We start from the raw sequence: 57018 nt of genomic DNA on the forward strand, positions 1-57018 counted from the left end.
CCCAACCTGTACCAGGCGCTGGAGCAGGCAGGGGCCGGGTCGATCGCCTTTTCACCGCTGGCCCAGGGCATGCTGACCGACCGGTACCTGAACGGGATTCCCGCCGGCTCCCGCGCCGCCCAAGCGAAATCCCTGGATGAGGGCACCATCACAGAGGACAAGCTGGACCGGGTGCGCGGCCTGCAGAAGATCGCCGAGAGCCGCGGCCAGTCCCTGGCCCAGATGGCGATCGCCTGGATTCTGCGCGAACAGGGCAAGGGTTCTTCAGTGACGTCCGCGCTGGTGGGCGCGTCCAGTGTCCGCCAGCTCGAGGACACCCTGTCGGCTGTTGAGAACCTTGACTTCACCCCCGGGGAGCTGACGGCGATCGACGAGTTCGCCGTCGAGTCCGACATTAATCTGTGGGCCCAGAAGTAGCCAGCATCGACTCCGCGCACCCTGCGGGTCCTGCAAGCGGTGCGGCGGCCGGGAACAACTTGGGCCGCCGCACCGTTGACTACAATGCTAAGGGTGCCGTATGGCGCCGTGCCCGCTGCCGCCGTCGTGCAGCAAGAGCGCTTCCGCGCCGGGCACATGAAGTTGTTCTCAAAGGAGTTCCGTGTCTTCACATCCGATTCGTGTTGCAATCGTCGGCGTAGGTAACTGCGCCACCTCGCTGGTCCAGGGCGTTGAGTACTACCGCAATGCCGACCCCGCCGCAACGATCCCGGGGCTGATGCACGTGGAGTTCGGCAAGTACCACGTCAATGACGTTGAGTTCGTTGCCGCATTCGACGTTGACGGCAAGAAGGTGGGCTTGGATCTGTCCGAGGCCATCCTGGCCAGCGAAAACAACACCATCAAGATCGCCGACGTCCCGCCGACCGGTGTCACCGTCCAGCGCGGCCCCACCCTCGACGGACTCGGCAAGTACTACCTCGAGACGATTGAGCAGTCCACGGAGGAGCCGGTCGACGTCGTCCAGACCCTCAAGGACGCCAATGTCGACGTGATGGTGTGCTACCTGCCCGTCGGGTCGCAGGAAGCCGCCGAGTTCTACGCGCAGTGCGCCATCGACGCCGGTGTTGGCTTCGTCAACGCGCTGCCGGTCTTCATCGCCGGCACCAAGGCGTGGGCGGACAAGTTCACCGCCGCCGGCGTGCCGATCGTGGGCGATGACATCAAGAGCCAGATCGGTGCCACCATCACCCACCGCGTCATGGCCAAACTGTTCGAGGACCGCGGCGTCACCCTGGACCGCACGTACCAGTTGAACGTCGGCGGCAACATGGACTTCAAGAACATGCTGGAGCGCGACCGCCTCGAGTCCAAGAAGATCTCCAAAACGCAGGCAGTGACGTCCAACGTCGAAGCCGTGCTGGCCGCCAAAGACGTCCACATCGGCCCGTCGGACTACGTCCAGTGGCTCGATGACCGCAAATGGGCCTTCGTCCGGCTCGAAGGCCGCAACTTCGGCGACGCCCCGGTGTCACTGGAATACAAGCTCGAGGTCTGGGACTCACCGAACTCCGCCGGCGTGATCATCGACGCCATCCGCGCCGCCAAGATCGGCCTGGACCGCGGCATCGGCGGCCCGCTGCTCTCCGCATCGAGTTACTTCATGAAGTCCCCGCCGGAGCAGTTCAACGACGACCTCGCCCGCGAAAAGGTTGAGGCTTTCATCCGCGGAGACCTGGAGCGCTAACAAGCCCTCCCTTCCTCCGGTTGCCCTATCACTTCCGGTGCTCAAACCCTCGGTTTGACCGCCACAAGTGATAGGGCAACCGGCGTTTAACGGCCGTGGAGGGCGAGCCGGACCCGTCGGCAAGCGCCGCGGAGGTCCTCTGCCAGATCGTCGGCGTTGACCTTGAAATAACGCCACCCGGCCGCGTTGAACGATTCGTCGCGGCGATTGTCGCGGGACTGTTTTGTTCGCGCGTACGGTGGTGGCCGCCGTCGTACTGGATGGCGACCCTTTGCCTCCGGTAGCCAAGATCAGCAGCGGGGGAAAAGGGATCGCCCGGCACGATCCGGAGCTGCAGCTCCGGTTCCGGCAGCCCGGCAGCGCTCAGCGCCAGGCGCGGGAACGTCTCCGGCGCACCAATTGGTCGCCGACGGCCACGAGGTCCGGCAGGGGCAGGATGCGGGCGAGATCCAGCCACGTCCGGGCGGGCGTTGAGATGCGGGTGCGATATCCAGCCGCCCGGCGTCGCGGTGGCAGGGCGCGCGCCAGCCCGCGGAGTTCGAACTCCCAGCCGGCCGGCAGATAGAGCAGCCGACCGGCCCCCGCGAAATCGGAGGCGCGGAGCCGGGCACTGCCCAGGGCGGCAGCCCGCGCCCCATAGACGGTGAACGGAGCGGCGGCGAGGTGAGTCGGCACGTGAGCTGGTGGGCGCATCCCCACCATTCTTATCCGAACGCCGGATGCCCGCTTCGGCTATCCACAGGGGCCCGTTGCGCTATCACTCCTGGTGGTTATTCACCGAAAATGGCAGCCAAGAGTGATAGCGCAACCGGGTCAGAAGAGGCCGACCGGGTTGCCGGCGGCGTCAACGTCCATGCGCATCGCCGCCGGCACCTTCGGCAGCCCCGGCATGGTCATGACCGCCCCGGTGAGGGCCACGATGAACCCGGCCCCGGTCTTGGGAATGAGGTCGCGGACATGGACGGTGAACCCCTTCGGCGCGCCCAGCCTGGTGGCGTCGTCGCTGAAAGAGTACTGGGTCTTGGCCATGCAGACCGGGAACCCGGACCAGCCGTTCTTCTCGATCTCCGCGAGCCGCCTGAGTGCCGGAACGGAGAACTCCACGCCGTCGGCGCCGTAGATTTCCTGGACGATTGTCCGGATCTTGTCCTCTACCGACATGTCCAGCGGGTAGAGGTGCCGGAAAGAGTGCGGCGCGGCAATGGCCGCTACGACCTTGGCCGCGAGCTCGTCGCCGCCGTCGCCGCCTCCGCCTCGGCCCCAGACGTCGGCCACAGCAGCCTGGACGCCCTCCGCGGCGCACCACTTCAGCAGCCACGCCAGCTCCTCATCCGTATCGGTGGCAAATTTGTTGATCGCCACCACCGGCGCGATGCCGAACTTCTCCACATTCCGCACATGCCGCTGAAGATTGATGACGCCGGCAGCCAGCGCGTCCAGGTCCGGCACCTTGAGCTGGTCCTTGGCGACGCCGCCGTGCATCTTCAGGGCGCGGATAGTCGCGACGATCACGACGGCGGACGGGGCGACGTCGGCGACGCGCGACTTGATGTCCATGTACTTCTCCGCGCCGAGGTCCGCGCCGAAGCCCGCCTCCGTGACGACGATGTCCGCGAGGCTGCGCGCGGTCTGCGTGGCAATCAGGGAGTTGCAGCCGTGCGCGATATTGGCAAACGGGCCGCCGTGGACCAGGGCCGGGGTGCCGGCGATGGTCTGCACCAGGTTCGGTTTAATGGCGTCCTTGAGCAGCAGGGTCAGGGCTCCCTGCACCCCCAGCTCCGCTACCGTGACCGGCCGCCGGTCGTAGGTGTATCCGAAGGTAATGCGGCCCAGCCGCTCCCGGAGGTCCGCCAGGTCCGTGGCGAGGCAGAAGACCGCCATGATCTCCGAAGCCACGGTGATGTCGAAGCCGTCCTGCCGCGGAATGCCCTGGGTGGGCCCGCCGAGACCGATCACCACCTCACGCAGGGCGCGGTCGTTCATATCCAGCACGCGCTTGAAGGTCATTCTGCGCGGGTCGATGTTCAGTTCGTTGCCCTGGTAAATGTGGTTGTCCACAAGCGCCATGAGGGCGTTGTTCGCCGAGGTGACGGCGTGGAAATCGCCGGTGAAGTGCAGGTTGATCTCGTCCATCGGCAGCACCTGGGAGTACCCGCCACCCGTGGCGCCGCCCTTCATGCCCAGGATCGGTCCGAGCGACGGCTCGCGCAGGGCGATCATCACCTTGTGGCCGGCGCGGGCCAACGAGTCGGCGAGCCCCACCGTGGTGGTGGACTTGCCTTCCCCCGCGGGAGTGGGCGACATCGCGGTCACCAGCACCACCTTGCCCGGAGTACGGCCCACGCCGCTTGCTTCCCGGCCCGTGAGCCTGGCCGGGTCGATTTTCGCCTTGTACCGGCCGTGGAAGTCCAGCGCACCGGCGTTGATCCCGGCCGCCTCGGCAATCTCCTCGATCGGCACCATGGTGGCTTTCTGCGCAATCTCCAGATCACTCAGTGCGGCAGTTCCGGAACTCGTGGTGTCAGACATCGTTGTCCTTCGGCTCGTGGCGTCGGTGGGTGTGCCGGCCAGTGGTTTCGGGCCGCTGTTACCGGCCCACGGTTCCGGCGGGCGGCAGGTGGCCTACCGGAATGGTCAGGTTTCCAAAGTACTGGCTCAACGCGGTGTGGTAGCTCTCCAGCGTGATGGCGGCGGTGCGTTGCCAGCCGAATTCCTGCGCGTGCAATGACGCGGCACGGCCCATGTCCGCACGGGTCGCCGGGTCGTCATACAGGGCTTCCAGGGCGTCAGCCCAGTCGGCGGCCCGGTGGCCCTCGACCAGCAACCCTGTCCGGCCGTCGAAAATGGCGCGGGACAGCCCGCCCACCTTGGTGGCGACCACCGGCGTTCCGCAGGCCTGGGCTTCGAGGGCCACGAGACCGAAGGATTCGCTGTAGGAAGGCATCACCACGAGGTCCGCGGACCGGTACCAGCCCGCCAGTTTAGGGGCGCTGACCGGCGGGTGGTGGGTGACGACGTCGTCCATCCCGGCGGCCGTGATCAGGGACTTCAGGTCGAAGTCCTTGGATCCGCTGACCGCCCCGACAATCGTCAGTTGAAGATCGATGTCCGGGCGTCGGGAGCGCAGCAGGGCCGCGGCCTTGATCAGGACCTGCGGGCCTTTCAGCCGCTGGATCCGCCCCGCAAACAGGAGGTGGAAGCGGCCCGGCGGCACTCCGTGGGCGGCCCGGGCCCGGGTGCGGAACGCCGGTGTGAAGACGCCCAGGTCCACGCCGGGCGGGGCCACATCGATGTGGTCGTTGTCCGCGTTGTAATGCGAGACCAGTTCCGCGGCCTCGGTGCCTGTGTTGGCGATCAGCCGGGTGGCACCGTCGACGATCCGCTGCTCGCCGTCTTCGCGCCGCCGCGGTTCCGGCTGTTCCCCGGAGACCAGCAGCAGGTTCTTGACCTTGGCCATGGTGTGCATGGTATGTACCAGTGGCAGGCCCCACAGGCCGGCGAGCTCGAGCCCTGCCACTCCGGAAACCCAGTAGTGGGAGTGGATGACGTCGTAGCGGCCCCGCGGCTGGAGCTGCCGGATCCGGTCGATCTCGGCCACCATGCTGTGCAACAGTTCGGGCAGTTCCTCCTTCGGCAGCTTGCGGGCGGGGCCGGCCGCGACATTGTGGACGCAGACGCCGGGGGAGGGGTGCTCGACGGCGGCCTGCCCGGCAGACGTGGACCGGGTGAAGATTTCCACTTCGACGCCGGTTTCGGCAAGGGCCGCGGCGAGCGCGCGGATGTACACGTTCATGCCGCCGGCGTCACCGGAGCCGGGCTGCTCCATCGGAGAGGTATGCAGCGAGAGGAATGCGACGCGGCGGATCAGCGACATTCTCCTCCCTCCCTTTCCTGGCCAACTCCGGCCGGCCCACCACTGCCGGCAGGCCGTTTTGTGTCGTGACGTAATTTACGTGCCGGCTTACTCTGCCGGATCTGCGTTTCGATAAAACACTACTCCTGAACGTCCCGCCGGTTCACCGGGCGGCAGGCAGCTCCGGCCGGGGGTGCTGCTAACGTGGCGGCTGTGAGCACACGCGACGCAACAGAGTCCGCCGCCGCCGGCTGGGACATCAGGCAGGCCACCGCGGAGGACTGGCCCGCGATCTGGGAGATCCTGGAGCCGGTCATTCGGGCCGGGGAGACCTTCACCTGGGACCGGCACACCTCCGGGACCCAGGCCCGCGAGCGCTGGTTCAAGCAGTCCCCCGGCCAGACCTTCGTCGCGGTAGGCCGGGGGACGTTCGACGGCGTCGTCCTGGGCACCGGTGAGCTGCACGCGAACCAGGGCGGCGGCGGGAGCCACGTCGCCAACGCCGGATACATGGTCCACCCGGCGCACGCCGGCAAAGGGCTGGCCCGTGCCCTGTGCGCTTATTCGCTGGACGCGGCGCGGGCGGCCGGGTTCCGCGCCATGCAGTTCAACGCTGTCGTGGAAAGCAATGTCCATGCCGTGGCCGCCTGGCGGTCCATGGGCTTCGAGGTGCTGGCCACCATCCCGGACGCGTTCCTCCACCCGGTCCTGGGGTACGTGGGCCTCCACGTGATGTACCGAAAGCTGTAACACCCGGCTCACCCCTCCGGGCGCCAGAGCTCCTGCAATTCCGGAAACGCCTCTTCATACCCGGCCAGAAGTTTTCCGGCGAGGGCCACAGAGCCGACCAGTGGATGCCCCGCGAACGCCGCCAGGGCAGCGTCCCGGCGCCCCGCCCCCGTTGATCCGTCGCCCCGGCGGGTGGCCGCGATGACGTACCGTTCGACGTCCTTGATCTGCCGCAGGAGGGCCAACTGCGCCGCCGGCGGGCGTTCCTGCGGTATGGGGACGACGCCGTCGGCCGTCACCTTGCCGGGAACCTCGACGACGGCGTCTGCCGGCAGCCCCGGAATCGCAGGCACGCCGCCGGGGGAGCCGCTGGTGCTGTTGGGGGTGTTCAAAATCAGCTCGGCGGGCCCGCCGCCGGCGAGGGCACGCAACACGGCGAGGGCGACCCGTTCATAGCCGCCGCCGGCCAAATCCGTTTCATCCCGGCGTTCGCCGCCGGTCCGGGCCTCGGCGAGATAGCCCTCTTCACGGGACCGGCGCGCGGCATCCCACAACCGGTAAGCGTCCGGGCCCGCTCCGGCGAGACGTGGATAGAGCCCGGACTGCTGCCGGTCGATGGACTCACCGCGGGTCATGGCGGAGGACCGGATGCCGGCCAAAGCTCGCCCGGTCTCGTAGTAGTAGTAGAGGTATTCGTTGGGGAGGCAGCCGAGGGACGCCAGGAAGGATTGCCCAAACAGCCGGCCTTCCTCGAAGCCGGCCAAAGCGCCGGCGTCAGCCAGCAGCCCCGGCAGCGCGTCGGCGCCGCCGGACTCCAGCCGGTGCAGCCAGCCGAGATGGTTCAACCCGTAGTACCCGACGCCGTCGAGCGTTCCCTCCGCCAGCGGAACGCCAGCTGCCCGCGCTGCGCGGTGCACCAGCCCGCTGGCTGAATCGCAGATGCCAACTACCCTGGGCCCAAGCATCGGAACCAGCGCCTCGGTGACCATGCCGGCAGGGTTGGTGAAGTTCAGCAGCCACGCCTCCGGACAGTGGCGCTGCATCTGGGCCGCGAGGTCCAGCATGCGGGGGATGGACCGCAGAGCGTAGGAGATGCCGCCCGCTCCGGTCGTCTCCTGGCCCAGCAGCCCGAGGTCCAGGGCCACCCGCTCGTCAGCGGTACGCCCGGCGGTCCCGCCGGGCCGGATCGCTGCGAACACTGCATCGGTGCCGCGCAACGCCTCGACCAGTGACGTGGTGGGCAGTACCACGGGAGCGGCGGCCGGACGTTCGGCGTCATCGGCGAACGCAGCCAGGACTGCGCTGATGGCGGCGAGGCGGCCGGTATCGACGTCGTACAGCACCAGCTCCCGGACCAACCCGGCGAAGGGACCAGCGCAGAGTGCCCGGTAGACCAGCGGTACCCGGAATCCGCCGCCCCCGGCAATCATCAGCCGCATGCCGACAGTCTATGCGCGACGGGCGGATTAGCAGCGGGGGAACGCCTATCCAGCGCTCCCGGGACGGCGTAGTGTGCGGTACATGGACGCGATTCCGGCGCGGCGTTTTGACCCGCTTTGCTCCGTCCGCGACCCGGCGGCGGAGGGCTTCGATCTGCTGTTGACCGGGACTGTTTTCCAGGACATCATCTTTACCGGCCTGCCGCACGGGCCCGTCGCCGGAACCGAAATCTGGAGCGACGGTATGGGCAGCTGCCCCGGCGGTGTGGCCAACCAGGCCATCGCCGCCGCACGGCTGGGGCTGCGGACCGGTCTGGCGGCCGCGTTCGGCGACGACGGGTACGGCGACTACAACTGGAAGATCCTGGCCGGGCAGGAGCACGTGGACCTGTCCCTGTCCCGGCGCGTGGCGGGCTGGCATTCGCCGGTCACAGTGTCCCTCAGCGTGGAACATGACCGGTCCATGGTGACCCACGGCCATCCGGCACCGGTGAGCTCCAGCGAACTGGTGGGCTGTCCGCCGCGGGCGCTCGCAGCTGTCGCGGAGCTCGGCGAGGAGCTGGAGCCGTGGGCGCTCGACGCTCACCGTGCGGGAGTTCAGCTGTTCGGCGACGTCGGCTGGGACCCCACCGGCGCCTGGGCGTCCTCCCGGCTCGATAACCTGCAGTACTTCCACGCCTTCATGCCCAACCAGCACGAGGCGATGAATTTCACCGGCCACGACAACCCGTGGGCGGCCCTCTACGCGTTGGCGGACCGGGTCCCGGTCGCCGTCGTAACCCTGGGCCCGCAGGGGGCCATGGCCGTGGACTCCGACACGGGTGAGGAGGAGTGGGTGCCGTCCTTGCCGGTGTCCGCTTTTGATCCGACCGGGGCAGGTGACTGTTTCGGCGCTGCTTTCATTGTGGGCTGCCTGGCCGGCTGGCCGCTCGGTGACAGGCTCCGTTTCGCCAATCTGTGCGCCGCCCTTGCCGTGCAGGAAGTCGGCGGCTCATTGGCGGCACCCGGATGGGGGGACATCGCCGACTGGTGGCAGCGAGCCAACGCCCGGAAGGAGCGGCAGAGCAGCCAGTGGCTGCGGCGTTACCGCTTTCTCGAGGACATCATCCGGGACGTGCCGCAGGAGGCGCAACGGCGGGCAACGGCGACCATTGCGCACCTTTCCGACGCGTAGCGCTGTTCCCCGCGGCGTCCTCCCGTGGACCTGCCCTCCTCCCGGCGGACATGCCCACCGGTGGTGCTGAACTGCTCCCTGAAAATCAGAACTGAAATTCTCAGTCCAACTTTTCGGGGACCAGTTCATGCCGAGCGCTGGACATGCCCTCCTCCCGGGCCGGCGGATGGGCATAATGCACTTATGTCCAGTGGCAGGCGCCAGCGATGGGCACATCCGGTGCCGGTCTGCGAGCGATGGGCATATTGGTTGGTTTTCTGGGCGAGCGATGGGCATGTCCGGGGCTGGCAACAGGCGATGGGCATGTCCGGTGCTGGCAACAGGCGATGGGCATGTCCGGTGGTGCTGTGGAAACGAGCGGCCGGGCCCTGAATTAAGCCGCATGCGCAGCCACCCCTAGAATCGTTAAGTGACTTACCCAGCAGCAACAGGCGGCGCCCAGCCCGGTCCGGAGGCACAGCCGGCCCATGCCGAGGAACGCTCGGCAGTAATCGACCTCGAAGCAATCCGGCACAACGTCCGCCGCCTTGCCGCCGTGGCATCACCGGCCCAGGTCATGGCAGTGGTCAAGGCCGACGCTTACGGCCACGGTGCCGTGCCAGTGGCCCGGGCAGCCCTCAGCGCCGGCGCCCGATGGCTGGGCACCGCCCACATTTCCGAGGCCCTGGCCCTGCGCGCCGCCGGAATCGACGCCCCGCTCCTGGCCTGGCTGCACACCCCGGAGAGCAACTTCGCAGCGGCCGTCGCTGCCGGAATCGACATCGGCTGCTCGGGCTGGGAGCTGGAGCGCATCGTGGCGGCCGCCCGTGAGCAGGAACGGCCCGCCCGTGTGCACCTGAAAGTGGACACCGGGCTGGGCCGCAACGGAGCCACCCTGGCCGCCTGGGACGGCCTTGTCGGCGAAGCCATGGAATACCAGGACCAGGGGCTGCTGCGGGTGGTGGGCGTGTTCTCCCACCTGGCCGTCGCCGACGAACCCGAGCGCCCGGAAACCGATGAACAGCTGGCAGCCTTCCGTGCGGCGCTTGCCGTCGCCCGGGACGCCGGCGTTGATCCCGAGGTGCGGCACCTCGCCAACACTCCGGCCACTTTGTCCCGGCCCGACACCCACTTTGACCTGGTCCGGGTGGGACTTGGCCTCTACGGGCTGTCTCCGTTCGAGGGGCAGACTTCGGATGAGCTGGGCCTGCGCCCGGCTATGACGGTCCGGACCATCGTCTCGCACTGCAAGGATGTGCCTGCCGGCCAGGGCGTCTCCTACGGTCTGAACTACCGCACCCGCGGCACCAGCACCCTTGGCCTGATCCCGCTGGGCTACGCCGACGGGGTTCCCCGGATCGCCACCGGCGGACCGGTCCGCGTCCAGGGCGTGAACTACCCCGTGGTGGGCCGTATTGCGATGGACCAGATGGTCATCGACCTGGGTCCGCTCAACGTTTCTGCCGGCGGTTCCAGCGTCCTGGGCGCCGAGGCCGTGCTGTTCGGCGACGGCGGCGACGGCGGGCCCACCGCAGAGGACTGGGCCCGCGCGGCGGGCACCAATAATTACGAGATTGTCACCCGGATCAGCCCCCGGGTGCCGCGCCGCTACGTCAACGAAGATCCTGCCCGCGACGGGTCCGCCGCGTGAGCGCCGCGGCCTGGAAGCGGACCCTTGAGGTCGGAACTGCGGAGGAAACCCATGCCCTGGCAGCCGTGCTCGGCACCCAGCTCCGGGCCGGTGACCTGCTGGTCCTCACCGGTGAACTGGGCGCGGGAAAGACCACCTTCACCCAGGGCCTGGGGGAGGGCCTTGGGGTGCGGGCCGGTATCATCTCACCGACCTTCGTGCTGGTCCGCATCCACCCGAACCTGCCCGACGGTCCCCGCCCCGGCGGCCCGGACCTGGTGCACGTCGACGCCTACCGGCTCGGTTCCGCCTCGGAAATCGACGATATCGACCTGGAAAACACCCTCGACAGCGCCGTGACCGTGGTGGAGTGGGGCCGTGGCCGGGTGGAGCATCTCAGCGAGAGCTGGCTCGAAATTGATCTGGTCCGCAGCATGGGCGGCAGTGCCAGCGCCCCGGCCAGCAACGCAGCGGCCGGCAACGCAGCGGAGCCAGGCACCCTTGATTTCGACACCGGGGACGACGACGAACCCCGGACCGTCGTGATCCGCGGCTTCGGTCCCCGCTGGGTGCATCCGCCGCTTCTGCCCGCGGCGTCCACGCCCGTTCTGCCCGCGACGCGGGAAACCCCCAGCCTGACCTTGCCCCAGATTCCGGAAGTGACCTGATGCTGATCCTCGCCATCGACACCTCGGCCGTGGCCAGCGCCGCGCTCGTTTCCGACGACGCCCCGGAATCCGTCGTGGGATGCTTCGCCACCGCAGACACCAGGAGCCACGCCGAAGTCCTGGCCCCGGGCATTGAGGCACTCCTCGACGAGGCCGGGTTCACCGGCGCCGACGTCGACGCGATCGTCACCGGGGTGGGACCGGGCCCCTTCACCGGGCTCCGGTCGGGGATCGTTACGGCCCGGACGCTCTCGTTCGTCTGGGGCAAACCGCTGTACGGCCTCATGAGCCTTGACGCCATCGCCCTGGAGGTAGCGGAATCCACCGACGCGGCCGCGGAATTCCTCGTCGCCACGGATGCCCGGCGCAAAGAGGTTTACTGGGCCCGGTACGGCCTTAGCCCCGGCCAGTTGCCCCGGCTGCTGGAGGGCCCGCACGTCGGCGCCGCGGCGGAGCTCCCGTGCCTCCCGGTCTACGGCGCCGGAGCCGGCCTCTATGCCGATGTTGTCACGGCCGTCCCGGAATTCAGCGCCCGCCAGCCGGAAGCACTTTCCCTGGGCCAGTTCGCCCTGGCCCGGCTGGCGGCAGGGGAGACACTCCTCGATTCCACCCCGCTCTACCTGCGAGAGTCCGACGCCCAGGTCCCCGGACCGCGGAAGAGGGCGCTGTGAACACCGAGAGCACAGGAAAGAGCGCAGGAAAGAGCGCCGGAGACGACACCGGACAGAACACGCGCAAGCATGCAAGACCTGCATTGCCCGGGGATGTGACCCTGCGGGACATGACTGCCGCGGACGTCCCCGCAGTCCACGAGCTGGAGCGGGCACTGTTCCCGGTAGATGCCTGGCCGCTGCACATGTTCGTCGCTGAGCTGGCGCAGGCCGGGACCAGACGCTACCTCGTAGCCGAAGCTGCCGGGCGGATCGTCGGCTATGCCGGGCTGATGTGCATCGAGCCGATCGCGGACGTCCAGACCATCGCCGTCGTTCCCGAGCAGGAAGGCAAGGGCATCGGTTCGGCGCTTCTCACCGAGCTCATCCGGGAAAGCGGGCAGCGTGGGGCCGAGGACGTCCTCCTGGAGGTCCGGGCCGACAACCCCCGCGCGCAACAGCTTTACCTCCGTTACGGATTCGAACAAATCCATGTCCGGCCGCGTTACTACCGGGACGGCGTCGATGCGCTGATCATGCGGCTCCGGCTCGGCACGGCCGGTTTGGGCGGCCGCCAACCCGACACCACGCCCAGGGAAGCAGACAGCCTATGAACAGCACCCAGCATGCCGGGCCACTGGTCCTTGGGATCGAGTCCTCCTGCGATGAGACCGGCGTCGGGATTGTCCGCGGCACGCAGCTGCTGACGAACACCGTGTCCTCGTCCATGGCCGAGCACGTCCGGTTCGGCGGCGTGATTCCTGAAATCGCCTCCCGCGCCCACCTGGACGCTTTCGTTCCGACGCTTCGCGAGGCGCTGGCCGAGGCCGGGGTGACGCTGCAGGACATCGACGCGATCGCGGTTACATCCGGTCCGGGGCTCGCGGGAGCCCTGATGGTGGGTGTCTGCGCGGCCAAGGCGCTCGCCGTCGCCACCGGCAAACCGCTGTACGCCATTAACCATCTCGTCGCGCATGTCGGCGTCGGACTGCTCCGGACGGACGACGGCGGCCGGGAAGCTTTCGCCGGGTCCCCGCAGAACACGTTGCCGGAGAACCTGGGGGCCCTGCTTGTTTCCGGCGGGCACACGGAGATCCTGCGGATCCGCAACATCACCGGCGACGTTGAGCTGCTCGGTTCCACGATCGACGACGCAGCAGGTGAGGCCTATGACAAGGTGGCGCGTCTTCTGGGCCTTGGCTACCCGGGGGGACCGGCCATCGATAAGCTGGCACGCACCGGCAATCCGAAGGCGATCCGCTTCCCGCGCGGCCTGAGCCAGCCCAAGTACATGGGCACCGCGGTAGAACCCGGTCCGCACCGCTACGACTGGTCCTTCAGCGGACTCAAAACCGCCGTCGCCCGCTGCGTAGAGCAGTTCGAGGCGCGCGGGGAAGACGTGCCGGTCGCGGACGTCGCGGCGGCGTTCCAGGAGGCCGTGGTGGATATCATCACGTCCAAGGCGGTGCTGGCCTGCCGGGAGCACGGCATCACCGAGCTGCTGCTGGGCGGCGGGGTGGCGGCCAATTCGCGGCTGCGCCAGCTTACGGAACAGCGTTGCAGCGCTGCCGGCATCCGCCTGACCGTGCCGCCGCTGGCCTTGTGCACAGACAACGGTGCCATGGTCGCCGCGCTGGGCGCCCAGCTGGTGATGGCCGGGGTGGAGCCGAGCGGGATCGGGTTCGCACCGGATTCTTCGATGCCTGTCACCACCGTCTCGGCCTGAGGCGGGCCGCCGGGGCTCGCGCCGGGTTAAGCCTCGGGTCCCTTGCGCATCTGCTGGACCAGATCCAGCACCACCGCGCGGAGGTCGCCGCCGTGCTCTTCCGCCACGCGCCGCTGCCGCTGGCAACCGGCGCCGCGCTCGATGATCTTCAGGACGTCGGCAAGCTCGGCAACGCAGTCCAATTTCACGGCGACCGGTTCCAGGCGCGCCACCGTCTCCCGGATGTGCTCGGTAACGAGTTGTTCGTTGCCGTCCGCGTCGAGGATGATGATGGCTTCCAGGCCATAGCGGGCAGCACGCCACTTGTTCTCCTGCACATGCCAAGGCGGCATCGTGGGGATGGTGCCGCCATTATCCAGCGTGGTGGAGAACTCATCGACAAGGCACTGGGTGAGTGCCGCGATCGCCCCGACTTCCTCAAGGGTGGCCAGGCCGTCGCAAATGCGCATCTCGATGGTGCCGAAATGCGGAACCGGACGGATGTCCCAGCGGATTTCGGAGAGTGAGTCGATAACCCCGGTGGTAAACATGTCCTGGGCGTAGGACTCAAAGTCCTCCCAGCTGGAGAACTGGAACGGCAGGCCCGCGGTGGGCAACTGCTGGAACATCAGGGCGCGCTGGGAAGCATAGCCGGTGTCCTCGCCGCCCCAGAACGGACTGGACGCGGACAGGGCCTGGAAGTGCGGGAAATAGTTGACCAGGCCGTCCAGGACGGGAAGGACCTTGTCCCGGCTGTCCAGGCCTACATGCACGTGGACGCCGTAGATCACCATTTGGCGGCCCCACCACTGCGTGCGGTCGATCAGTTTGGCGTAACGGGCCTTGTCCGTCACCGGCTGGAGTTGCGGCGGGCTGAACGGGTGGCTCCCGGCGCAGAAAGTCTCGACGCCCATCGGATCAGTGATCTCACGGACGGCGGCGAGTGAACTGCCCAGGTCCGCTTTCGCTTCTGCCACCGTGTTGCAGATGCCGGTCACCAGCTCCACCGTATTGAGCAGCAGCTCCTGCTTGATGTGCGGGTGCTCATCGTCTTCATTGAGCTCGGGATGCTTCGCCGCGACCCCGCGGAGGACCTCTTTGGCTACCGACGCCAGCTCCCCGGTATCCGCGTCGACGAGGGCCAGTTCCCATTCCACACCAAGAGTTGATTGCCTGGATGAAGCGAACTCAATCTTCATGTGGTCCCTTCACAGTTGTGCCGTCCGTTTCTTCGCCCCGGCCGGCTTTCGTCTTGGGCGGATGTGCCGGACAGTTGGCGAGGCAACGGTGGCTCAAGTCTAGTGCAGGGCCGGCATCGAGCCGGTGGCCAGCAGGCGGTGAAGACGTGAAAGTGTTCACATAAGTCCTTCCAAGCCTGCGCTGGTCGGCGGAGCGGACCACGCCGGGCGGCTTGTCGTTTAATGGAGGGGTGCCCATCCTGAATAAAGACATGACCCTGTGCATCTCGCTCTCGGCCCGGCCGAGCAACAACGGGACGCGTTTCCACAACCACCTGTACGAACAGCTCGGCCTGAACTGGATCTACAAGGCCTTCGCTCCCGCGGACCTCGTGCAGGCGATCGCCGGTGTGCGGGGTCTGGGGATCCGCGGATGTGCGGTGTCCATGCCGTACAAGGAAGACGTCATAGCGCTGGTGGATGTGATGGACCCGTCCGCCAAAGCCATCGATTCGGTCAACACCATCGTGAACGACGGCGGTACCCTCACCGCGTACAACACCGACTACACGGCGATTGAGCAGCTGCTGCAGCGCAACGCCGTTCCGACGGACTATTCGGTGCTGGTCCAGGGCTCCGGTGGCATGGCCAAGGCGACCGTGGCCGCGCTGCGGGACGCCGGCTTCAATGACGTCACCGTGATCGCGCGCAACGAGGACGCCGGGCGGGCGCTCGCCGGACAGTACGGGTTCGCTTTCCATGCCGGCATCGACGCGGCTGCAGCGGGAGCGGCCGACATGATCATCAACGTGACACCCATTGGTATGGCTGGGGGCCCCGACGCCGATTCGCTGTCCTTCCCGCAGGAGGCGGTGGACGCCGCGAAGGTGGTCTTCGACGTCGTTGCGCTGCCCGCCGAGACGCCGCTGATCAGGGCCGCCCGCGCGGCCGGCAAGACCGTCATCACCGGCGCGGAAGTGGCCACCATCCAGGCGCTGGAGCAGTTTGTGCTCTACACAGGGATCCGGCCCACAGCAGCGCAGATCCAGGCAGCCGAGGACTTCATGCGGGCCCAGTAGCAGGCCGCGGCTCCGACGCTAGACCGGTTCGACCGAAACGGCTACCCGCTCGTCACCGATCCGGGTGAGGACCAGGGTGGCCGTTTTTTTGGTTTTGTTTTTGCCGCCGGGCAGGAGTTGTTTGCGCAGCTCCTCCGGAGTGACAGAGGTGCCGCGCTTCTTGATGTCCAGCACGCCGATGCCCTGGTCCTTGACCCAGGACTTGAGGGCCTTGACGTTGTAGGGCATGACGTCCAGGACTTTGTACGCCCGGGCGAAGGGGGTGTCCTGCAGTTCCGGGGCGCAGATGTAGGCAATGTGCTCGTCCACGAGGTGCCCGTCGAGCCGGAGGGCGATGTCGGCCACCAGCCCGGCGCGGATGACGGCGCCGTCGGGCTCGTAGAGGTATCCCTCGACCGGACCCACCGGGGCCACCGGGCCGGCGCCGAAGTCCTCGGTGCTGCTGATCTCCGCGGCACCCTGCGGGCCCAGGACCAAGGCTGCCCGACGGATTCCGGGGCGCCGGACCGCGTTGAACCACAGCGCCACTTCGGTGACATCCCCGCCTACCGAGACCCACTGGGCCTCGCAGTCCGCCGGCACCGAGTCGTGCGGCATGCCCGGGCCCATTTTCACGCCGACGGCCAGGCCGGAACCGGCCAGTGACTCGACGAAGGACAGGGGAGGGGAGAAGTCTTCCGGGTCCCACAGTCGTTTCGTGCCCGACGTGGAGGTGGTCCGGCGCGCCGGGTCGAGCCAGACACCGTCGATCCCGTCGAGGGCAACCGTCGTCGCGTCCGAGTGGACCACAGTGGCGTTCCGGAACGGGATCAGGTTCATGGTGGCGCACGCCGCCGTCGTCTCGTCTTTCTCCACGGCCGTGACGGTAATGTCCAGCGACGCGAACGCCATGGCGTCGCCGCCGAGCCCGCAGCCGAGGTCGGCCACATGCTGCACGCCGGCCCCGGCGAAACGCTGGGCGTGCCGTGCCGCCACCGGCAGCCGGGTGGCCTGCTCCAGGCCCGCCTGGGTAAAGATCATCTGGCGGGCGAACTCGCCGAACTTCGCTTCGGCCTTGGTCCGCAGCCGGGACTGGGTTAGAACGGCCGAGACGAGGCCGGGGGAGTGGCCGGCCTTCCGGAGGGAGGCGTTGAGGCGGAACGCCTCGTCCTCCCGGTACGGGCCCAGCGATGCCAACAGCTCCCAGCCTTCGGGGTTGAGAAGCGGGGCAATCTGGTCCTGCGGTGCGTCAGCCATGGGATCAAGCCTAGTTCAGGGGGTGGTCGCGGGCGTGCGCGGGATAGGCTCAAAGGCATGGATGACAGCGGCCCGGCGGACAGCCCGGACGCGGCAAGCCCGGAAGAGAGAGTCGGCGGCGAGGACGTGGACTGCGCGGACCTCGGCGAACAGCGGGCTGGCGCGGGCCGGGCGTTCACCGCGAACGTAATTCTGGCACTCGCCTTGACCGAGTGCTAACTCCTTACATAGAGTCATCATTAGCACTCTCCCTAGGAGGGTGCTAACACCTGAAGCTTTATCAGCCAGGCTGCTGCCGGCACCGCGACGACGGTCTGTACGCCTTGGCACCACAGCTTCAAAGTCCACGAATTTGCTGACGAAAAGGAGAGGTCATTGTCGGTCTCTATTAAGCCTCTTGAGGATCGTATTGTTGTCCGCCCGCTCGAAGCCGAGCAGACCACGGCTTCCGGCCTGGTTATCCCGGACTCCGCGCAGGAAAAGCCGCAGGAAGGCGAAGTTGTTGCAGTAGGCCCCGGCCGCTTTGACGACAACGGCAACCGCGTTCCGATCGACGTCGCCGTTGGCGACGTCGTGATCTACTCCAAGTACGGCGGAACTGAAGTCAAGACCGGCGGCACTGAGTACCTCGTGCTCTCCGCCCGCGACGTTCTGGCGATCGTCGTAAAGTAACTCTCTTGGACCCCGCGCCGCCGATCCTTCTTTGACGGGTCAGTTGCGCGGGGTTCTGTCTTTGAAAGGACAAAACCATGGCAAAGCAGCTTGCGTTTAACGACGCTGCCCGCCGGTCGCTTGAAGCCGGCATCGATAAGCTCGCCAACACGGTCAAGGTGACCCTCGGCCCCCGCGGCCGCAACGTCGTGCTGGACAAGAAGTGGGGCGCCCCCACAATCACCAACGATGGCGTCACCATCGCCCGTGAAGTCGAACTGGATGACCCCTACGAGAACCTTGGCGCGCAGCTCGCCAAGGAGGTCGCCACCAAGACCAACGACGTCGCCGGCGACGGCACCACCACCGCCACCGTGCTGGCCCAGGCCCTGGTCAAGGAAGGCCTCCGCAACGTTGCGGCCGGCGCAGCGCCGGGCCAGATCAAGCGCGGCATCGAGGTCTCGGTCGAGGCCATCGCCGCCCGCCTGCTGGAGAACGCCCGCCCGGTCGAAGGCGACCAGGTCGCCAACGTCGCTGCGATCTCCGCGCAGAGCGATGAGATCGGCGAGCTCCTTGCCGAGGCATTCGGCAAGGTCGGCAAGGATGGTGTGATCACCATCGAGGAATCCTCCACCACGCAGACCGAACTGGTCCTCACCGAGGGCATGCAGTTCGACAAGGGCTACCTGTCCCCGTACTTCGTCACCGACGCGGAACGCCAGGAAGCAGTCCTCGAAGACGCCTTGATCCTGATCAACCAGGGCAAGATCTCCTCTGTCCAGGACTTCCTGCCGCTGCTGGAAAAGGCGCTGCAGAGCTCCAAGCCGCTCTTCATCATCGCCGAGGACGTCGACGGCGAGGCGCTCTCCACGTTGATCGTCAACCGCATCCGCGGCACCCTGAACGTTGTCGCCGTCAAGGCTCCGGGCTTCGGGGACCGCCGCAAGGCCATGCTCCAGGACATCGCCACCCTCACGGGCGCGCAGGTTGTCTCGCCGGAACTGGGCCTGAGCCTGGACACGGTCGGCCTGGAGGTGCTGGGTACCGCCCGGCGCATCACGGTGACCAAGGACAGCACCACCATCGTTGACGGCGCCGGTTCGGCCGAGGATGTTGCAGCCCGGGTTTCCCAGCTGCGCGCCGAGCTGACCCGCACCGACTCCGACTGGGACAAGGAAAAGCTGCAGGAACGCCTGGCCAAGCTGGCCGGCGGCATCGGCGTGATCAAGGTCGGCGCAGCCACCGAAGTTGAGCTGAAGGAAAAGAAGCACCGCATCGAAGACGCCGTGTCCTCGACCCGCGCTGCCCTGGAAGAAGGCATCGTCGCCGGCGGCGGCGCCGCCCTGATCCACGCCCTCAAGGCGCTGGACGAGGACCCCGCCGTCAAGGCACTCGAAGGCGACGCGGCTGCCGCTGTCGGCATCGTCCGCCGGGCCCTGACCCAGCCGCTGCGCTGGATCGCCCAGAACGCCGGTTTCGACGGATACGTCGTCGTCGCCAAGGTGGCCGAATCCGCCAACAACCAGGGCTTCAACGCCAAGACCGGCGAATACGAAGACCTGATCGCTGCCGGCGTCATCGACCCCGTCAAGGTCACCCGTGCGGCCCTGCGCAACGCGGCTTCCATCGCGGCACTGGTGCTCACCACGGAAACCCTCGTGGTTGAGAAGCCGGCCGAGGAAGACCAGCACGCGGGACACCAGCACTAACACACATGATCAGGGACGTTCCGGCCGCTGCGCCGGGGCGTCCCTTTTCTGTGCCAGGTTCACGCAGGAACCGCACAGCCGATCTTGGATGAATCGGGGCCGGGGCGCCGCGGCGATTGGTCATCCACCTTGAGCTTTGCGTAAGGTGGACGCTCCAGGCTTTCCGGGGGAACGGTCTTCCATTACGTTCCCGGGTGAGAGGTGAAGATGACGGAGCAAACAAGGCTTCTCACACCCGTGCCACTAGCTTCCCCATCCCGGCCGGGCCGGGCACCTGGTTTCAAGCCTGAGATCCAGGGCCTGCGGTCGCTGGCTGTGCTCATGGTGATGACGTACCACATCTGGTTCGGCCGCGTCTCCGGCGGTGTGGACGTGTTCCTGCTTGTCTCGGCCTTCCTGATGACCCTGCAGTTCGTTGGACGCTACTACGACGGCCGGCCGACGGCGTTGCTCAAACACTGGCTGCATCTGTTCCGGCGCCTCATCCCTGCTGCTGCCGTCGTGGTGGCCGCCGTGGTCGCCGCCAGTGTCCTTTTCCTGCCCCGGACCCGCTGGCTGGACGTCATCGGCCAAGGCTGGGCCTCGCTGTTCTATTCCGAAAACTGGCTCCTGCAGGCCCAGGCCACCGACTACAACGCCTCGAACCATGGACTGGCCAGCCCTTTCCAGCATTTCTGGTCGCTGTCGATCCAGGGACAGGTCTTCATCCTGTGGCCGCTTATTTTCGTGGGAGCGGCGCTGACCGCGAGGCACTTCAGACTCAAATACCGTGCCCTGCTCTGCTACATTTTCGCGCTCGTGTTTGTCGTTTCGCTGACCCGGTCGATGGCCTTCACCGCCGCCAACCAGACAGAAGCGTATTTTGACACCCCTGCGCGGCTTTGGGAGTTTGCGCTGGGGTCCTTGGTGGCTTTGGCCCTTCCGTCGTTCCGGATACCCCGGAGCTGGCGGGTCTGGCTCGGCTGGCTCGGCCTGGTGGCGATGCTTAGCTGCGGCTTCGTCCTCGATGTCCAGGCGTCCTTTCCGGGAAGCATCGCGCTGTGGCCTACCCTCGCCGCTGCCTGCGTGATCGTCGCCGGTCAGACCGGCAGCAAGTTCGGAGCTGACCGCTTCCTCAGCACCGGGCCCCTGGTCCGGCTGGGGGACATGTCCTACGCGCTGTACCTGTGGCACTGGCCCGTCCTGGTGATCTCGCTGGCCTGGACAGGCCGCGACTCCGCGGGGCCGCTGACGGGTGCCGTTGTCATTGCGGTCTCGTTGGCTCTGGCCTACCTCACCACCCGCTTCATCGAGAAGCCCTGGCGGCAGTGGAGATGGCCGGAGCTCAAGCGGCGGCGCGCCGTCATTGCGATCACGGCAGCCCTGACCGTCGCAGCCGTGCCCCTCGCCGGACTCCAGATCAACCTCTACTTCGAGAACCAGGCGGTGCTCGCCAAGGCCGCACAAAACAATCCTGGTGCCCCGGCGCTGCTGCCGGGATTTGTGAATCAGGCAGAGGCGGACGCCGTCCTGCTTCCAGCCCCGGAAAACCTCGGAAAGGACTGGGCGAGCCTTCCGCACCCTTGCAAAGGCACTTTGGAGCCGCAGGACTCAGGCCTTAGGGACGAGTGCTTTGAAAATGGCCAAACCGATCCCGGCGCGAGAACCGTCCTCGTTCTGGGTGACTCCCACGCCGAGCAGTGGCTGCCCGCCATGACGCCGGTCAGCACGGAGAAGGGCTGGCGGCTCTACGCGATGCTGATGGGGGGCTGCAAGCCGAGCACGACCAACCAGCACCAGAACGCTGAGTGCGAGAGCTTCAACACCAAGGTCACCGCCGAGGTCGAAAGAAACCCGCCGGACGCCATTGTGGTGGTCGGCACGGCTGCGGCGCCCTCCTCGCCCGGTGAGCGACTCATCCCCGGCCTGAAGTCGAGCCTTGAAGCCTGGAAGAACCTGGGAATCGACGTGGTTCTCGTGCGGGACAACCCCCGCTTCGGTTTCAACATGGCGGACTGCGTCGTGACCAAAGGCGTAGACGCACGGGAGTGCAGACCCAGCCGGGAGAGTCTCTTCGCGGAAGCAAGTCCGTTTGAGATGCTGGGGGAAGCGGCACCGGGCGTGGCCACCATCGACATGACGGACCTGATCTGCGAGCCCACCGACTGCCCGGGAGCTGTCGGAAACATGTTCGTCTATCTGGATGACAATCACATGAGCCGGACCTACACCGCCACTATGGCGCCGATGTTCCGGGAGCGGCTCCTGGCAGGCACGGAATGGGACTAGGCCGCCGTCGTTCTGCTCTTGAACTGGCCACCCTCCGCGGTGCGGCCAGCCACTCAGCTTCCGGAGCGCAGGGCCTTGCGCCGCAACCGGGCGGCGGCGCCCCGGGGAAGGCGCTTGGTGACCAGCCGGTAGAAGATCAGCACCGCGACGGCGGACGCCACGATTCCCACCAGGTTCAGCCCCAGCTGCAGGGCGGAGCCGGCAGCTTTCTGGTATTCGCCAAGAACTAACGACACCGCCACGAAGCCCGCGGCCGGGACCGTCGTCACGGAGATGAACACACCGACCAGCGCCGCAGACCGCCGGCTGATCACCGACAGCATCCCCGCGGTGCCCGCGAGCACCGCGACGATGAGCGAATACGGGCCGGGATGGTAGATGAACTCGACGGCGGATCCGCGGTCGAGCACGTCGCGCGGAAAGAGCCCCAGCGGCACGGACAGCCATGCCGTGAGCGCAGCCGCCAGCATCGCCACCGGAAAGCCGACACCAAGCGCCACGGCCGCACTGCGGCCAAGCGGCCACTGGCGCCGGACAAGGGCCACGGCCAAGGCGGCCAGAGGGCCGAACTCCGGTCCTACTGCCATGGCCCCCACAATGGCGATGGTCGAGTCCGTGACGATCCCGATGGCAGCCAGCTGGGTCGCAAGAATCAAGAAGGCCAGGAAGCTCCACGTGAGCCGCGAGTCTTCGCCGGTCTGCCGGGAAACCTCGTCCCAGATGACCGCATCCGCTCCTTCCCCGGGGGCGTCGGACGTCGCCTTGTCTGCCCGGTCGGAGAGCACCAGCTCCGGCATGGTGACTGCGATCGAACCCCGCTCCTGGACATCGAGGGCCTGAAGCTTCTCCACGAGCTGCTCCACTGACTCCCGGGCCAGGAGCACATCGATGACGTCACCGGGCGGGAGGACGGAGGCACCATGCTGGCAGGAAACTTCCGCGACGCCGAGCTCGCCGGTGCAGCAGTCCACCACAGCGGCGGACAAGTCGTCCGGAACACAGATACGCAGCTGTGCGATCACAATGGGCCTCCTCTGGCTCGTTACAGGGTAGCCCCCGGGGCGCCCGGAGAGGGCGCCCCGCAGCCCGCCGGGATTGGCCAGCGAAAATACGGGTCGGTAACGTAGGTGCTTTGGAAACCGGCCGGAAGGGTCTTCTTGTGTCCAACGACCGAACCGTAGCCACTCCACCGGCTGCGGATCCCGGCTCTCCGGCGCCGAAGGACCCGGCGCGCGCACAGACGGGCTACCGCCCCGAGGTCCAGGGCCTCCGTGCCCTCGCGGTCCTGATGGTGGTCGCCTACCACGTGTGGTTGGGACGGGTCTCCGGCGGCGTGGATATCTTCCTGCTGATTTCGGCGTTCCTGATGACCCTCAGTTTCGTACGCAAAGTCGAGGCCGGCAAACCCCTGCGCCTGGGGACCCACTGGCTTCATCTGCTCAAGCGGCTGCTGCCCGCCGTCGTCGTCGTGATCCTCGGCGTACTGGCCAGTACCCGGGTGATCCTGCCGGAGAGCCGCTGGGCGGACGTCCTGGACCAGGTCTGGGCCTCCCTGTTGTACCGGCAGAACTGGCTCCTCGCCGACTCCGCCGTTGATTACTACGCCCAGGATCATTCCGGCGCCAGCCCGCTGCAGCACTTCTGGTCCCTGTCCATCCAGGGCCAGGTGTTCGTGCTGTGGCCGCTCGCGTTCGCCGGAACGGCCTTGCTGCTGCGCTGTCTGCGCCGGACCTCCTGGGGCGGCCGGGTCAGCTACGCTGCGCTGCTGGCGGTAGTGTTCGGTGCGGTTTTCGCAGGATCGTTGATGTTCTCCATTGAGCAGACCAGTTCCAACCAGTCCTACGCCTACTTCGACACCCGGGCCCGGCTGTGGGAGTTTGCTCTCGGCTCACTGCTGGCGTTGGCTGTGCCGCACCTGAAACCCGGCAGGATGCTGCGGGTTGTTCTCGGCTGGGCCGGCCTGGCGGCGATGCTGTCTTGTGGACTCCTGCTCACCGTGGACCGTTCCTTCCCCGGTTTTATCGCGCTGTGGCCGACGCTTGCCGCAGCCGCCATCATCGTGGCGGGACACAGCGGCAGCCGATTCGGCGTGGACCGCCTCCTGACCTGGCGGCCCCTGGTGGCCCTCGGCGACAACTCCTACGCCCTGTACCTCTGGCACTGGCCGCTGCTGGTGCTGGCCCTGGCGGGAACGGGTATCGCCGCGCCGAACCTGGTCCAGGGACTTCTGATCGTGGCCGCCTCGCTGGTGCTGGCCGCTCTCACCACCAGGTTCGTGGAGACGCCGCTGCGCGAATGGCACTGGCCTCAGCGCCGCAGCTGGCGCGCCGCCGTCGTCATCGCCGTGTGCGGGGCGCTGCTGGCCGGTCCGGTGTCAGTGTGGCAGAGCCGGATGATGGCCGACGAGGCCGCCGCCGCGTCGCAGCCCCGGGAATTGACCCCCGGCGCGGCCGCCCTGGCGCCGGGAAATGCGGGCAAGCCGACGCCGGACGCGAGGATCATTCCGGCTCCGGTGGCCATGAAGAGCGAGTGGGCCGACTTCGACGGGCCGTGCACGGACGAAAACGTCCCCGGCGATCCGCTGCTGGCAGGGTGTCTGCAGAACAGCCGCCCGGACGCCGTCTCGAAGCGGATCGTGGTGCTCGGTGACTCGCACGCGCAGCAGTACATGGCGGCCCTCGGCCCCATTGCCCGCAGCCGCGGCTGGGAAGTGGTCGCGCTCCTGAAAGGCAGCTGCCGCTTCGGCGCCGAGTCCCCGGACCGGAACGCCGAATGCAACGCCTTCAATCAAGCCAGTGCCCAGTACGTCCTGGACCACAAACCCGACGCTGTCTTCACGGTGGCCTCCCTGACCCTCAAGGATGCGCCGTTCGAAACCGAGGTGCCGCAGTACCTGGAAGGCATCCAGCCTTTCACCGACGCCGGCATGGACGTGGTGGGCATCCGCGACAATCCGCGCTTCACCATCAACATGCCCGAATGCGTGCAGAAAAACGGCCCGCATGCCCCGAAGTGCAGGGTGCCGCTGCAGGAGTCGCTGGCCGAATCCTCGCCCCTGGACGCTTACCGGGGGCGGGTGCCCGGACTCCATCTGATGGACCTGAGCGATTTCATTTGCGCCGACGGGGTCTGCCCTGCCGTCGTCGGCAACGTCTACGTTTACAAGGACGACAACCACCTGACCAAGACCTACGTGGAGAGCATGATCCCCATGTTCGAGGAGCGGCTGCTCGCAGCCACCGGCTGGACCTAACGCGCCGCCGGGTGCCGTTGCTCACAATTCCGGCCCGGAATATGGGGATCGCCGCCGAGGTTCTAGTATTTATTCAACACTTCTGCACAGGCCACGCCCGTAATGACGGGCTGGTCATCTGTTGCAACCCCTACCCGTGAATCCCATAACCAAGGTAAGAGGCGCACTCATGACCCAGCCCGAACACGATCCCTTCGGCTTTATTGGCCTGACATACGACGATGTACTGCTGCTGCCGGGCCACACGAACGTGATCCCGTCCGAGGCTGATACGTCCTCGCGGATTTCCAAGCGCATCACGGTCAACACTCCGCTGCTCTCCGCGGCGATGGATACCGTGACCGAGTCACGGATGGCCATCGCGATGGCCCGCCAGGGCGGCCTCGGCGTGGTGCACCGCAACCTCTCGATCGAAAACCAGGCCGACCAGGTTGACCGGGTCAAGCGCAGCGAGTCCGGCATGATCACGAACCCGCTGACCATCGGACCTGAAGCCACGCTCGCGGAGCTGGACGAGATCTGCTCGCACTACCGGGTCTCCGGTCTGCCGGTCGTGGACGAGGGCATGCGGCTGCTGGGCATCGTCACCAACCGCGACACCCGCTTCGTGCCGGAAGCGGACTTCCCGCTCCGGCTGGTCAGCGACGTCATGACCAAGATGCCGCTGGTCACCGGCCACGTCGGCATCAGCCGCGAGGAGGCCTCGCACAAGCTCGCGACCAACAAAATCGAGAAACTTCCGCTCGTTGACGAGCAGGGCCGGCTCAAGGGCCTGATCACCACCAAGGACTTCGCCAAGGCTGAGCAGTACCCGCTGGCCACCAAGGACGACGAGGGCCGGCTGCGCGTTGGCGCCGCCATAGGATTCTTCGGTGACGGCTGGGAGCGCGCCATGGCACTTGTTGACGCCGGCGTCGACGCCCTTTTCGTGGACACCGCCAACGGACACTCCCAGGGTGTGCTGGACATGATCCGCCGGCTCAAGTCCGATCCGGTGGCTGCGCACGTGGACATCATCGGGGGGCAGGCCGCCACCCGCGAAGGTGCCCAGGCGCTCATTGACGCCGGCGCCGACGGCATCAAAGTGGGCGTCGGCCCGGGGTCCATCTGCACCACCCGCGTGGTCGCCGGAGTCGGCGTCCCGCAGATCACCGCCATCTACGAGTCGGCCAAGGCCGCCATCCCGGCCGGTGTCCCGTTGATCGCCGACGGCGGGCTGCAGTACTCCGGCGACATCGGCAAGGCCCTGGTCGCCGGAGCCGACACTGTCATGCTCGGGTCCCTGCTGGCCGGCTGTGACGAGTCGCCGGGTGACCTGATCTTCGTGAACGGCAAACAGTTCAAGCTGTACCGCGGCATGGGGTCGCTGGGAGCCATGCAGACCCGCGGCAAGAACACCTCCTACTCCAAGGACCGCTACTTCCAAGCCGACGTTACCGGCGACGACAAGCTCATCCCGGAAGGCATCGAAGGCCGCGTGGCCTACCGCGGCCCGCTGGCCTCGGTGGCCCACCAGTTGGTCGGCGGCCTCCGCCAGACCATGTTCTACACCGGTGCCCCGACCGTGCCGGAGCTCAAGGCGCGCGGCAAATTCGTCCGGATCACGGCGGCCGGGCTCAAAGAGTCCCATCCGCACGACATCCAGATGACGGTCGAGGCGCCGAACTACGGTTCCCGCTGACCCGACCGGCCCGCCCAACCAGCCCGCCGCGGGGGCCGTCGTGGCGGCTCATAGCGGGCCCTCCTGCGGGCTGGCCGGGGGACGGCGTGTCCTAGGCTGGAGTCATGTCCGAACTCCTGCCTGCGCGTGAGCCCAAACGCAAACTGGCGCTGCGGCCCTACGCCCGGGCCGTGGCCCAGGTGCTGCGCGTCAGCTTCCGGGCCTCGCCCGCCGCCGTCGTGATGAAAGTTGTCGGCTCGCTGATTTCGGCACTGCTGCCGCTGGTCACCACGTATTTCGCCGCCCTGACCACCACGGCCCTCGCGGCCGCCTACGCGGGCAACGCCGCGGCGGGGCAGCAGGCCGTTGGCTACGTCATCATCACGGCCGCGCTGGGACTGTTCTGGGGCGCCTTCAGCAGTGTGGACCGGTACATTCAACAACTCATGAGCTTCAAAGTCGGCGCGATCGTGGGCGACCTCATGTACGAGCGCTTCCTGGCCCTGGAGTTCTGGCGGTACGACGACAAGGAAACGGTGGACCTCTACGACCGGGCCAAGCGCTTCTCGGATTCCTACGCCCGGGTCCTGGACCGGATCGCTGCCATCTTCACCCAGCTGGTCTCGGTCCTGCTTGCCATCGGCGCGCTGCTGCTGGTCAGCTGGTGGATCGCCGTGATCGTCCTCGTCGCGATCGTGCCCAGCGTCTACCTGCAGTTTAAGCTGTCCCGCGAGCAGATCGCGCACTGGAACACCCAGATCGATTCGCGCCGGCAGCGGCGGATGATCGAGACTAACCTCCTCCGGCCCCAGCACATTGCGGAGATGCGCCTCTACGGGATCGTCGGATACCTGATGGGGCTGCGTTCCCGGCTTCGCGACGCGGATGAGCGCCGCCGCCTGGATTTCCAAAAGCGCTACATTCCCAAGCAGCTCGCCGCGGATGCCCTGCAGTACGGCGCCGAGGTCGTCTCGCTGATCTGGGTGGTCGGGCAGATCATCGCCCGGGCCCAGCCGGTGGGCCAGTTCCTCTACGTCCAGCAGATCGTCAGCCGCGCCTTGTCCACCGCCAACAGCCTGGTCTCCTCACTGAGCTCCATTGATGAGGACCTCGCCAACCTCAAGGACTATGAGCTGTTCATGGCGCTGCCGGTGCGCTCCGAGCACGCGCCGCCGCTGCTGCAGGCGCCGGCGGCCGTAGAACTGCGCGACATCCGCTTCACCTACACCGGCAGCGAACTCGAAGTCATTAAGGGCATCACGCTGACCATCCGCGAGGGCCAGCACATCGCTATCGTGGGGGAGAACGGCGCCGGAAAGTCCACCCTCATCCGCATCCTCGCAGGGCTCTACCGCCCGGACTCCGGGCAGGTGCTGCTCGACGGCGTGGACCTCGCCGCCGTCGACGTGAAGTCCTGGCACCGCCACCTGGCGGTGCTCAGCCAGGAGTTCCTGAAGTACGAGTTCGCCACCGCGGCGGAGAACATCTTCTTCGGCGACGTTGACATTCCGCGCGACGACGACCGGATCCGCCGGGCCGCGACCGACGCCGAGGCCCTCGAGTTCATCACCAAGCTGCCCAACGGCCTGGACAACCACGTCAGCAACTGGATGGAGGATCCGCGCGGGCGCAAGGGCAGCGGACTGTCCGGCGGCCAGTGGCAGCGGCTCGCGATCGCCCGGAACTTCTACCGCAACGCCCCGTTCATGGTCATGGACGAGCCGACGTCGGCGATCGACGCCCTGGCCGAGCACCGGATCTTCACCCGGCTCTTCGCCGACCGCAGCAGCACGATCATCGCCATCAGCCACCGCCTCGCGACGATCGAGAAGGCGGATATCGTCTACATGCTGGAGGACGGGCGGGTGGTGGAGCAAGGCACCCACAAGGAGCTCGTGGCCCTGCGCGGCCGGTACTTCCGGATGTTCGAATCCCAGCTCGCCGTGGATGACGCCGAAGGGCGTTGAGAAGCCGGGCTGAGGACTGCCCCGGAGACGGCCAGCACCGCGGGGTACCACCAGGCGGAGAAAACCCAGGATCTGCGCTGGGCGAAGCCGAAGGCCACTCCGCGGTGAACCACTCCGGTGTCCGGGACCATCATGAGGTTTCTGACGGTCCGGCGTCCGTCTGAACCACGGTGGTCCGCACCCGCGCCAGGCTGGGCTCCGCCGGAACGCTGCTGAAACCAAAGGAGACGGCGGGCAGGATCGCGGTGAGGGCGCCGGCGTCGGCGCCGTCCCAGGTGACGCTCGCCGAGTCGATCCGATGTAGATCCGTCACGCCGTAGTACTCCTGCCGCCCGCCCTTCGCGGCGCCCGCGGTGCGCGCGCCGGGGCTGAACCGTGCCGCCAGCGGGCTGATGGCCCGCAGCCATTGCGGATGCACTGCCACGGGCCGGGGAACCAGCCGGAGGAGGCTGCCCAGCCGGGTGCGGACGCCGACGGCGGCCCGGATCCGAAGCGGGCCCGCGTCCACCGTGAGCCGGTGCCCGTCCCGGGACGCCGCGACGTCCACCACCTGGGTGTCATCAAAGGTGTAGACGTCAGCGATGAAACCACCGATCTCGGCGGTCGGGGCAAACAGGATCCGGTGCCCGGAGGGCAGCTCCACCATGGCGTCAGCAAAGGTCCCGAACGGGGAATGCCGCCACAGGCCCACCACCGCCCGCAGGCCGGATTCTGTTCCAATCCCGGCGATATGGCCATCGAAGACCCAGCGTGTACCCATGCCGCCAGAGTACCGGCTGGTACCGGCGTATTCTCGCGGGGAACCGCCGCGGCATCACCCCGGCGCCCGGCATCGTCCCGGTGCCCGTCCGCTGGGATAACCTAGAGCAGTGACTTACGAGATTGAGATTGGCCGTGGCAAGCGTGGGCGTCGTGCCTACTCCCTGGATGACATTGCGATCGTCCCCAACCGTCGTACACGTGACCCCAAGGACGTCTCTGTTTCCTGGCAGATCGACGCCTACAAGTTCGATATGCCCGTTATTGCCGCACCCATGGATTCGGCTATGTCGCCGGAGACCGTCATCGCATTGGGCCGGCTCGGCGGGCTCGGCGTTCTGGACCTTGAAGGCCTCTGGACCCGGTACGAGGACCCGCAGGCCGTCCTTGACCAGATCGGCGCGCTGCAGGATGAGACCAACAGCCCCGCGGTTACCCGGCGCATGCAGGAGCTGTACCAGGCCCCGATCCAGCCGGAACTCATTACGTCCCGCCTCGCGGAGATCCGCGCCGCGGGCGTCACCGTTGCCGGCTCCCTGACCCCGCAACGGACCCAGGAGCACTATAAGACTGTCGTGGCGGCCGGTGTTGACATCTTCGTAATCCGTGGCACCACGGTCTCGGCCGAGCACGTCTCGAAAGACCACGAGCCGCTGAACCTTAAACAGTTCATCTACGAACTCGACGTCCCCGTGATTGTCGGCGGGGCTGCCGGCTACACCCCGGCCCTGCACCTGATGCGCACCGGCGCCGCCGGTGTCCTGGTCGGCTTCGGCGGAGGCGCCACCAGCACCACCCGGCGTGCCCTCGGCATCCACTCGCCCATGGCGTCCGCCATTTCCGACGTCGCCGCCGCCCGCCGCGACTACATGGATGAATCCGGCGGACGTTACGTCCATGTGATCGCCGACGGCGGCATGGGTTCCTCCGGGGACATGGTCAAGGCCATCGCCATGGGCGCCGACGCCGTCATGCTCGGCAGCGCCCTGGCCCGCGCCGAGGAAGCCCCGGGCAAGGGCTGGCACTGGGGCCAGGAAGCGCACCACCTTGAACTTCCCCGCGGCGACAGGGTCAACGTCGGCACGGTGGGACCGCTGGAGGAGGTCCTCTTCGGGCCGGGCCACCACACGAGCGGAACGTCGAACCTGATCGGTGCGCTGCGCCGTTCCATGGCCACCACCGGCTATTCGGACCTCAAGGAATTCCAGCGCGTCGACGTCGTCGTTTCGCCCTACGCCGGGAACTGAGAGCCCCCTGCCCATCGCGGGAAGATCGAAGTAGTCTGGTGCACTACGAGCTTTGATCCCGATGGAGGCGTGACATGAACAGTTTTCCCGGCGGTTCACCCAAGACCGGCGGTGCCCTGGGGCCCGCAGAACGCGAAGCGTCACTCGCGGTACTCAGGGGCACCACGGAACCGGGCAAGGAACTCGACATCCTGATCGTCGGCGGGGGCATCGTGGGCACGGGGGCCGCCCTTGACGCCATTACCCGCGGCCTGACCGTCGGCATCGTCGAAGCCAACGACTGGGCCGCGGGCACCTCGTCCCGTTCCTCCAAACTGATCCACGGTGGTCTCCGCTACTTGGAAATGCTCGACTTCGCCCTGGTCAAAGAAGCGCTGCACGAACGCGGGTTGATCCTCTCAGCGATCGCCCCGCACCTGGCCCGGCCGGTACCCTTCCTGTATCCACTGACCAAGCCCTTCTTCGAACGGCCTTACGTGGGTGCCGGCATTGCCTTATACGACGCCATGTCCATTTCCGGCGGGCAGCAGCGGGGGGTGCCGTTCCACAAGCACCTGAGCCGCCGCGGGACGTTGCGGGCCGCGCCGAGCCTGAAGGACGACGCTTTTGTCGGTTCCATCCGTTACTACGACGGTCAGGTCGACGACGCGAAATACTGCGCCAACCTCATCCGCACCGCAGCCCACTACGGCGCCCACGCCGTCAACCAGATGTCCGTGGTCGACTTCCTCCGGGAAGGCGAGCGCGTCGTCGGCGCGAAGGTGGTCAACCATGAAGACGGCTCCACCTTCAACATCAAAGCCAAGCAGGTCATCAACGCCACGGGTGTCTGGACGGATGAAACCCAGGCCATGGTGACCGACCGCGGCCAGCTTAAGGTCCGCGCCTCCAAGGGCATCCACCTCGTGGTTCCCCGCGACCGGTTCCAGTCGACCGTTGGGCTGATCCTGCGGACCGAGAAGTCCGTGCTGTTTGTCATACCCTGGGGCCGGCACTGGATCATCGGGACCACCGATACCGACTGGCATCTGGACAAGGCCCACCCGGCTGCATCCAGCAAGGACATCGACTACATTCTCGAACATGTGAACAAGGTTTTGAAGCGCCCGCTCACCCGCGAGGATGTCGAAGGCGTCTACGCCGGCCTCCGGCCGCTGCTGGCCGGCGAAAATGACTCCACGGCCAAGCTATCCCGCGAACACGTCGTGGCGCATCCGGTTCCCGGTCTCGTGGTGGTGGCCGGCGGCAAATGGACCACGTACCGGGTCATGGCCAAGGACGCCGTCGACGAGGCAACGCGCAGCATGGACGAGCGCGTTCCCCCCAGCTGCACCGAATCCATTCCTCTGCTGGGTGCCAGCGGCTTCAAGGCCGCCTGGAACAAACGCAACCGGATGGCCGAGGAAACCGGCGTCCACGTGGCGCGGATCGAGCACCTGCTCAACCGGTACGGTTCCATGGCCCCGGAGGTCCTGGCGATCATCACCGAGAACCCGGAGCTGGGCGAGCCACTGCCGGGCGCGGACGACTACCTCGCAGCTGAGGCCGTTTACGCCGCAACCCACGAAGGCGCCCGCCACGTGCAGGACGTCCTGACCCGCCGGACCCGGATCTCGATCGAGGCGTGGGACCGCGGTGTGTCCGCCGCGCCGGTAGTCGCTAAACTGATGGGAGATGTCCTCGGCTGGAGCGATGCGCAGCGTGAAAGCGAGATCAAGCATTACCTGGCCCGGGTCGACGCCGAACGGCTCAGCCAGGAGCAGCCAGACGACGAATCCGCCGACGCAGCAAGGCTGGGCGTTGAGGCCATCGTTCCGCTGCGCTGACCGCGGCGCTCGCCTGCAGCCCCAGCCGGGACTGCCGGCGCACTGACGCCACTTCGAAGGGATATCTCTTGGCGGAACCACTGGACCGGTATGACGCCGAGCTCACCACCCCTGAAATGGTGATCCTCGAAATGGACGCCACCGACAAGCTCGACGCTGCCGCCCAGTTGGCTGAGCGGATGCACGCGGCCGGACGCATCTCCGATCTGCCCGGATTCCTTAAGCACGTCAATGCCCGCGAACACCAGCTGGCCACCGGCCTGCCGGGCGGGATCGGACTGCCGCACGCGCGCAGCGAGTTCGTCTCCCGGACAACCATCGCTGTCGGCATCACCAAATACGGCAAGGCGCTCGATTTCGGCGCCACCGACGGGCCTGCGACGGTGGTGCTGCTGATTGCCACCCCGGCCAGCTCCTTCTCCGAACACCTGGAAGTACTGGCCACCCTTGCGCGATCGTTGTCCAAGGAATCGTTCCGCGAGTCCCTTCGGCGGGCCTACGACCCCGAAGTGATTGCGGAACTGATCAATTCCAGCCTGGTGTTCTTCGACCACTGAAATTGGGGCAGGCCCTTTCGTGTCGACTCCGTTGTCACGCAGGGACCCGGCTGCCCCACTTTTGGGGCAGGCCCCTTCGTGTCGACTCCGTCGCCACGCAGGGACCCGGCTGCCCCACTTTTTGGGGCAGGCCCTTTCGAGTCGACTCCGTCGCCACGCAGGGACCCGGCTGCCCCGGTCCAGGCACGTTTCGTTGTTCTACACGCGGACGAAGTACGGTTAAGAGGTGTTGAAAACTGCCCTCAAACCCCGCTGGATCGCAGGACTGGTGTTCGCGATCGTCGTCTCAGGGGTGTTTGTGCTGCTCAGCCAGTGGCAGTTCGGCCGCTCAACGCAATCCGAAGTGACAGTCTCCACAACGACGGAAGAACCCAAACCCCTGACCACGGTTTTGCAGCCAGGCGGCTTCTTCCCCGGTTCGGTGGCTGACCAGGTGGTCACGGTCACCGGCACCTACGACCCGCAGAAACAAATCCTGGTCCCGGGGCGCTTGCACGACGGCGCCAGGGGCTACTGGGTAGTTGCTGCCCTGGCTGTGGAGAACGCCCCGGCCCTGACCGGCGCCGGTGCCACGCCGCAGACCTGGATTCCAGTCGCGCGCGGCTGGGTTGCCGACCCCGCGGACGCGTCCGCACCGCCGTCGGGCAGCGTCGAACTGACCGGACGGCTGCTGCCGTCCGAGGCTCCCGTGCCCGGAACCGACGCCGGTCCCGGAAAGGCAAGCGCCGTGTCTGTCGCCGAACTCATCAACATCTGGGAAGTCAGCAGCTATCCGGGCTTTGTCGCAGCGAGCTCCGAGACCGCCGGCGGCAGCGACGTCAGCGCCAGTGCCTCCGTTGGGGCCTTCAAACCACTGAATATCGGGCCGCAGCCGCCCGCCGAAAAGGTCAACTGGCTGAACCTCTTCTACGCCGCGGAGTGGGTGGTCTTCGCCGGCTTCGCGCTGTTCATCTGGTGGCGGCTGGTCAAGGATGACTACCGCCGAAGCCTGGAGGACGCCCTCGACGAGGAGCAGGAAGCTGCCCAGCTGTATCTGTCCGAACCGGATCCCGCCGACCAGCACCCCACTGACCAGCACCCCACTGACCAGCACCCCACTGACCAGCACCCCACCGAACCGAAAGTGCAATCATGATCGAGCCCCAGCCGGCCGTCCAGCCGCAGCAGTCCAACGTCCCGGGTGGCGGGCGCGGTAAAAAACGACGGTTTGGCGGAACCGAGGCCCAGATCCGTTCGGCACTGAAGTTCTACAAAGTCCTCGCCTACCTGACCGGCAGCATGCTGCTCCTGCTTTGCGCGGAACTGATCGCCCGGTACGTTTTCGGCCAGTACCTCTTCGCGGGGGGCACCAACGCCGTCACCGGCGAGGCGTTCGGATTCGGCTTCGCCGACGCCGAACCGCCAGGCGTCGTGGGCGGCGTAAATCTGTCCATCACGGTTTTGATCGTGCACGGGTGGATGTACGTGGTGTACCTGATGTCCAACTTCCGCCTGTGGTCGCTGATGCGCTGGCCGTTCGCGAAGATGATCGTTCTGGCCCTTGGCGGTGTGGTGCCCTTCCTGTCATTCTTCGTGGAGAAGAAGTTCCACGCCGAGGTGGAAGCCGAGCTGGCCGCAAACCCGCAGGCGCCGCAACGCTACTGAGCATCTAACCGACACGAAGCCGGGAGGCCACAACCTCACCTGTGAGATCGCTTACCCGGTGGCTTTTCCCCGCCCCGGACCGGCTTCTCAATGTGCGGGCGGACGGTGCTGCAAAGTAGGCTGGTACGGTGACTACTCCCACTGCACCCCAGACGTCCCACAAGCCCGTGCTGGTTGTTGATTACGGCGCCCAGTACGCGCAGCTGATCGCCCGCCGCGTCCGGGAAGCGAACGTGTATTCGGAAGTGGTTCCGCATACCTACAGCACCGAGCAGCTGCTCGCCAAGAACCCCGCCGCCATCATCTTGTCGGGTGGTCCCGCTAGCGTTTACGCCGAAGGCGCCCCGGCTGTGGGGGCGGACCTGTTCGAAGCCGGAGTGCCGGTTTTTGGCATCTGCTACGGCTTCCAGGCCATGGCCAATGCCCTCGGCGGCAAGGTGGCCCAAACCGGGCTTCGCGAATACGGAGCGACCGAAACCACCACCGTCGGCGAAGGCCGCTCCATCCTGATGGGCATGCCCCAGCACCAGAGCACGTGGATGAGTCACGGCGACTCTGTCCACGAGGCTCCCGAAGGCTTCGAGGTCCTTGCTACGACCGCCGGCGCCGACGTTGCCGCCTTCGCCAACGAGGAGAAGAGCCTCTACGGCGTGCAGTGGCACCCCGAGGTGAAGCACTCTGCGTACGGCCAGCAGGTCCTGGAGAACTTCCTGTTCAAGGGTGCCAAGCTGGAACCGAACTGGACCACCGGCAACATCCTCGAGGAGCAGGTGGACCGGATCCGGGAACAGATCGGCAACGCCCGGGTCATTTGTGGGTTGTCTGGCGGTGTCGACTCCGCCGTCGCTGCCGCCTTGGTTCAGCGCGCCGTTGGCGACCAGCTGACCTGCGTATTCGTTGACCATGGACTGCTGCGCGAAGGTGAAGCCGAACAGGTTGAACGCGACTTCGTGGCCGCCACGGGTGTCAAACTTTACGTCGCCAACGAGCAGGAGCGATTCCAGTCGGCACTGGCCGGCGTCAGCGACCCGGAGACTAAACGCAAAATCATCGGCCGCGAGTTCATTCGCGCCTTTGAGGAAGCCGAGCAGGCCATCATCGCCGAAGCGGCCGCGCACGGCGAGAAAATCAAATTCCTCGTACAAGGCACCCTCTACCCTGACGTCGTTGAATCCGGCGGTGGTGAAGGTTCTGCCAACATCAAGAGCCACCACAACGTGGGCGGTCTCCCCGAGGACCTGCAGTTCGAGCTCGTCGAACCGCTGCGTGCCCTGTTCAAGGATGAGGTCCGCGCCGTGGGCGCCCAGCTGGGCTTGCCGCAGGAGATCGTCGGCCGCCAGCCGTTCCCCGGGCCGGGCCTCGGCATCCGGATTGTCGGCGAAGTCACCAAGGAACGCCTTGACCTGCTCCGGAAAGCAGACGCGATCGCGCGTGCGGAGCTGACCGCTGCCGGGCTCGACAATGAGGTCTGGCAGATGCCGGTGGTGCTGCTGGCCGACGTCCGCAGCGTCGGGGTCCAGGGCGATGGCCGCACCTACGGTCACCCGATCGTGCTGCGGCCCGTGTCCTCCGAGGACGCCATGACGGCGGACTGGTCGCGGCTGCCCTACGATCTGCTGGCCAGGATCTCCAACCGCATCACCAATGAGGTGGACGGCGTGAACCGCGTCGTTCTGGACGTTACCAGCAAGCCGCCGGGAACCATTGAGTGGGAATAGTCCGTTCGCGGGCCAGGGAACGGAATTTGTAGCCTGCGAGTGTTGCGTCGTCTCGCGGGCACCGGATTCCGGCTACCCTCGGAAGCATGCCGGTATGGTCCATGACGTCCCGCGCGAGCACGAATAACGTGACGAGCGAAGCAAACGCAAGCACAGAAAAGAAGGCAGTAGTGTCAGTTGGTCAAGGCCACCCCGAGGGCTCCGAAGAGCTCAGGAAATGGCTGTCGGGGCTCAAGCCCGTCACCGGGGCAGATACCATGTTGCGGTTCACCAAGACCCCCGAGGGTTCTATCGACTTGACCCATGCCCATCCCTCCGGGCTTGCCCAGCTGATGGCCGGGCGGCGGACCCGCCTCTCCACCTTGATTCGTGACCATCAGCAGTACGTTATCGCTGCGAAGGCCTCGCGCAATCTGCGGTCCAAGATCTTCGAACTGGGCAATGACCGCGGCATCGACGCCGGGTACTTCTCGGCCGGCACAGTGGTGTGGACGTCCGCCGTCGGCGGTAAGCCCCAGCGCGTCTCCGCCCCGGTGATGCTGGCTGCAATCTCGCTCACGGTCCGCCCGGGAGAGGACGACTACGAACTCCAGCTGACGGAGCAGGCCAAAATCAACCCGGCCCTGGTCCGGCACCTGAAGACCATTCACGGGATCGGATTCGACGTCAACGCCGTCACCCGTATGGCATACAGCACCGCCCGGTTGGACCCGCAACCGGTCCTCGACCGGCTCGGCACGCTCATCCAGCCCATCCACGGCGCCGAGGTGGAGCACAATCTCTTGGTGTCCACCTTCGCCGACCTGTCCGGCACCCTGGACGACCCCTGGATCAATGCGAACCATCCCCTCATCAAGGCCCTGGGGCGCGCCGCCACGGGCGGCGTCGCGGAGGTGCCCGAGCCCAAAGCCGGGCGGTTCCCCAGCGTCGACGAGCGCGATCCCGCCGATGAGCTGCTGCTGCTCGACGCCGACAACCACCAGCAGTACGTGGTCGACGCCGTCCGGGACGGAGACTCGCTGGTGGTCAGCGCCCCGCCGGGTACGGGCCAGACCCAGACCGCGATCAACACCATCGGGGCCCTTGTCGACCAGGGAAAAACGGTCCTGGTTGTGGGGGACCGGCGCGCCAGCCTGGCCGAAATCGCCGCGCACCTGGACTCCCTGGGACTGGACTCGATCCTGCTTCCGCTTGCGGGCAACGCCACGCCCCTGCAGTTCAAGGACCAGCTGGTCCGGGGCATTGTGCGCAACGAGAAATCCCTTCAGCCCCAACTCGGCAACCTCCACACCACCCTGACCGAGCACCGCCATGCCCTCCAGGACCATGTCGCCTCGCTCCACAACGTCCGTGAACGCTGGGGCTGCTCACCCTACGAGGCGATGCAGTCGCTGGCCAAGCTTACCGCCATCCAGCCGGCACCCGCTACCACCGTCCGGCTCAAGCGCAGCGTGCTGGACAATATCCGGGATCGCGAGGAACTGGCAGGGCGGCTGCACCGGGCGGCTGAATTGGGGAGCTTCAACCGCGCCTCAACAACGAGCCCCTGGCACGGTGCCCGCCTTTTGACCCGCAAGGAAACCGAGGAAGCACAGCAGGTGGCCAGCTCCGTGGCCCGGAAGCTGCCGGAACTGCGCGAGATGATGAGCGGCGTCGCCGATCATGCCGAGATCCGCCTGGGGAGTTCCTTTGCCGAGTGGGGCGACCAGGTCGAACTGCTGGTTGCCGTCCGCGGAAGCCTGGATAAATTCACCCCGGATATCTTCGACCGGCCGGTCCATGACCTCATTTCCGCTACCGCGGCCTCCTCCTGGCGGCGTGAACGGAACATTGAGATGCCTTCCATGCAACGCTCACGCCTGCGCAGGGTGGCAAAGGAGTACGTCCGCCCGGGCGTCCACATCGCCGATCTGCACAGCTCCCTGGTCCTCGTCCAGGAGCAGCGGGCCACGTGGGCCGGCTACGCCACGACGCAGCGTCATCCGGCAGTCCCGGCAGGTCTCGGGGAAATCATCTCGCTGTACCGTGAGCTGGACGCGGAACTGGCGGAGCTGGGTCAGGCCGTACGGCATACCCCGGCCGGCGGCGAGTTGCACGGCACGCCTTACGACGAACTGATGGAACGCCTGGGCCGGTTGGTGGCCGATACCGCCATTCTGGAGACGCTGCCCGAACGGACGCTCCTGGTCGAGAACATGCGCGAGCACGGCCTCGGCGAACTGCTGGACGACCTTGCCAAACGGGAGGTGCCGGCGGAATCGGTGGCTGCCGAACTTGAGCTCGCCTGGTGGCAGTCGGCGTTGGAAGCCATGATCAGCGGTGACGATTACTTGGCCATGTCCGACGGCGACGCCCTGCGTCAGCTCGAAGCGGAGTACCGTCTTGCGGACAATGCCCACATCGCCAGCGGTGCCGCCCGGCTGCGCTGGCAGCTGGCTGAACGCTGGCGCGCTGCCATCGCGGAGCACCCGCGGCAGGCGGAACTGTTGCGCAGCCTGCTCAAAGACGGCCGGGTGACCCTTTCGTCATTGACAGCCCAGACGCCGGACCTGCTCCCGGTGCTGATCCCGGTGTGGTCCGTCAGCCCCTACCTGCTTTCCTCGGTTCTGCCAGCGGAGCAGCGCTTCGATGCCGTCGTCATCCTGGACGCCGAAGCGACGTCCCTGCAAGCCGTCCTGCCTGCCATCGCCCGCGGCAAACAAGTCGTTGCCTTCGGCGATGACCGCATCGCCAGCCCGCGGACGTTCTCCGTCGGGGTGGAACGGCTTGCCGCTGGCGAAAGCTCCCATCAAGATGTGGAAAGCGCGTTCAGTGCGCTGTCGGCGGTGCTGCCTGTCTGCAAGCTGCGCCACGTCTACCGCGCGGTTGACGAGGATCTCGTGCGGCAACTAAGCAACAGCTTTTACGGTGGCGAGCTGAGCCGGCTGCCGGAGGGGCAATCAGCGACGGGCCTGGACCGCGCGCTCACAGTGGAATATCTTCCGGATGGCACGGGCCTGCCCAGTGCTGACCAGGATGGTGTTGAATCCGTCGTGGCCGAAGTGAACCGCGCTGTGGAACTAGTCTTCGAGCACGCCAGATTGCGGCCCCGGACCTCCTTGGCTGTTGTTACCGGCAGCCTTAGGCACGCGGCCCGCATCGGCGAGTCCATCCGGTTGCAGTTGCCCAACTACCCGTCGCTGGCCGGCTTCTTCACGGCCGGGGAAGAATCCTTCCGTGTAGTGGACCTGGAACGTGCACAAGGCCTGGTCCGCGATCACATCATTTTCTCGCCCGGCTATGGACGTACCCCGCACGGCCGCGCACTTCACAGCCTCGGACCCCTGTCTGCCGACGGCGGACGGGCCCGGTTCGCCCTGGCCATGACGCGGGCGCGACGCTCGCTGCACGTGCTCAGCTGTTTCCGGCCCGAAGACTTGGATGTGACCCGCCTCAGTCACGGCGCAGTCGACTTCTACCAATTGATAGACCGTGAAATTGCGGGCAACTCCGATCTTGGAAGCCCTGCCTCACGGGCGGCGGCCAGCGAGCAGGCCTTGGGCGCGGACCCACTTGTGGCAGATCTCGGCGACCGGCTGCGCGCCCGGGGAGCCCGGGTCTGGCACCAGTACGACGGCGTCCTGAATATGGTGGCAGCGGCGGACCCGCTGAGCACCCTCGGCCAGGACGACGCTGAAATTCCCCGTCCCGTGGCGATCGAGTCCGACGGCACAGAGCAGTACCGCCGGCTGACTGTCCGCGAACGCAGCAGGCTCCGTCCGCAGCTCCTGGAACGGCTCGGTTGGCGGTACATGCCGCTGTGGACCATTGAGGTGTTCACCGATCCATCGGCCTGCGCGGACCGCATCGGTGGATACCTGGGTCTGGAAAAGCCGGTCGGACCTCACCGAAAACAGGCGTCGCCGGGATTCTTTGACGACGACGTGGAGAATCTGGCTGTCAACGAAGCACCGGCAAGCGAGGATGACTCCCCGTCAGGAAGCCCGGACAGTGCACCCCGGGAGGATGAAGGTCAGGGCGATAGGGAGGCCGATGCCATGGACGCCGACGGCGCCCCCCGGGATACCGACGGCGCGCAACCCGCCATAGCCAACCGTGACGTCAATGCCCAGGACGGTGGCGGAGACGGCCACGCCAACAGTGACGGTGACGGCAATGCCCGGGACGCTGGCGGAGACGGCCACGCCAACAGTGACGGTGACGTCAATGCCCAGGAGGGCAACGACGACAGCCAGGCCAACAGCGACGCCACGGACGGCAACGACGACAGCCAGGCCAACAGCGACGCCACGGACGGCAGCCTGGATGACTCGACCCCCAAGTTCTTGTCGGCGACGGTCGCGGACGATGTGCTGCCGAACAAGGCTGCTGAGGACGATCCGCGCCGCTGGCGCGACGACGCCGGTGACTACGACCACGATTCCTGGCTTCAGGAACAGAAGCCTCCGCACTGGGACTGACGCACCTCAAGAGACGGGGCGGTTCCGGGGGCACCCGCGGGGCCGCCTCTCCGGCGTCCGGGGGTGTTAGCCCGAATCTGCCGGGACTAGGACAAAAAACAGCTTGCCCTGCGTGGATGCGCCGGCGAGACGACGGGCCTGATCGGCGTCCGCGGCGACCACCAGGAGACCGTCGATATCTCCTGCGCCCGCCCAGGGGCCAGCGTCGCTGCCGCGCCCGGAAGTCCACAGCACCGGAACAGCTGCGGCCAGTACCTGGGACGACGCGGGCTGATCGAAGGCGTCGCCGCTCGTCATGACCACATTGACGAGTTGTCCGGGGGAGAGCAGTTGGATCGAGGCCGGATCCGCCATCCGGAGCGGCACGGCCGCTGATCCCGGCCGGCTTCCGGCCAGCAGTCCGGGGCCAAGGAGCTGGGAATCGGAGAGCAACTGTCCCTGGCGCAGGGCGACGGCCAACTGCTGGCCTTGCAGGGCATCGGTGCTGCCATAGCTGCTGCCGGCCGGAACCAGGGCGTGGGGGACGCTCAGGAGTGTCAGGTCGTCCGGACTGAGGGTTTCGCCTGCCGGGAGATCCCTGGCCGCGGCGACCGCGGAGACACTATCGGCGGGAGCCGGGGTCAGCTGTTGCACTGTGAGAGCTGCTGCGAGGCACAGCAGCAACGCCACCGCCAACCGCCGGTTGCGTCCGAGCCAGCGGACCATCTGCCGGCCGGCCGGCTGCCTTTTTTGTCTGCGGCCCTGCGGAAGGCGTCCCGGGCTTAGCCCACCGGGACGGTGGCTGGCGGAGCGCCCGCGCCTCTGGAACCAGTAGGGGCCTGACGCCGGGCGCACCGAGGATGCCGGGGACCGTACGGAACGAAATCCGCCGACCGGTAAGGGAAGGGCGCGAGTGGGCATAGGCCGACACTACGCAGGGGACCGGTCGTGGGTCAGACCCTGCGGAGGCTATGTGGACAATGCCGCCGAGGAGCCCGCAAGGCGGCGGCCGTTAGTTGGCGGAAGAAGAAACGGCGGCGGGCGCAGGCGTTGCCGCCGGGGCGGGAGCCGGTGCAACAGTGCTTCCTTTAGCTTCGCGGGAGTCTGTCCGGTAAAAACCGGACCCCTTGAAGACCACACCCACGCTGTTGAACTTCTTGCGCAGGGTCCCGTGGCATTCCGGGCAGGACGTGAGGGAGCTGTCGGTGAACGACTGCACGATCTCGAAGGCGTGGCTGCAGTCCTTGCAGGCGTATGCGTAGGTGGGCACTGGGAATCCTCCTCTGGGACAAACGAGCAGGTCCCGTGCCGCTGAGCCAACGGTCCCGGCCGAGATGTCTCCAGCCAGATCCGTCCCTTAGCAGTCGCAGGGCCTGAGTGCCAATTCTAGCACCCCGGCCGTAAGTCTCCGGATGCTGGGCCCCGGAGTTCCAGCAGCCCTGACGGGGTGAGAGCGGCGGCCACTTTCCGATCGAACGACTCCGCAGGGATGCTCCCGGCGGACAGCACCTCGCTGTCATAGACGACGGCTGCGGTCGGCAGCGGCGCCAACAGGCCGCCGTCGGGCGCCGGGGCCCTGGTGGCCAGGAGGGTGCCCAGCGCCGCCAGGAACCTGTCGTAGTAGCCGCCACCCTGGCCGATCCGGTTGCCGGAGAAGTCTAGGGCGGTGGCAGGCAGGAAAATGCCATCCGCGTGCCGCATCGCGGTGGTGTCGAGGCGTTCCCCCGCAGGTTCCAGGATTGGTGCGTAGCGGCTCCGGACGTACTCCGACACGGGTGTCCAGCGCACCCAGCTCAGGGCCAGGCCGGGCTCGCAGACCGGAAGTAGAAGCCGGTGCCCCGCCGCGTGCAGCGCCCCCAGCAGGGGGAGGGTTGGCGGCTCTGTGCCCACGCCCAGGTAAGCGGCGAAGGTGCCCGGCCTGCCGCCGGTCAGGCTCGCAGCCCAGGAGAGACCGTGCCGGGCAATGCCCATGCCGGCGGCTTCCACCTCGGCCGGCGCCAGGGCAGTGCGCCGGGCCCGGTGGCTGGCCCGGATCTCTTCTTTCGATGCCATGATGTCCTGTCCGTTCGGAGGATCCGGCCCCTGAGGCTGCGGCTCGCGCCGGCTCCAATGATTACCTAATGCTTGGTCCCTCCGTTAGATTAGTCCAGTGACTACACCCAACGCCCCCGTCCGCAAGGCCGTCATCCCCGCAGCCGGCCTCGGCACCAGGTTCCTTCCGGCCACCAAGGCCATGCCCAAGGAAATGCTGCCTGTCGTCGACAAGCCCGCCATTCAGTACGTCGTCGAAGAAGCCGTCAACGTTGGGCTCAGCGACATCCTGATGATCACCGGCCGCAACAAGCGCGCGCTGGAGGACCATTTTGACCGCGTCCCCACCCTGGAAGCCACTTTGGAGGCCAAGGGCGACACCGCCAAGCTTGAGTCGATTCAGGCCGCCAGTAACCTCGGCGACATCCACTATGTGCGCCAGGGCGATCCGATGGGTCTCGGCCACGCCGTCCTCCGTGCAAAGCAGCACGTCGGTTACGAGCCCTTCGCCGTCCTCCTGGGTGATGACCTGATCGATGCACGGGACGAACTCCTCAGCACCATGATCGAGGTCCAGGCAAAGACCGGCGGATCGGTGGTAGCCCTGATCGAGGTTGAGCCGTCTGAAATCAGCGCGTACGGCTGCGCGGATGTTCAAACGATTGCCGGTGAGGACTACGTCCAGATCAAGCACCTGGTCGAGAAGCCAGACGTCAAAGATGCCCCGTCCAACCTCGCGATAATTGGCCGGTACGTTCTCCACCCAGCCGCCTTCGAAGTGCTGGAGCACACCAAGCCCGGGCGGGGCGGCGAAATCCAGCTCACCGACGCGCTGCAGGAACTGGCCTCCGGTGAAGGTGAAGGGTACGGCGTTTACGGCGTGATCTTCCGCGGCCGCCGCTACGACACCGGCGATAAGCTCAGCTACCTGAAGGCTTGCGTCCAGCTGGCCATCGACAGCGAGGACCTGGGGCCCGGCCTGCGGGAATGGCTCCCCGGCTTCGCGGCGAGCCTGGCGCCCACCCTGACCAAGTAGCGCACGTGGCGGGGAGCTTCCAGTGGCCGGTAACGCTTGAAACCGGGGACCTGGTGTTGCGGCCTATCCGCTACCGGGACCGCAGGGAATGGTCCGAGGTACGCTCCCGCAATAGCGAGTGGCTGGCCCCATGGGAAGCGTCCAACCCTGTCCCCGGGGGTGGCCTTCCCGATTACCGGCAAATGGTGCGGTCCCTGAAAATTCAGGCCACCCAAGGGACGTCGTTGCCGTTTCTCATCACAGCCCGGACGCCAGGCTTCCGGGACCCTGTGATCGTGGGGCAATTGGCCGTTTCCTCCATTGTGTGGGGCTCGGCCATGATGGCTACCCTGGGCTACTGGGTGGATAAGGACCGTGCCGGACACGGAATCGCCCCCACAGCCGTTGCTTTGGTGACCGACTATTGCTTTCAGACACTGGGACTGCACCGGATGGAAATCAACATCCGTCCGCAAAACGCGCCGAGCCTCCGGGTGGTTGAGAAACTCGGGTTCCGCGACGAAGGCTACCGGCCGCGATTCCTTCACATAAACGGCGAATGGGCTGACCACAGAAGCTTCGCGTTGACCTCCGAAGAAGTGCCCGGAGGCCTGCTGGAACGGTGGCAGCGAAACCGCCACGCGTAGCCGGCCGGCCCCTCCGGAACCGCCGTCGTGCGACTCATTCAGTCAATTGCCAGTTGCCCCGCGACACACCGGGGACAATGCCGGGCTGCACCGGGCATTGCTCATACGGTTTTGATGTGGACTTTCCCCTTAGCAGCTCTGTGATCCTTGTCATTGCTGTTGCGCTCTGGATTGTGTGGGTAGCTCCGTACTTGCTCCGGAACGGACGCCACCTGGTTCAGCCCGCTGGTGAGCACGCACCGGACGCCAGCAATCTTGAAACAGCAACCCCGCAAGCCGGGTACGTCATGAAGATGGCGGCCCAGCAGGAGAGACCTATGACCAGCACGCACTGGACCGGATCCGGTTCCGGGAACATCACGTCCGACAGCGTCCCCTGGACTCAAGCGCCTGCCCCGGCATTCAAAATCCGCTACGGACGGCTGGCCTTGGCGACGGCAGGGTTGCTGTTGCTGCTCACCGGGTTCTTGTCTGCGGTCCTGGGAATTTTCGGTCTCGGTTCATTCTGGCTGCCGGTTACCTCTTTGCTCGGTGCCGCTGCTGCAGTGTTTACTCTCCGCTGGCTTGCGGTCCGGGACCGGCGCCGCAAGGTGGACGCAGCCTTCCGCGCGGCCATGTCCGCGCCGACGCATCCTGACCGGTCCGCTCCGTCACACTTTCCGCTGCACGCACCGGAAGAACTCCGCGAACGGGCCGAGAATCCGCTCTTCGACGCCCAGGCCGGCGCGTTAGATCAGAAGCCCGCGCCGATTGCCTTGACCGCCCTGGAGCTCCGTCAGGCTGCACTGGCGGAAGCCGCGGCTTCCGCTGACGCCTCGGTCCGCGCCGCCGATGCCCGTATGGGGCAAGGAGCCAGTTGGGACCCGGTGGAGGTCCCCAAGCCCACCTACGTGGAGGCACCCAAGGCCGAACGGGCCGCGCCCGTGCCGCTTGATCTGCCAGAAGCACCCAGAGCGGTCGGAAAGCCTTCCCTGAAGCAGGGCCACCCGCAGGCACAGGCTGCTAGTCGCGCCCAAGATGCCCACCCCAAACCCCTGGGTAAGGCCCAGAGCGCCCTGAGCAACCTGGACGATGTCTTGCAGCGCCGTAGGGCCTAAAGGCTGGTTTGTTCGAGCCCCGGGCCGCCCGCAGTGGCAGCCCGGGGCTTTTTTGTGCCCAGTGATCGAAATTCACCCGCCGCGGCCGCGAGGAACCGCGGACGCGGTAGCCTCAGGGCATGACTCGGATTTGTGTTGCCGGCGGAACCGGCCAGGTGGGACGGGAAGTTGTGCGGCTGGCGGTGGCGGAAGGCCACTCGGTGGCGGCGCTTTGCAGGAATCCACCGCACGTCGGATCAGCGGACCGGGCAGCCGGGGCAGAGTACTTCCAGGCGGATGTCCGCACCGGCGAGGGGCTGGCGGCGGCACTGGCAGGGGCCGGCGTCGTGATCGACTGTCTGGAGGGGCGTTCCGGACGGGCCCAAGCCAACTTCGCCGACGGAGGCGCCCGGTTGCTGGCCGCAGCCCAGGACGCCGGCGTGGCCAAGGCCGTCGTGCTCTCGATCGTCAACTGCGACCAGAGCCGCTTCCGCTACTACGCCTCAAAGGCAGCCAAGGAACTCGTCTTTCAACGATCGGGGCTGGAAACCGTCGTTCTCCGGGCGACACAGTTTCATTCCCTCCTCGCGACCATGTTTGCCGCCGGTTCAAAGCTGCGGATCATCCCCGTAGTCAAAGGCGCCCGGTTCCAGCCGATCGCACCCGCCGACGTCGCGGGGGAGCTGCTGGCGGAGGCCCTGAAGAAGGCGTCGGGACCGCGGCACAGGGCGAGGACCGTCGGCGGCCCCGAGATCCAGGACATGGGGGAGCTCGCGCTGGAGTGGAAGGCCGCCACCGGCTCCCATGGCCGCTTGGTGAGGATTGCGCTGCCCGGCGCGATGGGAAAATACCTGCGCGCGGGGCTGAACCTGGTGCCGGAGGAACGCCACGCCGGTGAGACTTTCCGCGGCTGGCTGGCAAAGAGCGCAGATAGTTTGTAGCCTAGGGACACCGGCAACGCCGTTCCTTCGGGACCGGCGTTGCTTCGGGGCTATAGCTCAGTTGGTAGAGCGCTTCGTTCGCATCGAAGAGGTCAGGAGTTCGAATCTCCTTAGCTCCACTGCAAAAGCATTCTGAACTGCGGAGACGTTGGATTGGAAGGCTTTTCTCCTTCCCGATTTTGAGTCCAGCCGACGTTTACCCGACGTTTTGCGACGAATGGCCGTGGTGTCCGTGGAGCATCTGGATGGGACTGCCCCGGCGTGGTTCTTGACCTCCCAAACGATGCGTGTGCGTTGGTGGGGTCAGGGGAGGGAAGTGGGAGAGTGCACCGACGAGAGTATTGGCCACAAACTCCAGGTAGGCCGTGCCGTTGCGTCTTCCAGTCCCCTCAGATTGTCGAGCATGCGCCCTTCCAGTGCACCGGTTCCTTCGGATTCCTCCGTGGCGAGCCGCGTCGGCGTGAGGGCTGCCAAATCCTAGTTGTCGTAGATGAGCCCCATTGTGCAACGCGACGCACCCCACCAGGGCCTTCAAGAAGCAATCCTAGCGCCAGCCGTAGGACTCCAGCGCGCGAAGCAGGGAAGCAGGGTTGGCCTTCAGATGGTCGACCGGGCGCGCCCCCGGCAAGAGCCCTGGATGGGGTGAGAATCCAGAGGGTGAAGTAGCTATGTGGGTACCCAGTTCCATGGCTCTACGAAAGAGCGCTGTGATGGTTGGTTGGAGTTCTCCGCCGGGGAGGAACTGGAATTCCGGACAGAAGGTCCCGTCGTCTATGAATACGCGGACGATCCTCCGCATGACCGGTTCGGGGTTTTCCATCATTTCGGAGAGCCGGTGGCGGACCAGTTCCAGGGGCGGTCGCGTGAACTTCCTGGATCGCTGCCCGTCGGATCTCTCGCCCGCGCAGGATTACTTTGATGGCCGGATGGGCCTTAATGAAAACCCATTGAGGTATTCGGTCCCTGAGGAGGATTCCGCACTTTTAGGGCGACCACCGTTGGCGCTCCACGGTAAGACCGAAAGGGACCTCGTCGCTGATCTCGAGCAAAAACGACGACATGCTTTCCCTGGTGATGAGGATGCCGCCCCTACGCAACTTGATGGCTCGGTCCCTTAGCCTTTGCTCGGCCCGTCCCAGCATGGAGTCCATGCTGACGCGGTCTGTGGCCGTGACCTGAAGAACCGCCTTATGGGTCTCGTTCATTGCATCCCCCGGTTTCGCGGGGAGAACAGCCTGATGCGGCGCCTTTGCTCGATGGCGGCGCCCTCGGCGACCAGACCGATAGGTCCGCCGCCGATCGCTGCAACGGGAAGATTCTTCGCTGAATCCATGGGTTCCTCTGTTTCATCCGTAGGTGATGCGGGTTCAGTTGGCAGGTGCCTGCCGGTCCCCGGTGGGACCGGCAGGCGGGAAGGTCATAGCAGAAGTCTCGGCCGTCACCGCTGCCCGTGGTTGTCGCGAGGTTGGATTCCTTCGCGGCCCCGGTGGTTAGATCTCAAGGACCCGCGGCACCCCCGGGGTGAGCCATTTCAGGCGGTCAGTCAGGCCGGCTTCGGCAAATGAAGCGGCGATCTCGTCTTCCGTTTCCGTGAAGTGTTCCCACGAGGAGAAATGGATGGGCACCACGGCGTCGGCGCCGAGGACGGCAGAGAACTTCGCCGCGTTCGCGCTGTCCATGCTGATCATCTGGTCGCCGAGGATGGCGAACTTTGCCGCGCCGAGGTGCAGTACCGCTACGCCGACCGAGAACAGGTCGCCGATGCGGTCAAGGTCGCTTTCGTAGGTGGTGTCACCGGAGATGTAGAGGACCTTCTCTTCGCCGGGGACCCGGAGAATGAAGCCGACCACGTCACCCGCCGGACCATGATGCGCCGGTGTCGCTGTGATGATCACGGATTTGTCCCCCACAGAGAACGTGTGGCTGCTCCAAGGGGCGATACCAACCGCTTGGCCGCCCAGCCGTCCCGCGCCACTTTGGGTGGTCATGACGGGCTTCCCCTCCAGCAGCCTCCTGCCGGCAGCGTCGAGGTTGTCCGGGTGCTCGTCGTGACTGAGCAGCACGGCATCAAACGGCGGAAGTTCGCCTGCGGATATGGCCGGCTCAACGGTGCTCCGCAGGACCACCGGCCCGGACACATACTCAGTGGGGGCGGGGTCGAACACCGGATCGGTGAGGAATGTGAGGCCGCCGAAATCAACGAGCATCGTTGCGGTGCCGATATGCGTCAGGGTTGTCTGCATGGGTCTTCCTTAGAATCTTGAATTTCAACGGCCGGCCTTTTGCCGCCACGGATAGGTCCACAAATGGGGCAAGTCAGAAGAAGCGATAGGGCGAGCTTCTAACTATACGGACGATCGTACAGTATAATTTTCGAGTAAGCGCACAGAGGAGAGATGAACATGGATGGCGGAACGGCCAGGGGCCTGAAATCGGGAAGAATCGAACCGCTCGGAACGACCGCCAAGGGCGCCGTCCTGAATGGGCGCGACACCCCGGATCGGGAGGGCGTTTTGCGGATTCTGGGCGAACACCTCGCTGACTTGTACGCGACCTCCCCACTGGAAAGCCTCCACGCCCTTGATCCCGCGGCGCTGGCCGGACCCAGCATCGGCTTCTGGACCGCGCGGGAGGACTCGCGGCTGTTGGGCCGCGCGGCGCTGAAGCACCTGGCCCCGGCGACGTTGAGATCAAGTCGATGCGCACCGCGAATGCAGCTCGCGGGCGCGGCGGTGCCTCGGCGCTGCTCCGCCGCCTCCTGGCGGAGGCCCGGCACAACGACTACCGGCGGTTGTACCTGAAGACGGGAGGTCAGGATTTTTCCGCGCCGCCCGGCGGCTGTATGAACGGCACGGCTTCACGGACTACCCGCCGTTCGCCGGCTACATGCCCGACCCCAAGGGCGTCTCATGATCCTTCGGCACGACGCGGGGTAGTCTGCGCGAAAACTGGCCGCGGGCGCTGCCTAGCGGCCGGATAAGGACCGAATTCCAGGCCTTCGTCAGGTCCGCGGACGGAGCGGCGTGGTCGCTGTCCTCCGCCTACTGGGAAAGCTGGGGTCCGGTGGTCCTGGAATGACAATGCGCGGCCGGGGGTGCCGTGCCTCTGGTCATCTTTGGGGCAGGATGTGCCCCAGAGGGGTCGCATCACGGAGAGCCCCACAGGCCCGGAAAGAAACGCGCCCCATAAATTGCTTGGCACCGGACAAGAGGATGGATTTAGATGCCGTTGGATCAGCTTTTCGCAATACTCGCATGCGCACTTCTGGCTGGCCTGGCCGTCTTTCAGGTCGTGCTTATCGCCGGAGCTCCGCTGGGCAGGGCGGCGTGGGGCGGTCAACACCGCGTCCTCCCCGCAAAACTGAGAATCGGGAGCGCCGTATCCATAGCCGTGTATGCGCTCTTCGCGTATGCGGCGCTGGCCAAGGTTGGCCTGGTCCCGGTGTTGGTCAGCGAATCTTTTACGGCAATCACCATGTGGGTGATGACGGCATACTTCGTGCTCGGCGTCCTCATGAACGGGATCTCCCGCAGCAAACCCGAACGCCTAATCATGACCCCCACCACGTTCGCGCTGGCGGCCCTCTACCTCATCCTTGCGTTCCATTGATCTCCCCAACAATGGGGCGGTAGGACCGGCAGAGGGGTCGGCGTCTATTGACGCTCGAGGCCGACGTCGATGAGCCGCGCCACTGCATCGGGGTGCGTCAATGGGGGTGGTGGCCGGCGCCATCGATCACGTGGATGGGCACCGGATGCCCGTCGCGCCCAATCACGGCGGCGCGCTCCTTGTGCTCGAGCGTGGGAGCTCTTGTCGGCTGCGGGACGTCAGTTTTCGCCGGTGATTTGAGGGGGGCCGGGACGCGCCGGCGTTCAAATGGTGGGGGAGCGGCGCTCAATCAGTATGGTGTCGCGCCACTGTCCGGTAAGCGGCCCGTGGGTCATCCTGGCGATACGCTGCCTGCGCCCGATGACGACATAGCCGTTTGCGAGGTGGAGTCTGAGGCTGGCTTCGTTTTCGGGGAAGACACTGGCCTGGATGGTCCAGATCCCGTCACCCTCTGTGGAGTCTGCCAAGGCCTGCAGCAGCGCTGCGCCCAGGCCTTGCCGGCGTGCAACGGCTGCGATGTAGACAGAGTGTTCGACCGCACCCGAGTACGCGGGGCGGGCCGAGACGGGGGAGACGGCGGCCCAGCCAACGACCCTGCCTTCAGCGGTTTCGGCGACGAGCCGGTGGCCGGGCAGTCTCGAGGTGTTGAACTGCTCCCAGCCGGGCGTTTCTGATTCGAAGGTGGCGTGGCCGGTGGCGATGCCTTCACGGTAGATCCGTTGCACGGCCGGCCAGTCGCCGTCGCACATGGAACGGATCGTGGCCGCGGACGCTTCCAGCGCGGTCACAAGTTGCTCAATCAAAAGCACGCTGACGGCCTGCGCCGCCGGGCCATCAACGGAGACATGTATCAGAGGGTCTGAAAATCCTTCTGTTTCGTTGCCCATTGAGATGGACTCACTTTCGTCGAAGGCGGGATCGTGATTGAGACGCGTCGTCGGATTGAGCCGTCTCCGGAAAAGCCGCCGAAGGTGTTGCTCAATACCGATAGAGGAGCGTTGAACGGACAGTCCCGTCCGTTCCGGCTACTGCGCGGTGGCTGCGAGTTGCGGTACCTGTTCGAGCAAGCCGGCGGTGGTCACTACCGTGGCGAACTCCCCGTGTAGATTCACCCCGGTTATCCGGGACAGGGAAGCTGCGGCGACGTTCTCACCGTCCAGGGCAGTGCGGTCGAAGGTGTGGGTGGCATCCAGGGGGAAGAACACCCCGTAGCCGAGGTTGCCCCCGACTCGGGCGGTGGTCTCGCAACAGTGGTTGGTGGTGATTCCGCAGACGACGAGTTCCTCGATGCCGTTTTCCTGCAGCCAGGCGTGTAGATCGGGAGTGCCGTGAAAGCTAGAGTTGACGCTCTTGCGCACCAAGAGATCCGGGGTGCCAGTGATGATGTTCTTGAACGCGTTGCCTGGGTTGTCCGGGTGCAGGGGCGAGGACGGGGCGGTGGAGTCGTGGCGTACGAAAACGATGGGGCGGCTGGTTTCTCGCCACCGCGTCAGCAGGGCGGCGATGTTTGCCTCGCAGGAGGGGTTATCGCGCGGACCCCAGGAGGCGGCGTCATCGAAGGCCCTTTGGGCGTCGACGATCACCAGCGCGGCGCGGGGATCAAGGGTGAGGGGCGAGGAAGAAGTATTCACATTCGCGATTCTACTATACGATCGTCCGTATAATTATCCACGCAGATTATCGCCCTCCCGGCTTGGGTGAAGCTGTGCGTTGAGGCCATTCATGCTCGGGTACCCGTATGCTCCTCACTACGTATGCCCTGGTGCCGGTCAAAAGCCGGGACGTTGAACTTGAAGATTCTAAGGACGAGACGTGGTTCATTCAATCCTGCTGATCTGTGGGAGTGTCAGGGTCGGTTCCATCAACGCGGCGGTCATCGCGACCGTTGCCGATCTGGTGAGGACCCCATTAGCCACCGATACTTACAACGGACTAGGTGGTCGTCCGCATTTCAATCCGGACCTGGATCACGATGCCCTCCCGGTGGAGGTCGCAGAACTGCGGGCGGCAATTCGAGATGCGTCTGCACTGCTGGTCAGCACTCCCGAATATGCTGGGGCGATGCCTGGTGCCCTCAAGAATCTGCTGGAGTGGACGATAGGCGGCGCCGAGATTTCAGATAAGCCAACAGGGTGGATCAATCCATCGACAACCCCCCTCAGGGCGGAAAAGACATATGCTTCGCTGGCGACCGTTCTGGGGTATACGGGTGCGACCCTGATAGATGGCGCCTGCGTCGACGTCCCCGTACCCAGGCAATCCATCGATGAACATGGACTAGTCCGCGACGAACTGATTCGTCGATCGATGTCCGGAGCCATCGCGGCGCTCACCCAGGCCATCGTCTAGAAGCTCCCGGCAACGGACGACGGGCCGCGATCACTCATTCTTCGGATCGGCCTTTGGCTGATGACCAAGTAGACGGAAGGGCGGCGCGGCGACACCCGAGTGGTGAGCCGTCATCTGGACGGTGGTTCCTAAACGCGGCCGGCGCGGAGGGCTCGGGCAACGTCAAATCGGGCACAGCCTTCCACCGCTATAGCTGCCAATTCCCAGTCGTAGACGACCCCTTAAATCTCGGCAAGCCACCGACCTGACGAGTCCTCCGCGATTGCGTATCTGGCGTGTGGGGTGCCGGATTCCATTAGGTGTGGAAAGAGTGCGTCGTCGTCATAGACGGGCCATCCGACGCTTCCGGGATTCAAGACGAGCGCGCCCGTGGAGAGCCTCATCGACCGCTGAATGTGGGTATGGCCGCAGAGCGGGAGTTTCCTCTCCGACTCGTCTCCCAGACGATCCATGACTTCTCTCTCGGTCGCGGGCCGCACCCCATCTGGGTCAACCTTCTCAAGCAAGTAGGTGAGGCCATCGGTGGGCGAGCCATGGAATGCGAGGACGTCCTTGGAAATCTCCAACGGCGAGGGCAAGGATTCGAACCAGTCCGAGTTCGGCTGTCATTGCGTCGCGGGCGAGGCGGTCCGCCAGGCCCACTTTGTCCGGGGAATCCGTGAGGACCTGACGCTCATGATTGCCCCGGACGGTTGGCAGATCCAGGGGGATGAGTCGATCCGCCGTCTCTTTCGGTTGGAGTACGCCCGATAGGATGTCGGCCAGATTCACGGTGAGATCGACGTCGCGGGCAGGCAGATCAGCCAGGTCAGCGTTCAGGGCGCGCTGGTTTCCATGAACATCCGAGATAACCGAAATTCGCATTCGCCATTTTTGTCCGTTTTGCTATGCGCGCTGGGCGTCCGCAAAGTGCACACAAGCCCGTTGAATATGCCAGCATTCCTTTCGCGCATAGGGTCTGTCGCGATGAATCGAATGAAGGACGGCATCCGACACCAAAGTGGCCGCATCCACGTCCTGTGATTCCTCTGCGTGAAGAATCCCTTCACGGCTGTGGGCGCCGGGCGGGATCCTAGCTTCGCATCTGAAACGCTCGGCGATATTCCATCGGCGCCACACCTTTGACGTCCCGGAATCGCTGGCGAAAAGTCACCGGCGTCGCGTACCCAACGGCCCTGGCAATCTCCGCTATGGACGCGTCGCTTTCTTCCAGCAGCTGGCTGGCCTCGTCGATGCGCCAGTTCATCACCCATTGATGGGGCGTCGTTCCAGTTTCGGCCATAAACCGTCGAGCGAATGTGCGCTCCGACATGCATGCGTTCCGGGCAAACTCTGCCACCGTCCGCGTTCGGCGGGGGTCGGCCGCCAATAACGACCGAACCACATCCGAGGCTTCCCCGTCGGGTTCTTTCACGGCCACGGGGGAACGCACAAATTGTGCTTGCCCCCCCGCCCGATGGGGCGCCATGACCATCGATCTCGCTACCGCCGTTGCCGCTTGCCCGCCGCAGAGCATTCTTATGAGGTGGATGCTCAGGTCGATTCCCGCAGCGACGCCGGCAGAGGTCCATACGCGGTTGTTGCCGACGAAGAGCACCGACGGGTCAACGTGGACTTCGGGGTAACGTGCAGCCAGTGCGCTGGTTAGTCCCCAGTGGGTCGTTGCGGTCTCATCATTCAATAGGCCTGTTTCTGCCAAGACAAACGCACCCGAGCAGAGGGACGCGATAACGGCGCCGCGGCGGTGCGCTTCCGTGATCGCTCGCAGATACTTGGCGTCCGGGACCACGCTGGAGTTGCCCAGGCCTGGGATCAGGACGACGTCGGCCGTCTCAGCCCAAGCCAAGGGTGCGTCCGCGGCACAAAGGGCTCCTTCGGTAAGCGGAACGAGGCCGGTTTCGTCGGAACAGCGGCGGAGATCGATGGCCAGGGGCGGCGAAGAAAGGCGTTCTGGTGACCATGTTTCGGTGATGATGGCAACATCAAACAGCCGGGCGCCTGGAAGCAGGAGAAGGGCGACGGAGAGCATGAGATCAGTATATGGCTGGAAACAATCGGACAATGCCATGACTGCCACTCACCTGTGGCGAATGAGCGCAGGCAGAGTATTACCCATGAATACAGCTGATTTGCATAATGCTACTCACACAAACGCAGTGCACACATCGGCGCAGAGGTCGCTGGCCAGCAGCTGTGATCTCCGACTGTCAACCAATGCGGCACTCATCGTCATCGACGTGCAACAGACTTTTGATGATCACAGCTACTGGGGAGAACGAGACAACCCTGACGCTGAAAAGAACATCCTCCGCCTGGTCGAACGCTGGCAAGAACGTGGGCTTCCCTTCGTCATGGTGACACACACGTCCGAGCGTCGTGAATCAACGTTTCACCCGGGCCGGAGTAGTTCCCAACTCAAACCATTCTTGGCTGGCGTCCAACCGACTTTGGCCGTCACCAAGACAGTAAATTCCTCATTCTATGGGTCACCCGACCTTGCTGACTGGCTCACCACCAGCGGCATTAAGGAAGTCGTCCTTTGCGGAATACAAACCAACATGTGCGTCGAGACCACGGCACGCATGTCCGACAACCTGGGATTCAGCACGGTTGTTGCCATCGACGCTTGCCATACTTTTGACCTTCTAGGTCCAGACGGTGTGGTGATGAAAGCGGCGGACCTATCTAAGGTCACAGCGACCAACTTGTGGGGTGGAGACTTTGCCGCCGTCGTGACGACCCAAACGATCCTTGAGAGTTTCTAGGGCAAGCTATCGCGCGCTGTCTATACACGCTAACCAATGGCCACAGCCGCAACGCGCCCTGAGGCCTCCGCCGGGAGCGCCACGGAACATCACCGCCCGTCCGGGCCACCTGCGCGGGCCGTAGCGAAGTCTGGGACCACGAAATACCCGCCCTAAGCTTGATTTACCCGCCAAAACTGTTATCTCCGTCACGCCTTGACGGATCCGTGCGGCCCGCACTGCGCCCCCGCCCGCTGCGACCGCCTGTGACAAGGAAGAAGCCTCATGTCTGAACGCACCACCTCGGCCGCTCCGGCCATTTCTGAATCTGACACTGCCGCCCCCACCCACGGTGACTCCGGCGCCGGGAACCGCGAACCGCACCTCGCTCGTGCCCTCGGCAACCGTCACATCCAATTGCTCGCCATCGGTGGAGCAATTGGCACCGGCCTGTTCATGGGGTCCGGCAAGACCATCTCGCTGGCCGGGCCGTCCGTCATCTTCGTCTACATGATCATCGGCTTCATGCTGTTTTTCGTGATGCGTGCGATGGGCGAAATTCTGCTCTCCAACCTGAACTACAAATCCTTCAGTGACTTCGCCGGCGATCTGCTCGGCCCCTGGGCCAGCTTCTTCACCGGCTGGTCCTACTGGTTCTTCTGGGCGGTCACTGGCGTGGCGGACATCGTCGCCATTGCCGGATACGTGGACAAGCTTGCGCCCGGCACGCCCCTGTGGATCCCGGCACTGCTCACCCCCGTGGTTCTGATCCTCCTGAACCTTCCCACCGTGAAGGCGTTCGGTGAAGCGGAGTTCTGGTTTGCCATCATCAAAGTGGTCGCCATCGTGGCCCTGATCATCACCGGCGCGGTTATGATCGCCACCCACTTCACGTCCCCGAACGGCGCGGAAGCCAACCTGGCCAACATGTGGAACGACGGCGGCATGTTCCCGCACGGCATGTTCGGCTTCGTCCTCGGCTTCCAAATCGCCATCTTCGCGTTCGCCGGGATCGAACTGGTGGGTACCGCCGCCGCCGAAACCAAGGACCCGGAGAAGAACCTGCCGCGGGCCATCAATTCCATCCCGGTCCGTGTCCTCCTCTTCTACGTGGGTGCCCTGGTGGTCATCATGGCTGTCAATCCGTGGCGCACCATCGACCCCGCGAGCAGCCCGTTCATCGGCATGTTCACGCTGGCCGGGCTGGGGATCGCAGCAGTGGTCATCAACCTTGTGGTCCTGACCTCCGCCGCCTCCAGCGCGAACTCCGGAATCTACTCAACGTCCCGGATGGTTTACGGCCTCGCCCAGGACGGGAATGCGCCCAAGGCATTCGGAAAGCTCAGCACCCGTAAGGTACCGCAGAACGCGCTGCTGTTCTCCTGCATCTTTCTGCTGGCCGGTCTCATCCTGCTCTATTCCGGCGACTCCGTGATCGGCGCGTTCACGATCGTCACTTCCGTGGCGTCCGTGCTGACCATGTTTGTGTGGTCCATGATCCTGATCAGCTACATCGCCTTCCGCCGCCGCCGGCCGCCCTTGCACGAGGCTTCGGCCTTCAAGATGCCCGGCTCCGCTTTCATGCCGTACATGGTGCTCGCGTTCTTCGTCTTCATGCTGATGGCTCTGGCGCAGGCCGATGACACCCGCATGGCACTCTTCGTGACCCCCGTGTGGTTCCTGCTGCTGGGTGCGGCCTGGCACTTCAACCGGAAAACCCCGCTCCAGCAGGCCCGGATTGTGGAATGGAAGGCCGTCCGCTCACAGGAGGAGGTCCGCGCGGCGGCCTGATCCTAGCGCTGCGACAAAGGAGCGCTGATACAAGGTGAGCTGATGCAAGAGGAGCCCCGGCCGGATCTGAACTGCTCCCCGAAAGTTGGACTGAGAAATCAGTTCTGACTCTC

At 65.9% G+C, this 57018-nt stretch carries 52 protein-coding genes and 1 tRNA gene (1 of these 53 only partly in view); 35 read left to right on the top strand and 18 right to left on the bottom strand.

The features are described 5' to 3' along the window. Nucleotides 1–417: the final stretch of an L-glyceraldehyde 3-phosphate reductase gene (gene mgrA / locus RCH15_RS02240; RefSeq protein WP_326957583.1), read on the top strand. 621 nt of this gene lie to the left of the window's left edge; the window shows 417 of its 1038 coding nt (coding positions 622–1038); the start codon falls outside the window, past its left edge; the stop codon is at nucleotides 415–417. 181 nt (nucleotides 418–598) lie between these two features. Next, nucleotides 599–1684 carry an inositol-3-phosphate synthase gene (locus RCH15_RS02245; RefSeq protein WP_326957585.1) on the top strand — a complete coding sequence of 362 codons (1086 nt, stop codon included), beginning with the start codon at nucleotides 599–601 and terminating at the stop codon, nucleotides 1682–1684. Between the two features lie 363 nt (nucleotides 1685–2047). On the opposite strand, the gene RCH15_RS02250 is transcribed toward RCH15_RS02245, so the two are convergent. From RCH15_RS02250 to mshA, 3 genes are all read right to left on the bottom strand, one after another. Beyond that, the gene (locus RCH15_RS02250) at nucleotides 2048–2377 is read right to left on the bottom strand and encodes a hypothetical protein (RefSeq protein ID WP_326957587.1); all 330 of its coding nucleotides are present in this window, start codon (nucleotides 2375–2377) and stop codon (nucleotides 2048–2050) included. 120 nt (nucleotides 2378–2497) lie between these two features. Then, a complete protein-coding gene (locus tag RCH15_RS02255; protein ID WP_326957589.1) occupies nucleotides 2498–4213 on the bottom strand; it encodes a formate--tetrahydrofolate ligase in 1716 nt (571 codons plus the stop codon). Between the two features lie 58 nt (nucleotides 4214–4271). Then, the gene (gene mshA, locus RCH15_RS02260; protein WP_326957591.1) at nucleotides 4272–5558 is read right to left on the bottom strand and encodes a D-inositol-3-phosphate glycosyltransferase; all 1287 of its coding nucleotides are present in this window, start codon (nucleotides 5556–5558) and stop codon (nucleotides 4272–4274) included. Nucleotides 5559–5750: 192 nt separating this feature from the next. On the opposite strand from mshA, the gene RCH15_RS02265 reads away from it, so the two are divergent. After that, nucleotides 5751–6287, top strand: coding sequence for a GNAT family N-acetyltransferase (locus tag RCH15_RS02265; protein WP_326957593.1), 537 nt, complete (start codon nucleotides 5751–5753; stop codon nucleotides 6285–6287). Between the two features lie 8 nt (nucleotides 6288–6295). Here the strand turns inward: RCH15_RS02265 and RCH15_RS02270 are convergent, their stop codons facing one another. Continuing rightward, a complete protein-coding gene (locus RCH15_RS02270) occupies nucleotides 6296–7705 on the bottom strand; it encodes a family 4 glycosyl hydrolase (RefSeq protein ID WP_326957595.1) in 1410 nt (469 codons plus the stop codon). 82 nt (nucleotides 7706–7787) lie between these two features. Here RCH15_RS02270 and RCH15_RS02275 point away from each other — a divergent pair, with 82 nt between their 5' ends. The 6 genes from RCH15_RS02275 to tsaD all read left to right on the top strand — a co-directional run bounded on the left by RCH15_RS02275 (nucleotide 7788) and on the right by tsaD (nucleotide 13532). After that, nucleotides 7788–8879, top strand: a complete 1092-nt coding sequence (locus RCH15_RS02275; protein WP_326957597.1) for a PfkB family carbohydrate kinase — start codon at nucleotides 7788–7790, stop codon at nucleotides 8877–8879. A gap of 409 nt (nucleotides 8880–9288) precedes the next feature. Next, nucleotides 9289–10509: an alanine racemase gene (gene alr, locus RCH15_RS02280; RefSeq protein ID WP_326957599.1), complete on the top strand. Its 1221-nt coding sequence runs from the start codon at nucleotides 9289–9291 to the stop codon at nucleotides 10507–10509. Further along, complete coding sequence (tsaE, locus tag RCH15_RS02285) at nucleotides 10506–11156, top strand: tRNA (adenosine(37)-N6)-threonylcarbamoyltransferase complex ATPase subunit type 1 TsaE (RefSeq protein ID WP_326957601.1); 651 nt, start codon at nucleotides 10506–10508, stop codon at nucleotides 11154–11156. The genes alr and tsaE overlap by 4 nt, the downstream gene beginning before the upstream one ends. Next, entirely contained in the window at nucleotides 11156–11827 is a 672-nt protein-coding gene (tsaB, locus tag RCH15_RS02290) for a tRNA (adenosine(37)-N6)-threonylcarbamoyltransferase complex dimerization subunit type 1 TsaB (protein WP_326957603.1), read from the top strand. The genes tsaE and tsaB overlap by 1 nt, the downstream gene beginning before the upstream one ends. 110 nt (nucleotides 11828–11937) lie before the next feature. Continuing rightward, on the top strand, nucleotides 11938–12420 hold the full coding sequence (gene rimI, locus RCH15_RS02295; protein WP_326957727.1) for a ribosomal protein S18-alanine N-acetyltransferase: 483 nt from the start codon (nucleotides 11938–11940) through the stop codon (nucleotides 12418–12420). Next, nucleotides 12417–13532 (top strand): tRNA (adenosine(37)-N6)-threonylcarbamoyltransferase complex transferase subunit TsaD, encoded by a 1116-nt coding sequence (tsaD, locus tag RCH15_RS02300; protein WP_326957605.1) that lies wholly within the window; start codon nucleotides 12417–12419, stop codon nucleotides 13530–13532. The genes rimI and tsaD overlap by 4 nt, the downstream gene beginning before the upstream one ends. A 26-nt stretch (nucleotides 13533–13558) precedes the next feature. Here tsaD and RCH15_RS02305 read toward each other — a convergent pair whose 3' ends face one another. Continuing rightward, nucleotides 13559–14710 carry a glutamate--cysteine ligase gene (locus RCH15_RS02305; RefSeq protein WP_326957607.1) on the bottom strand — a complete coding sequence of 384 codons (1152 nt, stop codon included), beginning with the start codon at nucleotides 14708–14710 and terminating at the stop codon, nucleotides 13559–13561. A gap of 230 nt (nucleotides 14711–14940) precedes the next feature. Here RCH15_RS02305 and RCH15_RS02310 point away from each other — a divergent pair, with 230 nt between their 5' ends. Further along, complete coding sequence (locus RCH15_RS02310; protein ID WP_326957609.1) at nucleotides 14941–15768, top strand: shikimate 5-dehydrogenase; 828 nt, start codon at nucleotides 14941–14943, stop codon at nucleotides 15766–15768. Between the two features lie 18 nt (nucleotides 15769–15786). On the opposite strand, the gene RCH15_RS02315 is transcribed toward RCH15_RS02310, so the two are convergent. Then, nucleotides 15787–17004: a class I SAM-dependent methyltransferase gene (locus tag RCH15_RS02315; protein ID WP_326957611.1), complete on the bottom strand. Its 1218-nt coding sequence runs from the start codon at nucleotides 17002–17004 to the stop codon at nucleotides 15787–15789. 57 nt (nucleotides 17005–17061) lie between these two features. Here RCH15_RS02315 and RCH15_RS02320 point away from each other — a divergent pair, with 57 nt between their 5' ends. From RCH15_RS02320 to RCH15_RS02335, 4 genes are all read left to right on the top strand, one after another. Then, complete coding sequence (locus RCH15_RS02320; protein WP_326957612.1) at nucleotides 17062–17223, top strand: hypothetical protein; 162 nt, start codon at nucleotides 17062–17064, stop codon at nucleotides 17221–17223. A gap of 156 nt (nucleotides 17224–17379) precedes the next feature. Continuing rightward, nucleotides 17380–17676 carry a co-chaperone GroES gene (groES, locus tag RCH15_RS02325; RefSeq protein WP_018773735.1) on the top strand — a complete coding sequence of 99 codons (297 nt, stop codon included), beginning with the start codon at nucleotides 17380–17382 and terminating at the stop codon, nucleotides 17674–17676. 77 nt (nucleotides 17677–17753) lie between these two features. Further along, nucleotides 17754–19364, top strand: coding sequence for a chaperonin GroEL (gene groL / locus RCH15_RS02330; RefSeq protein WP_326957615.1), 1611 nt, complete (start codon nucleotides 17754–17756; stop codon nucleotides 19362–19364). Between the two features lie 237 nt (nucleotides 19365–19601). After that, on the top strand, nucleotides 19602–21632 hold the full coding sequence (locus RCH15_RS02335; RefSeq protein WP_326957616.1) for an acyltransferase family protein: 2031 nt from the start codon (nucleotides 19602–19604) through the stop codon (nucleotides 21630–21632). Nucleotides 21633–21685: 53 nt separating this feature from the next. Here RCH15_RS02335 and RCH15_RS02340 read toward each other — a convergent pair whose 3' ends face one another. Next, a complete protein-coding gene (locus RCH15_RS02340) occupies nucleotides 21686–22654 on the bottom strand; it encodes a DUF389 domain-containing protein (RefSeq protein ID WP_326957618.1) in 969 nt (322 codons plus the stop codon). A 137-nt stretch (nucleotides 22655–22791) separates the two neighbouring features. Here RCH15_RS02340 and RCH15_RS02345 point away from each other — a divergent pair, with 137 nt between their 5' ends. The 3 genes from RCH15_RS02345 to RCH15_RS02355 all read left to right on the top strand — a co-directional run bounded on the left by RCH15_RS02345 (nucleotide 22792) and on the right by RCH15_RS02355 (nucleotide 28512). Then, nucleotides 22792–24885 carry an acyltransferase family protein gene (locus tag RCH15_RS02345; RefSeq protein ID WP_326957620.1) on the top strand — a complete coding sequence of 698 codons (2094 nt, stop codon included), beginning with the start codon at nucleotides 22792–22794 and terminating at the stop codon, nucleotides 24883–24885. 169 nt (nucleotides 24886–25054) lie between these two features. Further along, the gene (gene guaB / locus RCH15_RS02350) at nucleotides 25055–26566 is read left to right on the top strand and encodes an IMP dehydrogenase (protein ID WP_326957622.1); all 1512 of its coding nucleotides are present in this window, start codon (nucleotides 25055–25057) and stop codon (nucleotides 26564–26566) included. Between the two features lie 104 nt (nucleotides 26567–26670). Beyond that, nucleotides 26671–28512 (top strand): ABC transporter ATP-binding protein, encoded by a 1842-nt coding sequence (locus RCH15_RS02355; RefSeq protein WP_326957624.1) that lies wholly within the window; start codon nucleotides 26671–26673, stop codon nucleotides 28510–28512. 130 nt (nucleotides 28513–28642) lie between these two features. Here the strand turns inward: RCH15_RS02355 and RCH15_RS02360 are convergent, their stop codons facing one another. Further along, entirely contained in the window at nucleotides 28643–29272 is a 630-nt protein-coding gene (locus RCH15_RS02360) for a hypothetical protein (protein ID WP_326957626.1), read from the bottom strand. A gap of 109 nt (nucleotides 29273–29381) precedes the next feature. Between RCH15_RS02360 and RCH15_RS02365 the strand changes: the two genes are divergently transcribed. From RCH15_RS02365 to RCH15_RS02395, 7 genes are all read left to right on the top strand, one after another. Beyond that, nucleotides 29382–30518, top strand: a complete 1137-nt coding sequence (locus RCH15_RS02365; protein ID WP_326957628.1) for a GuaB3 family IMP dehydrogenase-related protein — start codon at nucleotides 29382–29384, stop codon at nucleotides 30516–30518. A gap of 74 nt (nucleotides 30519–30592) precedes the next feature. Beyond that, on the top strand, nucleotides 30593–32344 hold the full coding sequence (locus tag RCH15_RS02370; protein ID WP_326957630.1) for a glycerol-3-phosphate dehydrogenase/oxidase: 1752 nt from the start codon (nucleotides 30593–30595) through the stop codon (nucleotides 32342–32344). A gap of 68 nt (nucleotides 32345–32412) precedes the next feature. Continuing rightward, nucleotides 32413–32901 (top strand): PTS sugar transporter subunit IIA, encoded by a 489-nt coding sequence (locus RCH15_RS02375; protein WP_326957631.1) that lies wholly within the window; start codon nucleotides 32413–32415, stop codon nucleotides 32899–32901. Nucleotides 32902–33127: 226 nt separating this feature from the next. Continuing rightward, nucleotides 33128–34036 (top strand): SURF1 family protein, encoded by a 909-nt coding sequence (locus RCH15_RS02380; protein WP_326957633.1) that lies wholly within the window; start codon nucleotides 33128–33130, stop codon nucleotides 34034–34036. Continuing rightward, nucleotides 34033–34545, top strand: coding sequence for a DUF3817 domain-containing protein (locus tag RCH15_RS02385; protein ID WP_326957635.1), 513 nt, complete (start codon nucleotides 34033–34035; stop codon nucleotides 34543–34545). Before RCH15_RS02380 ends, RCH15_RS02385 begins: the two co-directional genes overlap by 4 nt. Nucleotides 34546–34673: 128 nt before the next feature. Continuing rightward, nucleotides 34674–36263 carry a glutamine-hydrolyzing GMP synthase gene (gene guaA / locus RCH15_RS02390; protein WP_326957637.1) on the top strand — a complete coding sequence of 530 codons (1590 nt, stop codon included), beginning with the start codon at nucleotides 34674–34676 and terminating at the stop codon, nucleotides 36261–36263. A 170-nt stretch (nucleotides 36264–36433) separates the two neighbouring features. Beyond that, nucleotides 36434–40723 (top strand): AAA family ATPase, encoded by a 4290-nt coding sequence (locus RCH15_RS02395; protein ID WP_326957639.1) that lies wholly within the window; start codon nucleotides 36434–36436, stop codon nucleotides 40721–40723. Between the two features lie 66 nt (nucleotides 40724–40789). On the opposite strand, the gene RCH15_RS02400 is transcribed toward RCH15_RS02395, so the two are convergent. The 3 genes from RCH15_RS02400 to RCH15_RS02410 form a co-directional block, all read right to left on the bottom strand. After that, entirely contained in the window at nucleotides 40790–41428 is a 639-nt protein-coding gene (locus tag RCH15_RS02400) for an RcpC/CpaB family pilus assembly protein (RefSeq protein WP_326957641.1), read from the bottom strand. Nucleotides 41429–41714: 286 nt separating this feature from the next. Continuing rightward, nucleotides 41715–41972, bottom strand: a complete 258-nt coding sequence (locus tag RCH15_RS02405; protein ID WP_326957643.1) for an FmdB family zinc ribbon protein — start codon at nucleotides 41970–41972, stop codon at nucleotides 41715–41717. 116 nt (nucleotides 41973–42088) lie between these two features. Continuing rightward, a complete protein-coding gene (locus tag RCH15_RS02410; protein WP_326957645.1) occupies nucleotides 42089–42754 on the bottom strand; it encodes a 5-formyltetrahydrofolate cyclo-ligase in 666 nt (221 codons plus the stop codon). Between the two features lie 97 nt (nucleotides 42755–42851). On the opposite strand from RCH15_RS02410, the gene galU reads away from it, so the two are divergent. The 5 genes from galU to RCH15_RS02435 all read left to right on the top strand — a co-directional run bounded on the left by galU (nucleotide 42852) and on the right by RCH15_RS02435 (nucleotide 46531). After that, nucleotides 42852–43769, top strand: a complete 918-nt coding sequence (gene galU, locus RCH15_RS02415; protein ID WP_326957647.1) for a UTP--glucose-1-phosphate uridylyltransferase GalU — start codon at nucleotides 42852–42854, stop codon at nucleotides 43767–43769. 5 nt (nucleotides 43770–43774) lie between these two features. Further along, nucleotides 43775–44395 (top strand): GNAT family N-acetyltransferase, encoded by a 621-nt coding sequence (locus RCH15_RS02420; protein ID WP_326957649.1) that lies wholly within the window; start codon nucleotides 43775–43777, stop codon nucleotides 44393–44395. A gap of 116 nt (nucleotides 44396–44511) precedes the next feature. After that, on the top strand, nucleotides 44512–45492 hold the full coding sequence (locus RCH15_RS02425) for a hypothetical protein (RefSeq protein WP_326957651.1): 981 nt from the start codon (nucleotides 44512–44514) through the stop codon (nucleotides 45490–45492). 119 nt (nucleotides 45493–45611) lie between these two features. Continuing rightward, entirely contained in the window at nucleotides 45612–46412 is an 801-nt protein-coding gene (locus RCH15_RS02430) for an SDR family oxidoreductase (protein ID WP_326957653.1), read from the top strand. Between the two features lie 46 nt (nucleotides 46413–46458). Beyond that, nucleotides 46459–46531, top strand: a tRNA-Ala gene (locus RCH15_RS02435). A gap of 864 nt (nucleotides 46532–47395) precedes the next feature. On the opposite strand, the gene RCH15_RS02440 is transcribed toward RCH15_RS02435, so the two are convergent. Together RCH15_RS02440 and RCH15_RS02445 are read right to left on the bottom strand one after the other, a co-directional pair. After that, a complete protein-coding gene (locus tag RCH15_RS02440) occupies nucleotides 47396–47617 on the bottom strand; it encodes a hypothetical protein (RefSeq protein ID WP_326957655.1) in 222 nt (73 codons plus the stop codon). Between the two features lie 285 nt (nucleotides 47618–47902). Then, on the bottom strand, nucleotides 47903–48655 hold the full coding sequence (locus RCH15_RS02445; RefSeq protein ID WP_326957658.1) for an MBL fold metallo-hydrolase: 753 nt from the start codon (nucleotides 48653–48655) through the stop codon (nucleotides 47903–47905). A gap of 153 nt (nucleotides 48656–48808) precedes the next feature. Here RCH15_RS02445 and RCH15_RS02450 point away from each other — a divergent pair, with 153 nt between their 5' ends. The 3 genes from RCH15_RS02450 to RCH15_RS02460 all read left to right on the top strand — a co-directional run bounded on the left by RCH15_RS02450 (nucleotide 48809) and on the right by RCH15_RS02460 (nucleotide 50021). Continuing rightward, nucleotides 48809–49213, top strand: a complete 405-nt coding sequence (locus RCH15_RS02450) for a hypothetical protein (protein WP_326957733.1) — start codon at nucleotides 48809–48811, stop codon at nucleotides 49211–49213. Then, nucleotides 49111–49392 carry a hypothetical protein gene (locus tag RCH15_RS02455; RefSeq protein ID WP_326957660.1) on the top strand — a complete coding sequence of 94 codons (282 nt, stop codon included), beginning with the start codon at nucleotides 49111–49113 and terminating at the stop codon, nucleotides 49390–49392. Before RCH15_RS02450 ends, RCH15_RS02455 begins: the two co-directional genes overlap by 103 nt. Nucleotides 49393–49634: 242 nt before the next feature. Continuing rightward, nucleotides 49635–50021: a hypothetical protein gene (locus RCH15_RS02460; RefSeq protein WP_326957662.1), complete on the top strand. Its 387-nt coding sequence runs from the start codon at nucleotides 49635–49637 to the stop codon at nucleotides 50019–50021. Nucleotides 50022–50284: 263 nt separating this feature from the next. Here RCH15_RS02460 and RCH15_RS02465 read toward each other — a convergent pair whose 3' ends face one another. Together RCH15_RS02465 and RCH15_RS02470 are read right to left on the bottom strand one after the other, a co-directional pair. Further along, a complete protein-coding gene (locus tag RCH15_RS02465; RefSeq protein ID WP_326957729.1) occupies nucleotides 50285–50770 on the bottom strand; it encodes a GNAT family N-acetyltransferase in 486 nt (161 codons plus the stop codon). A 276-nt stretch (nucleotides 50771–51046) separates the two neighbouring features. Continuing rightward, the gene (locus RCH15_RS02470; RefSeq protein ID WP_326957664.1) at nucleotides 51047–51652 is read right to left on the bottom strand and encodes a cysteine hydrolase family protein; all 606 of its coding nucleotides are present in this window, start codon (nucleotides 51650–51652) and stop codon (nucleotides 51047–51049) included. 181 nt (nucleotides 51653–51833) lie between these two features. Here RCH15_RS02470 and RCH15_RS02475 point away from each other — a divergent pair, with 181 nt between their 5' ends. Further along, nucleotides 51834–52370, top strand: a complete 537-nt coding sequence (locus tag RCH15_RS02475; RefSeq protein ID WP_326957666.1) for an NADPH-dependent FMN reductase — start codon at nucleotides 51834–51836, stop codon at nucleotides 52368–52370. Between the two features lie 221 nt (nucleotides 52371–52591). Here the strand turns inward: RCH15_RS02475 and RCH15_RS02480 are convergent, their stop codons facing one another. From RCH15_RS02480 to RCH15_RS02490, 3 genes are all read right to left on the bottom strand, one after another. Next, nucleotides 52592–52936, bottom strand: coding sequence for a metallophosphoesterase family protein (locus RCH15_RS02480; RefSeq protein WP_326957668.1), 345 nt, complete (start codon nucleotides 52934–52936; stop codon nucleotides 52592–52594). Further along, nucleotides 52869–53234, bottom strand: a complete 366-nt coding sequence (locus tag RCH15_RS19070) for a metallophosphoesterase family protein (protein ID WP_442784499.1) — start codon at nucleotides 53232–53234, stop codon at nucleotides 52869–52871. The genes RCH15_RS02480 and RCH15_RS19070 overlap by 68 nt, the downstream gene beginning before the upstream one ends. Nucleotides 53235–53442: 208 nt before the next feature. Next, nucleotides 53443–54399: a GlxA family transcriptional regulator gene (locus tag RCH15_RS02490; RefSeq protein ID WP_326957672.1), complete on the bottom strand. Its 957-nt coding sequence runs from the start codon at nucleotides 54397–54399 to the stop codon at nucleotides 53443–53445. Nucleotides 54400–54484: 85 nt separating this feature from the next. On the opposite strand from RCH15_RS02490, the gene RCH15_RS02495 reads away from it, so the two are divergent. Both RCH15_RS02495 and RCH15_RS02500 read left to right on the top strand, forming a co-directional pair. Next, a complete protein-coding gene (locus tag RCH15_RS02495) occupies nucleotides 54485–55135 on the top strand; it encodes a cysteine hydrolase family protein (RefSeq protein WP_326957674.1) in 651 nt (216 codons plus the stop codon). 264 nt (nucleotides 55136–55399) lie between these two features. Beyond that, nucleotides 55400–56905 carry an amino acid permease gene (locus tag RCH15_RS02500; RefSeq protein WP_326957676.1) on the top strand — a complete coding sequence of 502 codons (1506 nt, stop codon included), beginning with the start codon at nucleotides 55400–55402 and terminating at the stop codon, nucleotides 56903–56905. Nucleotides 56906–57018: the final 113 nt, after the last annotated feature.

It is taken from the genome of Arthrobacter sp. MP_M4 (assembly GCF_035984855.1).
Lineage (GTDB): Bacteria > Actinomycetota > Actinomycetes > Actinomycetales > Micrococcaceae > Arthrobacter.

What these genes read in the sequence shown, in the direction of transcription:
- RCH15_RS02355 (WP_326957624.1), top strand. Translation starts at nt 26,671, where the DNA reads ATGTCCGAACTCCTGCCTGCGCGTGAGCCCAAACGCAAACTGGCGCTG.
- RCH15_RS19070 (WP_442784499.1), bottom strand. Translation starts at nt 53,234, where the DNA reads ATGCGAATTTCGGTTATCTCGGATGTTCATGGAAACCAGCGCGCCCTG.
- RCH15_RS02370 (WP_326957630.1), top strand. Translation starts at nt 30,593, where the DNA reads ATGAACAGTTTTCCCGGCGGTTCACCCAAGACCGGCGGTGCCCTGGGG.
- RCH15_RS02400 (WP_326957641.1), bottom strand. Translation starts at nt 41,428, where the DNA reads ATGGTCCGCTGGCTCGGACGCAACCGGCGGTTGGCGGTGGCGTTGCTG.
- RCH15_RS02450 (WP_326957733.1), top strand. Translation starts at nt 48,809, where the DNA reads ATGAACATGGATGGCGGAACGGCCAGGGGCCTGAAATCGGGAAGAATC.
- RCH15_RS02255 (WP_326957589.1), bottom strand. Translation starts at nt 4,213, where the DNA reads ATGTCTGACACCACGAGTTCCGGAACTGCCGCACTGAGTGATCTGGAG.
- RCH15_RS02465 (WP_326957729.1), bottom strand. Translation starts at nt 50,770, where the DNA reads ATGTGCGACGGCGACTGGCCGGCCGTGCAACGGATCTACCGTGAAGGC.
- RCH15_RS02455 (WP_326957660.1), top strand. Translation starts at nt 49,111, where the DNA reads ATGCGCACCGCGAATGCAGCTCGCGGGCGCGGCGGTGCCTCGGCGCTG.
- RCH15_RS02445 (WP_326957658.1), bottom strand. Translation starts at nt 48,655, where the DNA reads ATGCAGACAACCCTGACGCATATCGGCACCGCAACGATGCTCGTTGAT.
- RCH15_RS02360 (WP_326957626.1), bottom strand. Translation starts at nt 29,272, where the DNA reads ATGGGTACACGCTGGGTCTTCGATGGCCATATCGCCGGGATTGGAACA.
- rimI (WP_326957727.1), top strand. Translation starts at nt 11,938, where the DNA reads ATGACTGCCGCGGACGTCCCCGCAGTCCACGAGCTGGAGCGGGCACTG.
- RCH15_RS02275 (WP_326957597.1), top strand. Translation starts at nt 7,788, where the DNA reads ATGGACGCGATTCCGGCGCGGCGTTTTGACCCGCTTTGCTCCGTCCGC.
- groL (WP_326957615.1), top strand. Translation starts at nt 17,754, where the DNA reads ATGGCAAAGCAGCTTGCGTTTAACGACGCTGCCCGCCGGTCGCTTGAA.
- RCH15_RS02315 (WP_326957611.1), bottom strand. Translation starts at nt 17,004, where the DNA reads ATGGCTGACGCACCGCAGGACCAGATTGCCCCGCTTCTCAACCCCGAA.
- tsaD (WP_326957605.1), top strand. Translation starts at nt 12,417, where the DNA reads ATGAACAGCACCCAGCATGCCGGGCCACTGGTCCTTGGGATCGAGTCC.
- mshA (WP_326957591.1), bottom strand. Translation starts at nt 5,558, where the DNA reads ATGTCGCTGATCCGCCGCGTCGCATTCCTCTCGCTGCATACCTCTCCG.
- RCH15_RS02460 (WP_326957662.1), top strand. Translation starts at nt 49,635, where the DNA reads ATGCCGTTGGATCAGCTTTTCGCAATACTCGCATGCGCACTTCTGGCT.
- RCH15_RS02250 (WP_326957587.1), bottom strand. Translation starts at nt 2,377, where the DNA reads ATGCGCCCACCAGCTCACGTGCCGACTCACCTCGCCGCCGCTCCGTTC.
- RCH15_RS02385 (WP_326957635.1), top strand. Translation starts at nt 34,033, where the DNA reads ATGATCGAGCCCCAGCCGGCCGTCCAGCCGCAGCAGTCCAACGTCCCG.
- RCH15_RS02410 (WP_326957645.1), bottom strand. Translation starts at nt 42,754, where the DNA reads ATGGCATCGAAAGAAGAGATCCGGGCCAGCCACCGGGCCCGGCGCACT.
- RCH15_RS02430 (WP_326957653.1), top strand. Translation starts at nt 45,612, where the DNA reads ATGACTCGGATTTGTGTTGCCGGCGGAACCGGCCAGGTGGGACGGGAA.
- RCH15_RS02320 (WP_326957612.1), top strand. Translation starts at nt 17,062, where the DNA reads ATGGATGACAGCGGCCCGGCGGACAGCCCGGACGCGGCAAGCCCGGAA.
- tsaB (WP_326957603.1), top strand. Translation starts at nt 11,156, where the DNA reads ATGCTGATCCTCGCCATCGACACCTCGGCCGTGGCCAGCGCCGCGCTC.
- RCH15_RS02440 (WP_326957655.1), bottom strand. Translation starts at nt 47,617, where the DNA reads ATGAACGAGACCCATAAGGCGGTTCTTCAGGTCACGGCCACAGACCGC.
- RCH15_RS02490 (WP_326957672.1), bottom strand. Translation starts at nt 54,399, where the DNA reads ATGCTCTCCGTCGCCCTTCTCCTGCTTCCAGGCGCCCGGCTGTTTGAT.
- RCH15_RS02495 (WP_326957674.1), top strand. Translation starts at nt 54,485, where the DNA reads ATGAATACAGCTGATTTGCATAATGCTACTCACACAAACGCAGTGCAC.
- RCH15_RS02305 (WP_326957607.1), bottom strand. Translation starts at nt 14,710, where the DNA reads ATGAAGATTGAGTTCGCTTCATCCAGGCAATCAACTCTTGGTGTGGAA.
- RCH15_RS02500 (WP_326957676.1), top strand. Translation starts at nt 55,400, where the DNA reads ATGTCTGAACGCACCACCTCGGCCGCTCCGGCCATTTCTGAATCTGAC.
- RCH15_RS02270 (WP_326957595.1), bottom strand. Translation starts at nt 7,705, where the DNA reads ATGCGGCTGATGATTGCCGGGGGCGGCGGATTCCGGGTACCGCTGGTC.
- guaB (WP_326957622.1), top strand. Translation starts at nt 25,055, where the DNA reads ATGACCCAGCCCGAACACGATCCCTTCGGCTTTATTGGCCTGACATAC.